Consider the following 57,671-nt stretch of genomic DNA (forward strand, 5'->3'; position numbering starts at 1 on the left):
ATGGCAGCGATGCGATCCGCCGACGCGCCGCTGCCATGGTCCATGTTCGCAAAAAGAGGAGATGCCAAATGGGCGCTACATCAATCGTTAATTTCACGCAGGCTGCACAGCAGGCACAGCAATGGGTTAAGGAGCTTGCCGATCAACTGAATTGGGATGAACGCCGAGCCTATCGTTTGTTGCGATGCGTTCTGCAGACGTTGCGCGACTGGCTTCCACAGGAAGAGATGGTTGATCTTTCGTCCCAGCTCCCCGTCCTTGTCCGCGGTGTCTATTTCGAGGGCTGGAAGCCGCTCGAAACGCCCGTGTGGGAGCGCAAGAAAGCTGATTTCATGGAGCGTGTGCAGGAAGCCTTTTCCGACGATCTCCTGAACGATCCAGACCGTGCGGTTGCGGCCGTTTTTCGGCTGCTGGACCGGCATATTTCGCATGGGGAGATCGTCCAAGTCCGGAACTCCATGAAAAAGTCTCTGCGCGAATTGTGGCCAGCAGATTGAAATCATGTTCCGGGACCGCAACGAAGCAGGGCGAAAACTGGCCGGTGAGCTTGCCAAGCTTAAGCTTGTCGATCCAGTTGTACTGGCGCTGCCGCGCGGAGGCGTTCCTGTTGCGGTCGAGATCGCCAATGCGCTGAAAGCGCCGCTCGACCTTATCATTGTCCGAAAGGTGGGCGCGCCGGGAAACCCCGAACTGGCGGTCGCTGCGATCGTCGACGGCAATCCACCCGATGTCGTCCTCAATCGAGAGATAGTGGAAGCTTACAACCTCGACGATTCCGAATTGCGGATGCTCGTCGATCGCGAACGCCCCGAGCTGGAGCGCCGCAGGATCACCTATCTCGGCGGGCGTGAGCCAGTACCAATGACAGACAAGATCGTGATCCTTGTCGATGACGGCGCGGCAACTGGAGCCACTATGAAGGTGGCCATCCGCGCGATCAAGCGGCGCTCGCCTCGTGAGATCATCGTTGCGCTTCCCGTGGCTCCGGCGGACACACTGGCGGAACTGGCAGGTGAGGCGCACACGGTTATCTGTCTCAGCAAACCGGCTCGCTTCTTCGCTCTAGGGTATCACTACCACGACTTTCCCCAAATATCGGAAGAGGAGGTCATCAGCCTTCTCAATAGTCACGCAACCGACAAGCCAGCGTCGGCGAACCAGCCCAAGCGACTTTCCTGACCGGAATGGCGGTCGCGGCTCTGAAATCACGTCTCGCTCAGCTAACGGAACGCGAGCGCCAAATCTTGGCGGCTGCGTGGCCGGCTTGCCAAACAGGACCATTGGCTACGATCTCGCAATCAGTCCTCGTACAGTCGAGATTTATTGCGCGAACATTATGTCCAAAAATGCAGGCTCGCAGCCTCCCCGAACTGGTGCGTATGACGATCTCGCTGGGTGTCGTAGGCTAAGTTGCAGCCACGTAAGCCGAATCGAATTCGTTAACATCGAACGTGAAGTTGGATCGGTCCCAAAGCAGCATCCGCCGATGGCGGAGGATATGATTTTGATCGGGTCCAAACGGAGCAAGGTCATAGGGGCCCCCGATATGATCGAACAACATATCATCCTTGTCGCTGTTCCCTGTGCAGGTTCAGGCATTCCATCCAATTTGCCCTCGCAAACGAACGATTCAGGACCTACGCCTACCGCTATAGCCTGTCAATGAATGTTCCATGAACCTCTTGGCCGCCAATGACGGCCAGGATTCAACCCATTTCCACTGGAGCTTTGACCGGGATCAAGGCCGATCGAGAAATGCTGGTGCAGATTCCTCCGGTAAGGCGGTCAATTGGAGTTCGCCCAGAACAGTGAGGTAAATGACAATGAACGACGGTACATTGAGACAAGACATTATCGATGAACTCGATTTCGAGCCCAGTATCGACGCCGCCGACATTGGCGTGGCAGTGGAGAATGGGGTCGTCACACTAACTGGGCATGTACCGACTTATGCCCAGAAGGTTACGATCGAGGATGTCGTGCGCCGGGTGAAGGGTGTGAAGGGCATAGCTGAGGAGATTGAAGTCCGGCCTCTCGGCGCCAATCACACGGCTGACGACGAGATCGCCAAACGTGCTATAAACACGATCAACTGGAACACGTCCGTGCCGGATAACGCAGTGCAGGTAAAGGTCCAGAAAGGATGGCTGACGCTCACCGGCATGGTCGAGTGGCAGTATCAGAAGACCGCCGCCTCCAACGCGGTGAGGGATCTTTCGGGCGTCGTCGGTGTCACAAACCGGATTGATATCAAGCAGCGCGCCTCTGCTTATGACGTGAAAAAGCGGATCGAGGATGCGCTGAGGCGCAACGCGGAAATCGAGGCGCAGTCGATCAGCGTCAATGTCCTGGATGGCGGCAAGGTCAGGCTGGAAGGCCGGGTGCACGCCTGGTCCGAGCGCAGCGCGGCAGAACGGGCGGCGTGGTCTGCAGCGGGCGTAAACACGGTCGAGGACCGCATCACTGTCGGTTGATGCGTGGGGTTCCCGCTCGTGCACGAAAACCTGTGAGGCGGCGGGTAAGCTCTCCGCCTCACGCTCTTTCAGGCATGTTTTGCGTGGAGGCTTCAATGAAAGCGATGGTGCTCAAGATGCCAGGAATGCCCCTGGTCATGGAGGAACGGCCCAACCAGGTGGCGGGGTTGGGGCAGATCATGCTGAAGATCGAAGCCTGTGCCGTCTGTCGCACGGACCTTCACGTTGTTGACGGCGAACTTGATCACCCCAAATTGCCGCTCGTGCCGGGACATGAGATCGTCGGCATCGTCGAGGCCGTCGGGCAGGGTGGCGATACTTCCAGGCTCGGTCGTCGCGTCGGCGTGCCTTGGCTTGGCCACACCTGCGGAGCCTGTCCCTATTGCCGGTCTGGCGCCGAGAACCTCTGCGATGCGCCGCTCTTTACCGGCTATACGCGCGATGGCGGCTTTGCGACTCATACGGTGGCCGATGTAAGCTTCGCCTTCGATCTCGACCCAGAAGCCGATCCAGTGGCCTTGGCGCCCCTACTGTGCGCGGGGCTGATCGGCTGGCGCTCGCTCAGGAAGGTGGGGGACTGCAAGCGCATCGGCCTTTACGGCTTCGGCGCGGCCGCGCACATCATCGCTCAGATTTGTGTTTGGCAAGGGCGTGAAGTCTATGCCTTTACCCGCCCAGGCGATATGAAAGCGCAACGATTTGCGTCGAGCCTTGGCGCGGTTTGGTCAGCAGGATCAGATGAAGTGCCGCCGGTTGAGCTCGATGCCGCTATCATCTTTGCGCCTGTTGGCGAGCTCGTGCCAGCCGCATTGCGCGTCGTTCGCAAGGGGGGGCGTGTCGTCTGCGGCGGTATCCACATGAGCGACATTCCGTCCATGCCCTATGCGATCCTGTGGGAGGAACGTGAACTCCTCTCGGTCGCCAACCTGACGCGCAGGGATGCGGAGGAGTTCTTTCCAATAGCCCACGCCGCTCGGGTTAGGACCCATACCATCATCTATCCGCTCGAGGGCGCCAACGATGCCCTAACCGATCTCCGCTTGGGCAGTCTGAGCGGAGCGGCTGTGCTCGTGCCCTGAGGCCGACGAGAGCTATCGATGCGCCTCCGTTCTCTTCCACAGCCCTTGCGTGAAAGGAATTCTACAATAGCCCGCTTCACACAGCATCGCGAAAGCCGTCTTGTTGAAAGAACCGGCTGATTGAATGCAGCGCTTCTGAGAGCAAATAACGGCATCCTCTCGACGGTTGGCTTCATAGTCGGCCTTGCGGCTTCGGTCGCTTCTGCCAGCTGCATTCTTGTCGCCGGCATTGCTGCCTTATCGCGGGTTCGGTGTCCATAGCTGCTGGGGAATATGTTTCAGTCAGTTCGTAGGTCGATCCGAAGAAGGCCGGCATTCCCTTCGTAACCACACGCGGCACCAGTGGCCCTTGAGCGGGTATTGGCGAATCTACCCTTACCCGCCTCCGGACAGGCGAATGCAACGCCTAAACGCATCACCAGTTTCAGAAAGGCTTTCAACGAAGCGGGTATGGTTCCGAGCCAAAGCGGAAAGACAAAGACGATCTGCTTGGCAATCCGTGATCGCCTGCGCGGCGTTCTCAAGATTAACCGGCATGGGCCACTCCCCCGACTCCTCCATCATATGCAGAACAGGAAACTCGAGCGTCGCAGTATCGATGATCTTGAGACTATGCCCGACCGAGCGTGCGTCCTGCACAGGCGGTTCGCGTTCGGGTTGGGATGACCGAGAAAGACGAGAATTCAGCTGGGCATCGGGTTTCTCTCCGGCGGACGGTCCTTTTCAATGGCCATTGCGAAAACCATGGACTTGATTGCAGTCAAAGTCATAGCGGGCGGCTCGTCAACTGCAGAAGCCGTGAAATCCAGGAGGAAGGTTGGAACATGGTCCAGGAGGATCAACAGGGTGACCAGCCTAGCGCGGTTCAACGTTGCCACTCGTCAGGTACGCTTTGTTGCTTGCCGGCGCTCTCGGACGAAGAACCAGTGTTTGGCTGCTTCCGATGCGGCCAGATAAGCAAGCGTGATGATGACCAACCCGCCGACGACAGTGACCGGCAGCGGTGCGAAGCCCAACCAGTCCGCGCCTGGCAAATAAGGGATGGCGACGGCAAAAAGGACGAGGACCAGCGTGAGCCATGAAAGCAGCGCGCTTGGGCGGCTTCGCCAGAAGGCTTTGCGGGTTCGCACGATTAGCACAATGGCGAGTTCTGTAATCAGGGATTCGACGAACCAGGCGGTCTGGAATATCTGCGCGGTCGCGTTTGCCACCAGGAGCAGAAAGGCGAAGGTCACGAAATCGAATGCCGAGCTGACAAGACCGAAGGTGACCATGAAGCGACGAACGTACCCGATATCCCAGTGGTGCGGCTTGCGGACCTGATCTGGATCGACATTATCGGTTGCGAGCGCCAGCGAAGGAACGTCGGACAGGAAGTTGTTGAGAAGAATTTGTGGGGCCAGCAGTGGCAGGAAGGGCAAGGTGATCGAGGCAATTGCCATGGAGACCATGTTACCGAAATTGGCGCTGGTGGTGATGGCGATATACTTCATCGTGTTGGCGAATGTTTTGCGTCCATCGTCCACCCCGCGCAGCAGCACGCCAAGGTCGCGTTTGAGCAGGATCATGTCGGCGGCCTCGCGCGCCACGTCTACGGCGCTGTCCACTGAAATGCCGATATCGGCTTCGTGCAGCGCCGGAGCATCGTTAATGCCGTCCCCAAGATAACCTACGACATGGCCGCGTTTGCGGAGCGCGCCGATGATGCGTTCCTTCTGGTTCGGGTCGATTTCGGCGAAAATGTCGGTGCGGGCGACGCGACCGAACAAGGCCTCCTTGGTCAATTTGCTCAGTTCCGTACCTGTCAGTATCTGCCGATGGGGCAGGCCGATGGATGCGGCCAGATGCGCGGCGGCATAGCGGTTGTCGCCGGTGACGACCTTCACCTTGATGCCGCGCGCCGCGAGTGCCTTTAGTGCTTCTGCCATGCCCGGTTTTGGCGGATCGAGGAAGAGTAGGAAGCCGGCGAAGGCCAAGCCGGTCTCGTCTTCACGAAGGTATGCGTCCTGTCGCGAAAAGCGGCGCATCGCGAGAGCGAGCACACGATAGCCCTGCATGCTCCATCCGCGCAACCTGTCGTTGATTTCCCTGACCTGCGCTTCGTCCAGCGGCAGGGTCGAGGTCGCATTGATGATCGACGTGCAGGCCCCGACGACGTTCTGGACGGCCCCCTTGCAGATCATTAGATCCTCTGCCTGGTTCGACTGGCGTATGACCACCGATAGCCTCTTGCGGACGAAGTCGTACGGTATCTCATCGACCTTGGAATATAGGCCAAGGTCGTCCCCTTCGCTTTTGCCGGCGGTTATCGCCTCGTCCAGCGGGTTCGCCAGTCCAGTCTGGAGCGAGGCATTGAGCAGCGCCCACAGACGCACCTGCGCGGAAGCCATCCCGTCGATCCCGACGCATGCGTCGAGATGAATGGCGCCCTCGGTCAGGGTGCCGGTCTTGTCAGTGCATAGAATATCCATGCTGCCGAGGTTCTCGATGGCGTCGAGGCGGCGCACGATAACGCCGCTCGCAGCCATGGCGCGCGCGCCGCGGGCAAGCGTCACGCTGATGATCGCCGGCAGTAGTTCCGGCGTTAGGCCAACCGCCAGCGCGAGGGAAAACAGCAGGGAGTCGACGGTCGACCTGTGCAGAAGCAGATTGACGAAAAAGACTAGGATCACGATCACCAGCATGATCTCTGTCATTAGGTAGCCGAAGCGACGGATCCCGCGTGCGAACTCGGTTTCTGGCACGCTGCGAGCGATTGTCGCGGCAATGGAGGCGAATTCCGTATGCTTGCCGGTATTTACCGCCACTATGGTGGCGGTGCCGCTGCGCACCGATGTGCCGCTGAAGACCGCATTGCTTCGCTGGCCGATCTGTGCATCCGGTGCAGAGACGCCGGGCGCCTTCACTACCGGAAACGTCTCGCCAGTCAGCGCGGACTCGCTGACGTTGAAGTCGCGTGCTTCCAGCAGGATACCGTCGGCCGGGATGAGGTTTCCTGCCGAAAGTCTGACGATGTCGCCCGGTATGATTTCCTCGACCGCAACCGACGCATCTTTCCCGTCGCGTACGACCAGCGCCTGGCGCGCGATACCCACCGTTAGTGCTTCCATGGCGCGAGACGCGCCATATTCCTGCGTGAAGGAAAGAACGCAGCTCGCGAGCACGATAACGGTGATGATTACAGCTTCGCTGCCTTCACCGACGAAGACCGAGACCACAGCGGCGAAGATAAGTATCAGGATGAGCGGGCTGCGGAACTGCCTTGCAAAACCGGTGACGGCCGATGCGCCGCCCTTGCGACCGATCGCGTTCGGACCGGTATCGTGCAGTCGAACCTTTGCCTCTTCGGAGGAAAGACCGGTATTCCGGGCCTGCAAATCCGAGAGAAGCCGCTCCGCCGGGATGGACCAATAGGCCGTCTTGGCTGCGGATTGCTGCAATGCTCGTCTTTCCTGCATGGGGCTCCCCAAGCGCCTGCATTGATACTCTCATTTTTGCGGATAGCGTGACGCAACCATCCAGAAGCGAAGATTGAATCCAACTTAACTCGGCATGAAGCGATCGAGCCTGGTTTCGTCAAGCAGCGAGCGCGTTATGCCGCCGATGGCCCATTCCCGGAAACGGCTGTGCCCATAAGCTCCCGAAACCACCAGATCGGCATCGCTTCCATCAATAAAATTGAAGAGTTCGATGTATTCGTCCGGACCTTCGATCAGTTTGGGCTTCGCTTCAATGCCGTGTAAAGCCAGAAAGGCGACCACGTCGGTTGGACCGTCGCGAACGCAATCGTCGGCTTCTGGGACAACAGTGACCACGATCACCTCCTTGGCGGTTACCAGCAGCGGGATAGAGTCAGCCACAGCGCGCCTGGCCTCACGTGTGTCTTTCCAGGCACGACGATCTTCTTCGCCTGCACATGTTCGGCCCTGTCGGCAACGACCAGCAAAGGGCGACCTGCACGCAACACGACATTGGCGGGATCGGCAACACGATAGGCATCTCCTGTCGAAGCTCCGTCGGATGCCGCCGTAACAATGAGATCGGCCGACCGCGATGCCTGGACGAGCGCATGGGTAGGGTTTTTCAGGCTCTCGCCATTCGGTTTTTATAGCGCCGGCGATCACCCGGTCATATTCCCTATGGACTTCCTTGAAGCGCTTTTCGATGTCGTTCCGCATCTGCTGCCATGTTTCCGCAGCGAGAGCTGCAGCCTCCGGTCCGACCATCGGCATCGGTGCGTCGGCGGAACAAATACCGATCAGCTTCGCTTCGTGGCATCGGGCAAGTCCTGTTGCCGCCTGCAGGATCGGTACAACGGGACCGTTGATGTCTATATTTACAAGAATGGGTTTGTAGCTCATTTGCGCGTCCTTCCTCAGGAATTCAGCTGTGCCGGAACAATACGAGATAAGGCAAGAATTGCCTTGACGTTGATCAATCCAATGCAGGCCATGTTGACTGTCCGCTGGCGGGAAGCATCTCGTCGGCCAAAATCAATGTGCCCCGGTTTCCGGCGACAATCTCCACCGCGTCCTCAAGCCTGCCGATTGCGGCGCGACGGTCAGAAGCATAGGTGAAATCCACCGCGGCTTCCACCTTGGGCTGCATCGATCCGGTCGCGAAGTCGTTTATCGAAAGATCGGACGCTTTCACATGGCCAAGCGCGCGTGCCTGTGGCGTGCCCCAGCCAACATAGACGGCGTCGACATCGGTCAACATGAGCAAAAATTCTGCCTTGAGCTGCCGTGCAAGGAGTGACGAGGCCAAATCCTTGTCGATGACCGCCTCAACGCCCGCGATGCTTCCATCGTTCAGTTCGATGACAGGAATGCCTCCACCGCCAGCGCAGATGACGATAACGCCTTGCTCGATCAGAAAAGCAAGCACCTGGGCCTCCAGGATCGCCAGCGGCTTTGGAGAGGCGACGACACGACGCCACTTGTCGTTGTCCTGCCCGATCTGCCAGCCGCGCTCAGCGGCGATCCTGCGGGCAGTCGCCTCATCATAGCTCGGGCCGATCGGCTTTGTTGGCTTGCCGAAAGCAGGATCGTCCGGATCGACTCTGACCTGCGTAAGCAGTGTGGCGAAGAGCTGCTCCTTCATGACATTGCCGAGTTCCTGCTGCAGGACGTAGCCGATCATGCCGGCGCTCTCGGCGTCAAGCACATCCAGCGGAAAGGACTGCTCTGATAAGGCTGCCGCCTGCAGCGCGAGCAGACCGACCTGCGGGCCGTTGCCGTGTGTGATCACCAACGAGTGCCCAGCGGCTACAAGCTCGGCGAGCACCGCAGCGGCACGCCTGATATTAGCGCGCTGGTTTTCGGCCGTCATCGGTTCGCCCCGCTTGAGCAGTGCGTTGCCGCCGAGCGCCACAACGATACGCATGTCAGCTGCCGATCGTGGCGACGAGGATCGCCTTGATCGAGTGCATGCGATTCTCAGCCTGATCAAAGACAATGGAGGCTTCGGATTCGAAGACAGCATCCTCGACCTCCATACAATTGATGCCGTATTGGCACTCAATGTCGGCTCCGACTTCTGTCTCTGTATCGTGGAAGGCAGGCAGGCAGTGCATGAACTTCGTATAAGGATTGCCGGTTGCTGCCATCAGTTCGCTCGTGATCCTGTAGGGTGTCAGCAACTCGATACGCTTGCGCCAGCCGCTTTCGTTCTCTCCCATGGAGAGCCATACGTCGGTGTAGATGAAATCTACGCCTTCAATGCAGCCCTTGATGTCCTCGTCCAGCCTGAAGCGGCCACCACTGCGTTCAGCTATTCCTTTCACATGGGCGCAGAAACGGTCTTCAGGCCACAATTCCCGGGGGGATGCGATACGTATGTCCATGCCGATCTTGGCGGCGCCAATGGCAAGCGACTGGGCGACGTTATCGCGTCCTTCGCCGACGAAGGCAACCTTCATGTCCGACAGATGTTTGTGGGTGAACTCGCGCATCGTCATGAAATCGGCGAGGACCTGCGTGGGATGCGCCTCGTCTGTCAGCCCGTTGTAGACCGGCACGCCGGCATAGGCTGCCAGCAATTCGATCTGGTGCTGGCTGAAGCCCCTGTACTCGATCGCATCGTACATGCGGCTGAGCACCCTTGCGGTGTCTTTCATTGATTCCTTATGGCCGATATGGCTGCCAAAAGGCCCGATATAGGTGACATTGGCTCCTTGGTCATATGCAGCGACCTCGAAGCCTGAACGGGTGCGGGTGGAATCTTTCTCGAAGATCAGCGCGATGTTCTTGCGTGATAGCCGCTGCACTTCCGTACCTGCCTGCTTCGCGGTCTTCAAATCCGCGGCAAGCCTGAGCAGATAGCGGATCTCCGCTCCGGAAAAATCGTCGAGCGTCAGCACGTTGCGGCCATGTAGGTTGAAGGGCATGTCAATTTTCTCCTTCCTCAGATTGGATCGCGTGCAATCGGACAGGTCATGCAATGACCGCCGCCACGGCCACGGCTGAGTTCGGCACCCTCGACAGTGACGACCTCGATTCCGGCGCGGCGCAGCAGTGTGTTGGTGTAGACGTTCCGGTCGTAGCCGATGACCACGCCAGGCTCGATGGCGATGACGTTGTTGCCGTCGTCCCATTGTTCGCGTTCGGACTCGTAGGAATCGCCGCCAGTCGCGACGATGCGCAGCGTCTTCAGTCCGAGAGCTTCCTTGACCACCTCGACGAAAGGTTTCGTCTCCTCGACGACGTCGACAGCGGCGGTGCCTTCGCCGGGTCTCAGCGAAAAAGTCCGCAGCCGCTCGACCACCGGGGGATACATCGTGACCAGATCGCGGTCACAGAAGGTAAAGATCGTATCGAGATGCATGAATGACCTGTCGCGCGGCATTAGCGCAGCGATCACCCGTGTCGCCTCGCCGGCGGCGAACAGGCTGCGGGCGAGCCCGCCGACAGCCTGCGGCGTGGTGCGCTCGCCCATACCGACCAGCACCAGGCCGCCACCCACCGGCATGACGTCTCCACCTTCCAAGCTAACGCCGGGGCCGGGATTGTCGGGGGACACAAAGGTCAGGCCGGCATCGCGAAAGCGCGGATGGAAGCGATAGACGGCTTCGACATTGGCCGCTTCCGGCTTGCGCACCGGCCAATACATGGCGTTGACCGACACCGAGCGATAGATCCAGCAGGAACTGTCGCGGGTGAAGAGCTGGTTGGGCAATGGTGGCAAAACGAAATCCTGCGGCAGTAGGGTCTTGCCCGTGAGCCCGCCCGGCTGGAACGGCAGTTCGGCGCGGGCGATGCCGCCCACAAGCAGCGAGGCAAGCTCGTCGGCAGGCATCTCGTCCAGCCATCCGCGCATTTCGTCGACCATGTCGTAGCCGACGACCGAATCGTCGACGCGGCGGTCAAGCAGCCAGTCGCGGGCTTCAGCGATCGCCATGGTCTCAGCCAGCAATTCGCCGAACAGATGCACTATGACCCCGCGCTCGCGAAGCGCGTCGACGAAGACATCGTGCTCCTGCCGCGCCCGTTTGACCCACAGCACATCATCGAACAGCAGCGCCTTGCAATTGTCGGGGGTGAGCCGACGCAGGCTGAGATCGGGCCGGTGAACGATCACCTCGCGCAGCCGACCGACTTCGGAATGAGCGCCAAGAGCAGTCATAGGATGTTCCTTTTTGAAAGAGCGGTTTGGCTCAGAGCGCACTGACCGCTCCCGTCCACATTTCATAAGCGGCGTAGAGACTGACCGCGACAAGAGCGGCGGCAAGGACGGCTTCGACCGGGTGGAAAATGCGCTGCCCATTTTCGCGACGGGCCCAGATGAAGAATATGATGCCTGGGGCGTAGAGGATTGCGCACATGAACAGGAATGAAAGGCCAGCGGCATAGACAAGCCAGAGGCCGTAGATCGTCGCCAACAGACCGAGGAGCATTGCGCCATTGCGGTTTTCTCCGACACCATAGCTTTCGCCGGTGAAAGCGAGCTTCGCGGCATAGGCGCCCGAGAAGATATATGGCACAAGGATAGCAACAGAGGCGATAGAGAAGAGTGCCTGATAAGTGCTCTGCGCGAACAGTGTGATGATCAGAAAGAGCTGGACCAGAATATTGGTGATGAGGAGCGACGTGGAGGGGACGCCGCGTTCGTTCTCGTGACCGAAAAATTTCGGCATGGTGCCGTCGTTGCCTGCCACATGTGGAACTTCGGCGGCGAGTAGCGTCCAGCTCAGGAATGCGCCGACTACCGAGACGACAAGCGCCAGGTTGATGACAATCGCCCCCCACGGACCGACGATGGCTTCCAGGACGCCCGCCATGGACGGGTTCTTGAGCGCGGCCAGTTCAGGCTGGCTGATGATTCCGAGAGACAATAGCGATACGAGCGCATAGAGTGCTAGACAAGCCGAAAAACCGAGCACGGTAGCTGTGGCGACGTCCTTGCGTCGTTCGGCCCGCGCTGAGAAGACGCTGGCGCCCTCGATGCCGATAAACACCCACAATGTCACCAGCATGGTGCTCTTCACCTGATTCATGATGGAGCCAAGGCTGGCATTGCCGAGTCCAGTGAAATCGGCGTTGAAGATGTCTACCTTGAAGGCCACGGCGACGATGCCGATGAAGAGCACGATGGGTGCGATCTTGGCCACGGTGACGGCCAGATTGATGATCGCCGCCTGCCGCACGCCGGCCATGACCAGGAAATGGATCACCCAAAGCAGGATGGATGCACCGACCACAGCCTGCCAGGTGTTGCCATCTCCGAAGGACGGGAAGAAATAGGACAGCGCGCTGAAGACGATCACAGCGTAGGAGACGTTACCGACCCAGGCGCTGATCCAGTAGCCCCAGGCGCTGTTGAAGCCAACGAAGGCACCGAAACCGGCCTTGGCATAGGCATAAGGTCCGGCGTCCAGTTCGGGTTTGCGGGTAGCGAGCGACTGATAGACGAAAACCAGCGCCAGCATGCCGACGGCAGTGATGCACCAACCGATGATGATGGCAAGCGGTCCGGCTCCGGTGGCCATGTTCTGCGGCAGGCTGAACACGCCCGAACCGACCATCGAGCCGATGACAAGGGCGGTCAACGCGCCCAGGCGCAGCTTGCCCTCTTTTGATGCTGGAAGAGAAGGTGCGGAAGCCGATGGAATATCTGTAGAGGCCATAGTGCATCTCCAAGAGTTTGGGGCCATTTGGTTGAAGAATGGGCCGGTTTCGCGCATTTGGCTTTGACGCGCGTCAAAACCTCCAAAAGGGGTCGAAAATCCCGTCAGGGCATCCCTGACTTGAAATGAATCACCTCGCCATCGACCGAGAAGGCGCCATAGCCCCGATGGTGTATAGTCTTTGGATCGACCTGCTTCGGGTCGATCCATGCCTCGACGACCTCCAGCACGAAGAGATTGTGTCTGTTCACCATCCTGGTATCGACGACCCGGCATTCGAAATTGGCGAAGCATTCGGCGATCAGCGGTGGCGAGACTTGCTCGGCCGGAAGCGGCGTCAATCCGAAGGTCGCGAACTTGTCGGTGTCGCGGCCCGAGCAGTTGCCGACCTTTACGGCTTTTTCGGCTAAGTCGACGCTCGGTATGGCGATCACGCATTCCTTCGTTGCGCGAAGCGCGATGAAGCTGAAATCGTTGCTGGACACGATGCAGGCGATGCGGGGTGGGGTGAACTCCATCATCATGTGCCACGACATGGTCATGACGTTCGACTGACCCTTGTGACTGGTCGTCAGCAGGATGACCGGGCCGGGTTCAATCAGCTGATAGACCTTGGAAAGCGGCAATTTCTTCATCGACGGAACCTTGATGACTGCGAACGGCGGAAGCGATCTTCCAATTGCGTAATTTTTTATCTGGCCCGCGGGCTGACGCATTGACCGCGGGCAAAGTTGCCAAACTTCCGTTGATGCAAGATAGCCGCAAATTCGAAGGCGGCATCTGCCGCGAACCAAGGAGAAATCGGATGAAAGCTCTCGTATAGGAAGGGCCGGGGACAGAAGTCGCTGGAAGAACTGCTCATACCGAAGATCGAAGCCGCGACCCATGCGATCGTGAAGGTGACCAGGATCACCATCTGCGGCATCGACCTACACATCCACAAAGGTGGTGTGCCGACCTGCACGTCAGACCGCATCCTCGGCCATGAAGTTGTTGGCATCTTGGAAGAGACAGGCGCCGACGTGATCAGCTGACACCAGCCTCTATCAGATACCCTACGGGGCGGATGAGGAAGCGTTGGTTATGCTGAGCGATATCCTGCCGACCGGCTTCGAATACGGTGTGCGGAATGGCAAGGTCCAGCCGGGTAGTACTATTGCCATCGTCGGTTCCGTGCCAATTGGGCTGGCGTCGCTGACAATGGCGCGGTTCTATCCGCCGGCCCAGATCATTATGGTCGACCTCGACGAAAACCGCCTCGAGTAGCCAAGCTATTCTATAGCAACCAACCACAGCTGGCCGTTTCGTCGAACGCCAAGCAGTAAGATTTCGGTGGGACCGGTTGCAGCTTGCAAAAGCATTGATGGTGAACTGACGTCGTGCCGGTTGACGCTCACTATTACGTCGCCTGTCTGGATACCTGCTCCGGCGGCTTTTGAACCCTCATCAACAGAGACGACAAGTGAACCTCCGTTCGGATCTGCGGAAAATGCAACTCCTGTCAGAAAGCCTTCTCCAATAACCCTATTCGTTGCTTCCGCAGGCTCGGTTGACAGTTTATCTTCGCTCAAAGTCACGCCGATGGACATTTGTTGCCTTCCGCGCAACAAAGTAATTTTCACAGTTTGTCCTGGTGGGGCGAACCCCACAATATTTCGAAAGCCGGTTGCTCCAGTGACGGTCATTCCATCAACGGCAATGATAACATCCCCTGATGCAAGCCCGGCGAGGTCTGCGGTTGATCCTTTGGCCACTTCACTTATGACGGCTCCGTTTCTGACTTGCACATCAAGCGCTTTAGCAAGAATTGATGAAAGATTCTGAACCGTAACTCCAAGACGCCCGCGTCGTACGACACCCTCGCTTATGAGCCTTTCCATAACCGTCCTGACTATAGAAACAGGAATTGCGAAGCCGACGCCAACATTTCCGCCAGCTGGCGCGATTATCGCGCTGTTGACACCGATCAGCGCACCATCCATATCGACCAAAGCGCCGCCGGAATTCCCCGGGTTCAACGATGCATCCGTTTGAATGAAATTTTCATATGGTCCCAGCCCAAGCTCGTCGCGCCCGAGCGCGCTGACAATGCCAAGCGTGACCGTAGGCCCCAGATCAAATGGATTGCCCACGGCGACAACGTAGTCACCAACCTCAAGTTTTGCAGAATCGCCGAAGGTTATCTCAACGAGGTTAGTGGATCTTACTTTTAGTACTGAAATATCGGTTTCCGGGTCGCTTCCGACAACCGTAGCACGCAGTTCCTCTCCTGTCGGGAGCACTACCATCAGATCTGCAGCGGCTGCGATAACGTGGTAGGTCGTTATGATATAGCCACGGTGGGCATCTACCACAATTCCAGATCCAGAAAGCTCGAATCCAGGATGCTCAGCCAATGGAGCGGTCTCTCCGGCTTCGGGTTCACGTGCATTCGGCGGTATCTGCGGCGACGCGACTTCATCTTCGCCTCTTGCTTTAACACGCAAGGTGACGACAGATGGGATGACCTTTTTTGCGATTGGCGCTATCGTTTCGCGAACTTCAGCCGGAGCATTTCCAATGAAGACCAGAAAGAATGACGCCAATAACAGGCACAGTTTGTTGCAACTCATCTTTAACTCCCGGACTAACATGCTCGCGGTTTCACGGGGGGCATGAAAATCACTCCCGCTTATGTAGCAAGTTAACTAAATGAACTGGGAGTGAGGCCCTGTGCGCTTTTAACGTGGCCATTATTGCAGAAGATTCTCGAGTGTGCGTTGATATGCGTCAACTCTCATTGTTGCAGGGGGTAGGCCTAAGCGGTGACCTGAGGTGTCAGTAAGCCCTCTTGGGTGGTTAAGGAAATGTCTGAAATGGACGAAGAAAGCATATGCTGAGGTCAGTGCGGACGGTAACTATGGAGCCATAAAGACGTTTCATGATTTTGGAAAATGCAAGGTGCTCAATATTATAAGTATAAGAAAATTTAGATCGCCTATAAGGCCGGATCTTGCATAGATAGTTGAGTTGTTCGCATAATTTTATATACGGATCTTATTGATAATATACGCATTATGGGAAAATTATTCTGTACGCAGCAATAGGTATATAAGGACTGCAATGACCAGATATACTAAGAACAGTATGGCAATCAGGTTCGGTTTCATTGCTTTCTCCAAAAGCAGCAACGTATCCAGTCATTAAGTTTGTATTAAAGTTAAGCTCATTGGGGGTAGTTCAAGCTTTTATTTTAAACGCTTCTCTCTGGCCGATAACGAACACGGTAGTGATCCTGAGATGATTAATGCCGTTCGTCTCGATTTCCAGTTTAAAGCGCTGGGGGGTCAGATTATCCATGGGCTACTGATGGTCGTCCCCCGCAGGGCCCTTGCGAATGTGATTCTTCGTTTTATGCAGCGTTCGGCGAGATCCGATTCATCTGTCGCACCAAGGATATGTTTGAAGACTCCCATTCCACATTTATTGACGTAGGGTTGTCCAATACCGCTTCATGGAAGATTTTGATTGGGCTGGATTAGCTGCATCAAGGCTTTTCAACCCGCGCGACCCTATAGGTGTGGTTCTTGCCAGGGGCGTTTATTGCAACATACTCTCCAATGGTAAAGGATTCCGCGCCCAGCCGAAAGCCAACTTCATCGTCCTGTTCACCTTCTTTAAAATCAATGTACCATTGATCGACAGGTCTGTACTTTAACAGGCCAACTTTTACTGTGCCATGTTGGTTGAAGTAGCGTACTCGGCAAAGCTCTTGATGCGACTTCCACTGTCTGAAGTCCAGGCGACCGTTACTATCGAGCGGAATAAGAAGATCGATACCTTCTCGTGAAGCGCCTTCTGGATGATTTTTCTCACGTGCGAGGAGTAATCTAACATGCCGAAAGCTTGATGTAATTTCGTTTAATGCTGCCATGAGTCTCTCCCTTCACTACCAAGTATATAGATGGAGGTGACCCACGCTTTGATATAGATCAAAATCCTCACAGTGAAGTCGCGCGGAGAGGCCTGTGAAGCAGGACTGTATGAGAGAAGAGCCATTTGATATCGTTTGGTAAGAGCTGGTTCGTTTTTTCAATGAACAGCAGTGGTGCGACTTTCCGGGAAGATTGGCGGGCTTCACTCTTCCTCTTCAGTCAATCTGTTGGTTGTGCTCCCCACTAAAGCAGGTCCGGCAGATGGTTTGAGGTGAGTATATAGATTTTGCTGCGTTAATTGGTTGAATATTGCGGTTGCAATGCGTCTTTGGCCTATGGGAGAATGCGGTTTAGTAGCACTCAGATTATTGTATATTCTAATTACCTGAAGAGCTAATTCAGTAGGCCGGTCGGCACTCATGCTCTCCGGAACAACGTGCGTTGCATCGCGGATAAGCTTCCGTAATAAGATTATTTCTTCTCTCGTGTAGTAATTCCCATTTAGGTTGTTATCAAGCGTCATATCAATCCTCATCTCGTAAAATTAATATCGTTCATTCTATTGTTAATCAAGAGTGGCGAAAACAGTTGTTATTTAGAATTATTCAATTTTAGTTTTTCATAATTACATTCCACCGATTTGTGTATGCTTTTCCAGAACGTATCCTGTCCAACCTTTATTCTTGTAGCTTGGGACTATTCCATTTCGCATTGACCCACATCAAAATTCGCGAATGTTTTCATGATGCTAACCCTGAGCCGCAATACCACTGTCACCTTTTCGAACCTTGATGCATTATCAGTTGTGAAAAGGGTTGGCACATCCGCTCACACGCGAAAAAATAACCTGAGGAGATTGAAGAGTAGTGCGTCGCAATTCAGACTTCTGTTGCTTCCCGACCCGTCAAATGGTCAACAAATATCCTGAAAAAAATATGATCGGAGCAATGGGCGATTGGACGGGCCTCGGGCTTGAGCGCTCCGGGTTCCCACCAGTCAAAGTGTTTACTCAGTATTTGCCAGGCATGTTGCTGCTCGGCCTCATGTTCCTCGTCATTTGCAATTTCCTGGTAGCGCCCTTCAACAATTACGCTTCTCCACTCTCTGCCTTGTGTCCACTGTTCGATGACCACAGAGATATGAGGATTGGCACGCATAAGATCAATTTTCCTCCCGGGCAGCGAGAAAGCGTACAAATGATTGCCGGAATATGCGAAATAGATCGGAACAACATAAGGCTTTTCTCCTGCCATACACGCCAAGTGTGCAAGCCGACCAGTACTCAAAAGGTGACAGCACTCTCCGTAGGTTAAAGTGCGAATATGCATTGAAGGCTCCATTGCCGATTGTTCATCAACGGGCGACAATGATTAGTCTGGGTCCTTTCAAGCGGTATCGCATTGCCGTAGGTCAAATTCGCGCTAGGAAGATCTCGGTTCTTCAGAATTGACCTGTGTCAAAGAATATCTTCTTCAAATGATGTTTTTAGTGGTGAGCCGAGCAAGTTGTGGATTTCCTCCTGCGAACTCACTTTTGGTTCTGGGACAAGTTTCCTCGTTGGGCCAGCCACTTGTTGGCTACATCAACTGTTTGGCACTGAACACGGTAACAACTTAGCTAAAAGCCAAAAATGGAGAGAAGAAATGGCTGACGATACGAAGCGCCTGCCTGTCACGAAGCCTTCAGTCCCTGCGACATCGGAAGCATGGTCGCCATTGGAAAGAATGCGGGATGAAATTGATCGGTTGTTTGATAGTTTCTCACTTTTTGACCTGCGATTCCCGCAGCGCCGGCCTGGACTATCGTCTACTTACAAAGCAGCCTCGACGTGGGAATTAGCCCCGGCCATGAATGTTGTCGAGAAAGCAGACAGTTACGAAATAACTGCTGAACTTCCAGGGCTTTCTGAGAATGACATCGAAGTGAAGCTATCCAATCATAGTCTCGTTATAAAGGGTGAAAAAAGCGAGGAGGAGAAAGATCAGGGAGCAGACTATTATTTGTCTGAACGGCGATTTGGCTCATTCCGGCGCAATTTCCAGTTACCTGAAGATATCGACGCCCCCAAAGTCGAGGCTACCTTTTCCAAAGGCATTCTGACCGTCAAACTGCCAAAGACAGCTAAGGCAAAAACAGCAGAGAAGATGATCGCGATCAAGGCTGCATAGCTAACTCAGATCGGCGCCGCAGGCGGTTGCCGAGCATTTCCTGTCGCTTCGGAGGAGGCAGAAATGGCTGGTACCTCAATTTCCACGTTCACACATTCGGCGCAGCAGGCTCAGGAGTGGGTGAATGAACTAGCCTTGGACTTGTCCTGGAGTCATCCGCGTGCCTACCGGTTGCTACGCTGTGTTCTACACCAAATTCGTGATTGGCTACCACAGGAAGAAATGGCTGATCTGTCTGCACAGTTGCCTACGCTTATACGAGGTATTTATTTCGAGGACTGGGATCCGCTAGTGACCCCCGTCTGGGAGCGGACGAAAGAGACATTTCTCAGGCGTGTCGAGGAGACTTTTACCGACGAGGAGATGCAGGATAGCGAAACAGCTGTCGCCGCAGTTTTCAAACTATTGGATCGCCATATATCCCACGGCGAGATTGTTCAAGTGCGAGGTTCAATGAAGAAATCGCTACGGGAACTCTGGCCCTCGGATTGATCGATGTTGTTCCAGGGGGGAAAGCTCAACAGAGAATTCGAAAACGCTAACCTGCCTTTCACATCCTCCTCCGGAAATCGTCGCTTGTTTGCTTGCCAATTGATTGTTGGGCTAGGTATCGACCGCAAAGAGAAAGCTTTCCATATAACAGTTGTGCTCCGCGTCGCGAATGATTTGAAGAAGTGCTGATTTAAGACGTAAGCATCCGGCAAAAAAGGCGCAAGAATACTTAAACGGAGTCCATGTTAGTAAATCTGTTCTTAGCAGTTTTGCTTCGGCCAGTATGCCTGCAGCTTTAACTCAGCAAATTAATCAGCGTTTTCTTCACACTTGAAGCGCAAATATCCAGATTAACGGGATTACTATACCATGAAAAAGAAACACTGGGTACTTATCGCGGATGGAGCAAGAGCTCTTATTCTTAGATTGGATGCAAGAAAGAACGATGAGCAGCGAAACGTTCGTGTTTTTGACATCACTCACAAGCGACTTCAAGAGATAATGTCAGATAAACCCGGTCGCAGCTTCGCATCGCAGGGCACACGGCGTTCCGCATTGGAGTATTCATCGGATCCCGAAAGACAACAGGAGGAACATTTTGCCGAAATTTTGATAAAGGAACTGGAACGGAGGTTTTCTGAGCACGAATTCGTAAGGCTGACTGTAATTGCAGAACCTCGCATGTTAGGTTCACTACGTCAGAGGATGACGCCGGATCTGAAGCAAGCGGTAGTAGCGGAGATTGCAAAGGATCTGACAAAGACACCATCCGACGATCTCGAAGCAGTTCTGGAGGAATTGAACATACGATGAATAACACATCAATGAATAATGAAATTTGCATATCAACGAAATATTGTTGTCATTTTTGTCTAGTTCCAAATTTTTACTATAATTGAAAATTTATGATAAATATTGACAATATAGAGTCCAATAAGTGCGTTTAATTTTTGGAGCCGTTTTTACACGATTTTCCGCTTGAATTAGTTTCAGGGCGGTTGGGGTGAGCCGATATATTACCCAATCCCAATCCTGATCGCTTTCGTTCAGCTTTAATCAATTAATGAAATAGGAACTATTTTGCTTCCGAATATTGCCAGCCAACTGATCGTTTTCTGCCTGTTGCTACTATGGAACTGGTCACATAAATGCGGGTTATGAGCGCGACACAGGTATCAAAGGCCAAAGGGAAACATCTCATCTTCACCCCCAACTGAGGTTGTCGAAAGGGGTGTGATTGCATGTGTTTCATCGAACCAGACAAAAGCATCGTACTGATTTGCCAATGAAGCATGACTGTAATGGCTCCAGCGTTCCGTTTCTGGCCGATATATCACGCCAATATAGCGCTCAAGTCGGGGTTTGGACAACGCTTGACGAACCTCATCGTGTCGTCCGGCTCTAAGGTCGAGTAGAAAGCGTTCAGATCCCACGTCGTGCAACAACGATTCATAGCTGTCTGAGAGGGAAGGGAGAATCTGTTTGCGCTCCATTGGTGCATCCCAGTCTGACGCTGCTGCTACTGTGCCGGTATGTGTGCCAAAACCGATAAGCACGGCACCTTTTCCGTAGGCCTGCCTGCATAACTGCCCAAGGTTCAGCTCGCTTCTTTCCTTACCCATAGCAGTGAACCGGGCATCACCAATATGAGAATTATGCGCCCAGACAACAGCCTTTGAAGTCGGTCCGGACTGCGCCATGATGTTTTGCAGTGTATTGAACATATGTTGGTCCCGGAGGTTCCAGGATTCATGTGCGCCGTAATACATGGCGCGATAGTATCGTTCAGCACTGGCAACCAGACGGGCATTCTGTTTCGCTTCGAAGAAATCAGAGCCATCCATTTTGCAATATTCAAGCTCCTTTTCAAGAAGATCAACCAGTATCCGGATTACAGGCTTCTCGCACAATGCATATCCCTGGGAAAGAGATGCTCGACCATACGCCGATGGCTCCCGCGACCACGAGGAGATGCATGCGTAACGGTTTCGAGCCCGGATAGCGGCGTCTTTGTCCACACGATCGAGGTAGGATACTACCTCGCCAATCGAGGCCGTCATATTGTAAAGATCCAGTCCGAAGAAGCCGACCTGCTCTGAAACAGGCTTGCCGGCGTTATTGTTACGCAGAAAGCTCACGAAAGCCTCAAAGTCCTTGTTACGCCACATCCATGTGGGAAACCTGGTGAAGGGAGCCCAAGTGGAAGAACGAGCGGGCCTATTCTGCACGCTTCGGTTTATTGCTGCCGCATCGGGCCAGTCGGCCTCAACCGCGACGATAGTAAAATTGTGCTTCTCGATCAGGCGACGTGTAATTGCGGCGCGGGACTGATAAAACTCACTTGTTCCGTGTGATGCTTCACCAAGTAATACCAGGCGGGCATCAGCAAATTTGTCAAAAGCGCAGGCAAACTCCTCGTCGTCCACGGAGGGCAGGCGCTCGACTGCAGCTCTTATTTTGGAGATTGTAGAAACCGTGTGGCTCAATTGTAAGCGTGGCGCATCTGACGACGAGGTCGTCAGATAATGCTGAAACCACTCAGCAGCCATCCCGATAGCCTTTTCGAGTGCACCCGGTTCCTCAAATAGATGGGTTGCTCCCGGTACAATTCTGATTTCTTTGTCACATCTGATTGAAGACAGTGCATCATTATTCAGTTTGAGTACCTGTTCATCTTTGGAACCTACTATCAGGAGCGTTGGTGATGCGACTGTCGCAAGAGCCGAACCAGCCAAATCCGGGCGGCCTCCACGAGACACGATAGCTCTCACTCGCTCTGGAATTTTTGACGCTGCCAGTAACGCAGCCGCGGCCCCGGTACTCGCGCCGAAGAAGCCCATGGGCAGATCAGCAATATCTGGCTCCCCGATAATCCATACTGAAGCATCAAGCAGACGCCCGGCAAGCAAGGAGATATCAAAGACATTATGTCGATCAGCGGCCTCGTCGGTCGTGAGCAAATCCAGAAGAAGAGTTGCGAACCCTTCACGATTAAGTCGCCTGGCTACTGAAATGTTACGTGGGCTCAGTCGGCTCGATCCGCTACCGTGTGCGAACACGACAATGCCTTTGGGATTTGCAGGTACGTAAAGGTCACCAAGCAGGTTACAGGGCGGAATTGCCACGCGACGCGCAACTGTTCCGATCTGGCTTTCGTCGGCGAGCTTCCAGCCTTGGCGCAAGTACCCGGTGGTTTCTTCATCTGTAAGCTGATGAAAATCTTCATAGAATTCACCTACCGCCGAAAATTTGGCGACGGTATGCAAGCAGATGACTGAATCGGCAAACTGCCTCATCTCGGCAAGTGCTTCTTCCGGGCCAACAGGAATAGCAAGAATTACCCTGGATGCTCCCTGACTTCTCATGGCAATAATTGCAGCTTTGGCCGTGGCACCAGTGGCCAGACCATCATCAACAATTATGGCAGTGTGCCCGGCAGGGCGAATCTGGGTGCGGCCGTCAAGATAAAGAGAGCGCCTTCTCTGAATCTCTGAAAGTTCATGCCGCTTTACGCGCTCGATATACGCATCGGTTGCCCCCGTCACTAGCTGAACTTTTTCATTAATCACCACCTCGTCCGGATCGCCTTCCACAACGGCACCAAGTGCAACTTCCGGTGCACCTGGCGCGCCAATTTTGCGAACGAGAATGAGATCAAGAGGTGCTCTCAAGGCGAGAGCGATTTCCAGCGCTACCGGAACACCTCCTCGCGGTAATGCGTAAACAATGGGTTCTTTGGGTTTGGCTTCGAGCAGTCTGGCAGCCAGCCGTCGACCAGCATCGGTTCTATCGCTAAACTGAAAATTGTTCATCATAAGGTAATCCTGCATCAATATCTGCAGGTGCGCGTTGACGAGGATCAAATTTCATCGACGAGTTCGTGACCGCTCCTTTACAAGCGAAATCGGCTGTCCCTCACCAGGTGCCATGAAGATCTGTCGCCGAAAATCAGCTCAAGGTTGTTTCTCAACAGGCAATGAAATGGCGAAAAGACGCTACTGGTTCTCAGTAAGGAAAGATTGCGGCACATTAAAACGCTTGGCGTTGATCGCTCCAGCGAAGTCATATCGATGCTTTTCCGGGCAGCTATTTGAGTGTATTGTATTCTAGGGGCGTTTTCGGGTTGCGGACTTTCTTATAACGGGGTCGGTGATCCTTTTGGTATGAAAACACCAATGGGGACTTTGATGCCGGAAACCGTTTCACCGGGATTGCATGGCCGCTTTCCGCAAGCAATTGTTTCTCGCCAGTTTGAAGGCATGGCTGGGTATATTCTGGCTTTCTTTGTTGTCGGGGTGTCGCTGATTGTCCGCCTCATGTTGGCAGGCGCGTTGGGAAACACTGTTCCGTTCATACTATTTGTTCCTTCTATTCTGGTGTCAGCAATTCTGGGAGGTAGCGGCCCAGGAGTTTTGGCGCTGGGGTTCTCTCTTGTGGCTTGCTTGATATGGTTGCAACCAGATGGCGCAGTTTGGTTGCAACTTACAACATTCGTTGTCGTTGGAACCATAATTGTCTGGATGGGCGAGATGTTACATCGTGCCAGGCGCATTTTAGATCGATCGAAAGATCAGCTAAGCGAACGCGAAGCTCATCTCCGCTCCATACTGGATACGGTCCCTGACGCCACTATCGTAATTGATGAGCAGGCACGTATTACCTCGTTCAGCTCGGCGGCGGTTCGACAGTTCGGCTATACCGAGGAAGAAGTGCTGGGTCGAAATGTCAAAATGCTGATGCCAGAACCTTATCAACATGAGCACGACGACTATGTGAAGCGATATCTTACGACCGGAGAAAAGAGAATTATCGGTATCGATCGGGTGGTTGTCGGATTACGCAATGATGGTTCAACTTTCCCGATGAAACTTGCCGTCGGAGAGTTTGTTTCTCCGGTCGGGCGACATTTTACAGGGTTCATTCGCGATCTGACAGAACGCGAACAAACGGAGGCCCGTTTGAACGAAGTTCAGAATCAGCTCGCGCGACTGGCAAGACTAAATGAGCTGGGGGAAATGGCGGCTGTCTTGGCACATGAACTCAATCAACCGCTCGCAGCAATATCAAATTATGCGCATGGCGCAGTGCAATATCTCAATAGCGTGGATAAAGAAACATCTGATTACCTCAGGGATGCTCTTGAGGAAACAGCACGGCAGGCTTTGCGTGCCGGCGAAATTATTCAGCGCTTGCGTGCATTTGTAACCAGAGGTGATACGGAAAGATCAGCTGTTAACGTCCAGAAACTGGTTGAAGAGGCGAGTGCACTGGCCTTGGTGGGATCGCGGGAGCTTGGGGTACATACAACGTTTGAGCTCAAGACAAATGCAACTGAGGTTTTGGCCGACAAGATTCAGATCCAGCAAGTGCTCATAAATCTGATCCGGAATGCGGTCGAATCCATGCGGGAGGTGCGTCGACGTGAGCTTCTAATCCGCACTTGTCTGTCGGATGAAAAACATATCATGATCGAGGTGATGGATACGGGAACAGGAATACCGGACCATATCGCATCTCGTCTATTTCAACCTTTTGTTACCAGTAAACCCAATGGAATGGGGATTGGACTCTCGATTTCAAAGCGTATTTTGGATGCGCACGGTGGCTCGATTGAAATGGAGAAAAATGGAGAATTCGGAACCGTATTCCGGTTCGTTCTCCCGATCTTAAGACAGGATAGCACCCATGCTGTTAAATGATCTTAGCGTGCATATTGTCGACGACGAAGAACCTGTCCGAAAGTCGTTGGCTTTCATGCTAACCGCTATGGGATTCATGGTGCGCATCTATCCTTCCGCGGCCGAGTTCTTGGCGCGGGTTCCTTCCGATAATAATGCATGTTTGATCACAGATGTTAGGATGCCGGGGATGAGCGGCGTTGAATTGATGCAACAACTTGCGCGTATGGACGTCAGGATGCCGACTATTGTCATCACTGGGCATGGAGACATCCCGATGGCCGTAACCGCGATGAAGGCCGGGGCAGTCGATTTTCTGGAAAAGCCCTTTTCGGAGGAAAATTTGGTCGAGGCCCTTCGTAGAGCATCCGAGACCTTAAGCAACCATGATGCGGATAGCAATGAAGCGTTGGTGCGGAGTCGGTTTACGCAGCTATCCGATCGGGAACGCGAAGTTCTTCTTTTGGTTGTCGCGGGGCTTCCGAATAAATCCATAGGTCATAATCTTGCAATCAGTCCTCGTACAGTCGAAGTACATCGAGCAAATATCATGAACAAGATGCATGCTCGCAACCTGCCCGATCTGGTGCGGATGGCGATTTCGGCTGGATTGTCATCCATTGGTCGAGAAAATTGACAATGCTGATAGATTTTGATCTGTGACAAAGCAATAATGCAAATTTAGCACGACCATTATCTTGATCCGATTCCTCTCCAGACGAGATCACGAGGAGGCGCCAATATGGCAGGGCCTTTGGTCGTCATATCTGCGGCAGATCCTGTTTTGCGGGATTCGATACTATTCTTGCTTGCAAGCGAAAAAATTACCGGAATAGCGTTTCCGGATTTGGAAACAGCGTTTGCATCAAATCACGCCAAGGCAGCAATATGCGCTATCATAGATGACAGCGTTATCGAAGGTGATGTTGCCACATTCACCCCTCAACTTGTTCATTTTGGCAAACCGATGGTGTTTCTAACAAGTGATATTGCCCGCATGCCGCCATTGCCACTCGTCGTGCCGCTGACCAAGCCATTTTTGGGGCGACCACTCGTCGCCATGATACGGGCAATAATAGTGTCAGACTCATTGCGTTCCAATACGTAGTCTTACTTACGGACAAAACCGAATTTCGCTTCATCCTTTGCTCTGCAATTATTCATTCGGAACAAAGAGGGATGAACAATGAGTATCACTCAATTCGCATCTTTATCTCCCGGTTCGACCGGGGTCACAGGGAACCATGCATTCCAGATGAACGGTGTCCCAGCCGGTTCCTCCACGCAAAAATACTTGCCCGCAGGATTCGAGATATATGCGCAAGGTGAGAAATGCGATGCCCTATATAAGGTGGCATTCGGTGGAGTACGCATTTTCAGATTGCTGGCAGACGGTCGTCGACAAATCTCTGCGTTCTGCCTTTCAGGTGAGATATTTGGTTTTGAATCGGGCGAAACACATCATTTCTTCGCAGAGACCCTTTGTCATTCAGCTGTTTCCTGCTGGCCGATAAACACGTCTTCCGGAACCATGGACGCTGAGTTGTTACCCATGGCTATTCAAGGCCTTGTGCGAGCTCAGGAACATCTCCTCGTGCTTGGGCGTCAGGACGCCACGCAACGCATCGCAGCATTTTTTCTGGAGATGGCGGAGCGGCAGGGTGATTTGGAAATCGTAGAGCTTCCGATGTCACGAAACGACATAGCCGATTACCTCGGCTTGTCACTCGAAACGGTGTCACGCACCTTCTCCAGGCTCAAATGTAACGGCGATAATCGTTTGTTTAGTCTGCGATGTGTGAAACTCGTCAATCGTAAGCATCTAGAAAAACTTGCGTCATGATTTAACAATGACAGAGATCAGATTCCGATAAATGGCTGAAAGGAGGTGACTAAGTGCACCTCCAATGAGCCCTTTGCACAGGGGTTCCGAGCCATGATACACAATTTCTATAGGCCACGACCAGAACGCTGCTTCGTCTGCCATGTGTCGTGACGTTTGTGAAGACGAATGCATTAGCGTCCTCCGTGGTGACATTCGATGCTCACCATGGTCACGAATATTACTTAACTGGAAATAAGCAGGTTAAGTTCTTGTTGCTTTAGAAGGGAGCGTGTGACCCCCCCGAACGCCCACTCACGCAAACGGCTATGTCCGTAAGCTCCCGCTACAACTAGATCCGCCCGACTTTCATCGATGAATCGTAACAAAGAAGCCACTTCGTCGTCGGTTTTGATGAACTCGGTTCTGGCGACAACACCATGGCCTACCAGAAAATCTTTGATATCATTAGTGCTCTCATGCAATTCTTGTTGGATATCTGAAGTTGCGGCTACGACAATAACTTCATTTGCTTCGCGTAAGAGGGGAACAGCATCTGCTACCGCTCGACGCGCTTCCCTTGTATCTTTCCACGCGATCAGGATCTTCTTGAAATGTATTTCTTCGAGCGTTCTGCCCAGAATAAGTAGGGGACGACCAGATCTCAATACGACGCCGGCCGAATCTGCATGACGGTAATTGTCAACAGGGAACGCGGTATCTGATGCCGCCATGATAACAAGATCGGCTACCCGAGCAGCATCGACAATAGCCGATGTGGCCGCCACCAGTCCTTGTCTCCACTCGGTTCTGAGAAAACCGGCACTCAATCGATCGAACTCTTTTCGCACCTGAACGAACCTTCGCATGGATAAGTTGTCGCGTGTTTCTTGCCAGACTTCTATGGCAAGCGATGGATCTTCCGTCCCGACCAAAGGAAGTGCAACATCTGCGGCGCAAAGACCGATCAGTTTGGCTTCATGGCAGCCTGCAATGTGGATTGCAGTTCTAATGACATTGTATATTGGTGCGTCGACATCCAGAGATACCAGAATGGACTTGTAGCTCATCGGTTAATTCCTTCGATTGAAGCTTCAGGCGGTCAGTATAGCGCGCTGGAAAACGGCTACATTGACGTGGGTCAATTGAATATTGGCTTATCGAAAAGGAGTTACGACCCGGCGCTTTTTGCGGGATGGACTAATGTTCCGGCACGCCCGCTGATGATGTCCGAAGCATCTTCAAGCCTCCCGATTGCAGCGTTTTTGCCGACGTTTTGACAAAAACTACTTCGGTTGCAATTTTCGATAGACAATGACAAGAGCTAGCATTCCAACAGCAGTAATCCCCCACCCGGCGATAATGGCGAGCGGACCTTCGCCGGCGGCCATATTTCGCGGAAGGTTGAATACGCCCGGTCCCACTATGGACCCGATTACAAGGGCAGATAGAGCCCCTAGACGCAATTTGCCTTTGGCGGGCGCCTCAGCCATATCTGCCGACCTTGCGGATAAATTTGTCACGGTCATGATCAAACTCCGGGCTGTGTTTCGCAGCAGAGTGATCCCCAATGCGCTGAGTTGGTACGCCAGTGCGAGGATTGGCGTTCTCTGCGTTCAATTCAGACGTGCAATCGTGAAAACCGTCAGGAGGCCGGAGTTGATCTGCGTCAAGGACAGTTTGGTTAAAACGGGTAAACTCTTGACATCTGACAGCTGAGAGAAATTACGATGAAAGCTCTTGTTTTCGAAGGTCCTGGTAAAAAATCGCTGCAAAATAAAGCCATCCCGGTTATTAAGGATTCAACCGATGCCTTAGTGAAGATCACTCGCACGACCATCTGTGGCACCGACCTCCATATCCTTAAAGGAGATGTGCCGAGTTGTACGCCGGGCCGAATACTCGGTCACGAGGGAGTCGGGATTATTGAGGAGGTGGGCGTTGGTGTCACCCAATTCAAAAAAGGTGACCATGTACTTATTTCATGTATTTCTTCATGCGGGAAATGTGAATATTGTCGAAGGGGTATGTATTCGCACTGTACGACCGGTGGTTGGATACTTGGCAATACGATTGATGGAACTCAAGCCGAGTTTGTGCGAATACCTCACGCGGATACGAGTCTTTACCCGATACCAGAAGGCGCTGACGAAGAAGCTCTGGTGATGCTCAGTGATATTCTTCCAACCGGGTTCGAATGCGGCGTTCTTAATGGAAATGTGGCACCGGGAAGTACGATTGCAATAGTTGGGGCTGGTCCCATCGGCCTAGCGGCGTTGCTCACAGCCCAGTTTTATTCCCCTGCCAGGATCATTGTGATTGATCTTGATCAGTCGCGTCTCGATGTGGCTTTGAGATTCGGTGCTACCGATACCATCAATGCGACCGGGAAAGCAGCAATTCAAGAGGTATTTGAGATCGCTGGTTCAACGGGCGTTGACACCGCAATTGAGGCTGTAGGAGTTCCTGCAACTTTCGAATTGTGTGAGGAAATCATCGCACCTGGCGGGAGGATTGCCAACATCGGTGTTCACGGGACCGCGGTCGACTTACATCTGGAAAAACTGTGGTCGCACAACATATCGATTACAACACGTCTGGTTGATACGTTTACTACTCCGATGCTCATGCGTACCGTGCAGTCGGGTAAAATTGACCCCAAAAAACTAATTACGCATCGGTTCAAGCTCGATGATGTCATTGATGCGTATGATACATTTCAACAAGCCGCGAAAACCAGGGCAATTAAAGTAATCATTGAGACCAGCGCTGCGGCCATACCCAAGTCTATTTCTGACAATGCACTTGAACCGGGTAACACTGCAAAGGATAGCTGGGATTGTATGCTGGGAACGAGAAGCGGCCTTATCTTTCATGTACGGAGGGTAAACGTGACGGATGAGCAGGCTCTCAAGCAATTCTTCTCCAAGGTCTCAGCGGAGGACCTGAGCTTTCGCTTCCTGAGCGGTGCGAAAGAAATCAGCCATCAACGAATGTTGTCAATGATAGACATAGACCACAAGCAGAAAGAAAATTTTCTGGCAGTTCTCCCCGACAATAACAACGTCATTGCAACAGCCATGCTGGCATGCGATCCCCGGTTTGAGCGCGGCGAGGTGGCAATCTCTGTTCGAGCTGATTTTAAAGGCAAAGGAGTTGCCTGGGAGCTTCTAAGACATATTGCACGTTATGCTGAAGCCCAGGGTGTGAAGTTACTGGAAGCAATCGAAAGCCGAGAAAACCATGAAGCGATCGAACTGGAGCGGGAGCAGGGGTTTTCGGTTGAACCATATCCTGATGACGCCACTTTATTGCTCGTCAGCAAGAGGCTTCAAAAGAGTTGAATGCAATTAATCCATCACCCCCTTAACCTGTTGAAGTGGTTACGGGGGTGATGCGCTGTCACGACAAGATGAAGTATATGAAAATTCCAACGAACAGCGCAGTTAAGCTGAAAAGTGAGAAATACTGGCTGAACCTTCTTGATCCCAGTACAACGCTGAAACCACATTTGGCAACCGTATTTGTTAGTACTGCAACGCCAACAACCAGTGCGGCCAGATCAGGTTCCAGTTGTCTGGGTAGCGCTGCTAAGCTCACAATAACAGCGTCTGTGTCAGCTAATCCTGATAGTGCGGCAACACTTATAAGACCGGTGTGACCGAGCCATACAGATGCAACGCGGGCTGCGAGGGTGACGGCGGTTATAAGCAGCGCCAATCTGAATATTTCATTTAGTTGAAAGGGACTGCGCGCAGTCGGAAATTTGGGTTCATTGTGGGTACTTCTTGCAATGAAAAGGGATCCAGTAGCCAGAATCAATGCCGCGGTGACTAGAACCGGCGCCAGCCGTATAGCTGACGGAAACGAAAGAAATCCGGTCATTATCAAGGTTTTCAGTAATGATATGCTATTGGCCGCAAGTGCTCCGGCCACAAGATCATGGCAGGACGACAACTGTTTGCTGCGGCGGGAATTTGTCAGCGTGACGGCGGTCGATGAAATCACCCCACCCAAGCCGCCGGCCAATATTTGCCCCAGCTTCTCACCAAATATTCTGAGTGCCAAGTATCCTGTAAAAGATATTCCGGTTAACAACACCACCAATGTCCAGATATCGGAAAGAGATAATCCGCCGAAATACTTCAGTCTTTGGCCGGGAATGATCGGCAAGATCACAAATATCATGGCAAGAAAGATAATTCCCGATCGTAACTCTTCCCATGTTAAAGTCCGCATGAACGTATGTAGAGCATGTCGGCTTGCAAGCAGTGCGACCAAAGTGACGCCGCCGGCGACAGCGAACGGCTGGCTACCAATCACAGCCAATACACCAAGTGCAAATGTCGTCATACCGACGACTGTAGATGTCACACTATAACGACGAAGGGATATGGCCTCTCTCATCTCAAAAAGCGCGAGTACTGCTGAAAAAATGCCAAAAAAGCCCGCGATGACCAGTCCGGTATGTCTTCCAGGACTATTTAGATATAACTCAATTGCACCGGATAGTCCGCCGAGCATGCCACATAGGGTAAATGTCCTTAGGCCAGCCGTTCTTTGCCCTGGCTTTTCGTCGCGGTCGCGCCAATGGCGTTCCACGCCGACGATTGCACCAATCGCTATAGCAAGACCGAGACGTTCGAAGAGGACAATTGTATCCATTCCAGGGCGCCGGAGCACAAGTTGAAGTTGTTACGTTTATAGCATGAACTTTTGGTCCTGACGCGGAACAAGGCTTGTCCAGCCGAGTTGTCGTTCGATCCCGACCCGCAAGGCGTCAGATGCTTCAGGTTCCCCATGTACGATAAATATTCCTTTTGGCGCTCTTTTAAAACCAGATAGCCACCGTATCAACTCAGTTGCATCCGCGTGCGCCGATAGCATTTCCAAAGAAACAACCTCAGCATTGATCGGGATCCAGGAGCCGTAAATCTTCAATTCTCTGCTGCCGTCTCTTAGTGACCGTCCCCGCGTTCCCGCTGCCTGGAAGCCTGCGAGTAAAATCGTATTTCTGGGGTCGGGCCCGAAAGATTTCAAATGATGAAGAACTCGTCCTCCCGTAGCCATTCCAGATGCGGAGATAACAATTTTTGGAAGAGAACTGGCTGTAATAGCTTTCGAACTGTCGACATCGTTGGTATAGCGTGCGATGCTAAAAGCTCTGCGGCAAGCCTGCGGGGACAACCGATGATCGGAAATATGGGCGCTCATCAACTCTGTCGCATCGATGGCCATGGGGCTGTCAAGATAGATCGGTATACCGGCAAGTCGTCCGCTTTCTTTCAATTTCCATAGATGGTAGAGTATTTCTTGGGCCCGCCCTACAGCAAAAGCTGGTATAATTAATGTACCCCCACGTTTCAATGTTCGTTCTGCTACATCCCCCAGCGCATCAGTAGCATCAGTTTCGGGATGACGACGATCACCGTAAGTGGATTCGATAATTACGTAATCAGCATCCGGAGGAGTCTCCGGGTCTCGCATTATTGGATCATTATATCGACCGATATCTCCCGAAAAAACTATCTTCTTGCCGCCCCAGTCAATCTGCACGTTTGCTGCGCCGAGGATATGGCCCGCATAGCGAAAATGAACTCGCGCACCGTGGTTAAGCAGAGCAGTTTGATTAAACTCAACCCTGGAAAAGTGTTGTAATGCCCTGACCGCGTCTTGCACGGTATAAAGGGGAAGAGCGGGCTTGTGTTTTGAAAGTGAATGTCGATTAAGAAGCTCGGCATCTTTTTCCTGGAGATGAGCGCTATCTTTTAATATTAACTCTGCAACGTCCCGGGTAGCAGGTGTCGAATAGATTTTGCCTCGAAATCCGTCATGAACGAGCTTGGGCAGATACCCACTATGATCCAGATGCGCATGCGTAAGAACCACCGCATCTATCGCGTCTGCGGGAAGGGGAAGGCTGGCCCAGTTAAGCTCGCGAAGATTTTTCACCCCTTGGAAGAGCCCGCAGTCAACAAGGAGGTTGTTGTGGTCGAATGTGAGCAGGAATTTTGAACCGGTAACTGTCCCCACTCCACCCAAAAACTTCAAAGTTACCAACGATAAGCTCCCTCAATGAAGGGTTAATCGGATCCACTCTGGAAGGTGACCTGCTGTATCATTATGAGGAAGATACAGGCCTTCCAATTTTCTCTGTCATGAAGAGAGCGTTAACTTAGAATTAACTCCATTCCGGTTTGTGATCGCCTTTCCAAGTCATCTGCATCGTATTGAACCGCATGAAAACATACCACCAGTCCGACAGAGCACACTTCCAACAGAGCTTTTCTTTTTCCATGCCAAATTCTTGAAAGAGTCGAATACTCCGGTTGTCGCAGAACTAAGCTTGGAGAAATGTATTCCGGTACCTTACTTCGTTTTGGCATGAGTAACCTTGGTTTATCATCTCCATCAACGAATATATTTCGCTAACTCATAACTTATTATTATCAAAGGTGGTCGAGGTGTTACACCACGGTGCCGACGCCTCGACCTGTCCCGTCCGATGGCGCCATTCGGTTTCGTACTACGGAACGAGGAAATGTTAGCAGAGTCCGCGTGAATGGCTTTGATGTGGATCAAAATTTTACCGTGATTTTTTTGCGCAGTTTTCGGTGATTGAAAGCAAGGCTGCTTCAATGCGGTCGAGGCTCCGCACTGGAAAGCAGACGCCTCGACCTACCCCGCCATAGGTACTCGGTGACTTTGCGAGGCAATGATGAACTTAACAAAACTGAGAAAAATGACTTTGACGTAGATCAAGACCGAATCGCTTGACCCGCCGCCATGTATTAGTTCAAGAGCGAAGACGTGGAAGACTTGTCCTCACTGTCGTCGAGCGCCGCTTTGGGCGCAATAATGTGCTGGAAAAGCCTATTTAGCGGCCTACCTATCTGGTTCAAGCTTCATCTTGAATGACGCCGTATTCCTCCTCGAAGTTACTGCAGTGGAACAGTGTTCCGTGCACCAGTGTGCAGCCGACAGCTCCACGCGAGATCCTGAACCAGATGCTCTAACCTGAGAGCGTCCGCTTTCTAAAAAGGGCAGATCCAGCCGCGGTATGGAGCAAACTCAAAACTTCATAAAATTTCGGGCAAGGTCAGAGCCACAGTCCATGCTATACATCAAATCATAGGCTCGTCTACTTCGCGAAATCAAATTCCGGGTTATCATTTATCTCTGTATGTCTTTTGTCCTTAGTGCCTCATCGCTGGCGGAAGTGTGGGGTCAGCTATAAGCCAAGGAATCCGGACCTGATCCGTTTCATGCATGCACTCTCGCGCGCAATGGTATCGCGCCGGTCAGCCCCAACCGTAATGTACGGTATACTATAATCAATTTCATCTGTTAGGGATTGACTGGGATCAAGTCTGATTCAAGACTTTTGTGCAAAGATGAAATGCGAGGTTTTTTCGGTCGTGGAGCGACCATGGCGCCTGGGTGATCCGAGCAATTGACAAAAGTCGAGGTTCTAATGATGTACACGCGTAATGCCTATATGCCTATAGCCACCTATCCCGAGGTAGTTGCGGACGGGGCGGTGCTGGCGGCTACGAGTTACGCAGCTGTGCTTGGAGGCACACTCCACGTCACGACGTTCGCGGTCGATATTCCTTATATGTCCTCGGGGTTGGGCGACTTTTTTGTCGACGTCCCGGGTCTGGCCCGTGCGGTCGAGCAGAAGAGCAAAGCCGAATGCCATCGTCTGCATGCCCTGGTTCAAGAGCATGCGGGAGAGAGGCTTGATGTTTACTGTACGACTAGAACAGCTGTGCTCGGCGGTGTGCTGGACGCAGCTGCCGGACAAGCACGATATTTCGACGTTGCGTTGCTTCCTTGGTCAGGGGAAACAATGGTTGCTCAAGATATGGCCCAGGCTGTCGTGTTCGGTTCAGGTCGACCGACCATCCTGGTTCCGCCGTCCGCCCGCGCTGCTGCCCTTAAACATATCGCGATAGCCTGGGACGGAGGACGGGTCGCTGCACGTGCGCTCGGCGATGCTCTGGCACTGCTAGCTGATGGCGGCCGCGTCTCAGTACTGACGGTTCAGGACGAAAAGCCACTGAATGGGTCAAATCTCGCTGGAACTCTGGCTTCCTCGCTGGAAAATAGGGGGATCCGCGCCAAGCCTATCACAATTACACTGGGCGAAAGATCCATTGACGAGGCATTGCAGGACGCTGCCTTGACCGAAGGGGCACAGATTCTGGCGATGGGAGGCTTCGGTCATTCCCGTATACGCGACTTCATTCTTGGTGGCGCGACGAGGGGGATATTCACTCAGGTCAGACTTCCAGTTCTGCTTTCTCATTGAACACTGATTGCGAGCCTGAGGTGGTTACTCATGGATAAAAGCAATCTAAGTGGGAGACGCAGTTCGGATTTACCTCTTCAACGAAACGCGCGGTATAGGTGATGCGGACTGCAAAAGCGAAACTCGCGAAAAGCAATCTGCGTCTCGATTGATCACGGCCGGAAACATTGCTGTGCGGTATGCCGCAGGCTGATATCCGTGGAACATCTGGCCGTCGGCGCGGGCCTAACTATTCTTTCATTGATCTGCGAGAGCTTGTGTCGCTATGCTTCAATAACTTGTGATCCGTCCAAATGCGCTCACTGGTCAGCCAGATCTGTCCCGCGAGCAGCGGCAGCATACTGCATCCGATCGCTAACGCCCATCCTTTGGAACCAATGGGCACAATTTGCAGAGCAGCAGCGAAGACAGGCAACACAACGGCCCCGAGTATGAGGCTGAGACAAAGCAGGAGCGCAAACCAGACGAGGCGGTTTCGTACCACTGCATTCCGCCATGGACCACTGTGGCTGTGGTGCATGTTAAAGACGTGCCAGAGCTGGGCAAACGCGATAGTGAGGAAGGAGATCGTCGTCGCCTCCTGCGCCTCAAAACTGAAGCCCTTGGTCGCGACGATCAGCGCGATTAATGTGCTTACCGCAATCGCCAGACCATAGCCAACGACCCTACGCCACTGTGCGGCCGAAAGCATCGGCTCTTTCGGTGGACGTGGCGGACGGGCCAGGACGTCCCCTTCTCCTTTACCTGTGGCGAGCGCGAAGGCCGGGAAGACATCGGTCAGCAGATTGAGGAATAATATCTGTAGCGGCGTCATTGGCAACGGCAGGCCGGCAAATATGGCAAGCACGATCACCAGCACCTCAGCGAGATTGCAGGAGAGCAGGTAGATCGAGAAGCGACGAATGTTGTCGAAAATGATCCGCCCCTCGCGAACCGCGTGGACAATGGTGCTGAAAGCATCATCGAGCAGCACCATGTCGGCCGCTTCGCGCGCCACGTCGGTACCTCTGCGGCCCATGGCGACGCCGATATTGGCTTTGGCTAGCGCTGGCGCATCGTTAACACCATCGCCGATCATGGCGACCACCCGGCCTTGGCGCTGAAACCGGTCGATCAGATTGAGTTTCTGCTCTGGAGTCACGCGCGCAAAGACGTTGCAGTTGACTTTTTTATCACCTCCGACTTCCGATGTTTCCTCAAGCTGAGGCAGTTCTGTCCCGATTGTCACAACTGCATCGGGTCCTGAAATGCCGACAGCACGGGCGATGCTGAGCGCTGTGCCGGGATGATCGCCGGTCGCCATCACGACGCGGATACCGGCACTGCGCAAGGCAGCCACAGCTTCCGAGATATCGTGCCGTGGAGGATCGCGAAAGGCCACAAGACCGAGAAAGGAGAGACCCCGGGCAGCTGGTTTGTTCAGCTCTGCAACCGGATCAATGGCGACCGCGAGCACACGCAGGCCATCGGCCGCCAGACGCTCGGCATGAGCGAACCATACTGCCCGTGTAGTGTCATCCAGTGCCTCCACCTCGATACCGATCCGATCAGCTGACGCCAGCACTTCTTCCGGCGCACCTTTGACGGCTGCCAAGTGGCCATCGTCGTGGCGGTGTATAGTCGCCATTCTCTTTGTCGCCGTGTCGAAGGGTTCTTCAGCGACTTCCGGATAGTCGTCGAGCTGCTCGCTGCGATGGAGGCCTGCAAAACCCCCGGCACGCAGGAGTGCCACTTCCATCGGGTCTCCTGTGCCAGAAGCGCCATGGCGCTCATATTCTGCGTTCGAGCAGAGCACCCCAATCAGTAGTGCGCGCAGCAACCCCTGATCGTTGGCGGGATCGATCGGTTTCTCGTCTTTCAGAAAAATGGCGCGCGAGTGATCAATCGTGAACTCGCCCGAAGGGGTTATGACTCTCTCAACCTCCATCCGGTTCTCGGTCAGAGTACCCGTCTTATCGGTAAGAATGAGCGTCGTGGAACCAAGCGTCTCCACTGCCGCCAGGTTCTCTACGATTGCGTTGTTTGCAGCCATTCGCAGCATGCCACGCGCAAGTGTCAGTGTGGCAACGATAGGCAGACCTTCTGGGATCGCCGCTACGGCGAGCGCTATCGCCGTTTCCACCATCACAAAGATGGGCTTCCCGGAATAGACACCGGCCGCAGCCACTGCGGTGGCAAGCACGAGTGTGAGCAAGATCAGATGACGGGAGAGGAGCGCCAGTTGTCCCTCCAGTGGGGATTCGCCACTCTCGGCCCCCTCGATAAGATCGGCGATACGTCCGATTTCGGTGGCCTGTCCTGTACCGGTAACAATGGCCACTCCGCTACCGCGCACGACATGCGTGCCTCTGAACAGCACGGCGCTCCGATCGGCGAGCACAGCCAATTCGGGATTGACATCGACACCTTTGTCTACCGGGAGGGATTCACCGGTGAGTGCAGACTCGTCAACGCTTAATGCTGAACTGCTTGCGCATCGCATATCGGCCGGTACGACATCGCCGGCTTCGAGAATCACTACGTCACCGGGTACAAGCACGTCGGCGGGAACCTGACGGGATTGGCCATCCCTTCGCACGCGCGCGTTGCGTGTCACGAGTTGCCTCAGCGCTTCCATTGAACGCAAGGCCTGTCGCTCCATACAATAGCCTATGGCCGCATTAACCACGAGTACGGCGGCAATTGCCGCGGCCTGTTTCCATTCCGCATATACGAGCGAGAGCACCATCGCGGTCACGAGCAAGACCACAACGGAACTGGCAAACTGCCGCAATATCAGAGCCAAGTCGGTGACGGGCTTGCGCGCAGCAACTTTGTTCGACCCAAAAAGGTCAAGCCGCCGGTCTGCCTCCTCCTGAGTCAGGCCAACTGTCACGTCCACATCAAAATGGTCGGCAACAGCCGCTACCGGGAGGGCGTGCGAGCGGAACGGCAGGGTGCCCGCCTTGACGGATACGGGTTCCATAAACAGCTCCACTTTTTGAGCATGGACGCTCGCGACATACTGAAATCCATGAGCCAGACTAACCTGCCTTGAAAGCGGGTTACCTTGACCTGGGTCAAGTGCCTCCGGGTACGTACAAACCAGAGCTGAGTCGATGCCGGTCTGTTGAGGCACAGCACTGTAATCGGCGTGACACGGCAGCAATGCTGGCCTTCCCAGCTCTAATGCCACAGTTCACAGACCCGGTGAATGAATTTGATCGATCTTAATCCATTCTGTCGGTAAGCCTATTCTTGTCGGAGAGCGGTCGGCCTGTATTGGCGTTCAGAGTTGCACTGGGCTATCTGTTCTTTCCTGCATTTGGGCCAAATCAAGGCCCGATAGCCTTACATATGGAAAAATGCGGAACTGGGCCGTCTCGCGCAAGGAGGAAATGCCCTTGTCCCTACATCGTTGTGCTCGGTGCCGGCCTTGGTGGCGTCATGGCCTATGAAATTAAGGAGAAGATGTCGTCGTCCGACAAACTGACGGTCGTCAATCTTGGTTCGGTTTATTCTTTTGTCCCGTCCAACCCACGGGTGGCTGTGGGTTGGCTTAACCCAGAGGTAGGGCGAAATATAGTTTCAATATCAGTCACTTCTACGTGGACAATCGAGCTTCAAATGCTGCCTCACGCTTGAGCGAAAGATATATTTCTGCTGATGTCGGGAAGCACGGCCTAGGAGTTCATTTGGAAAATATGAATTTTGCTTCAAAGCCGTCTTCCTTGCCAAATGCAGGGGAGAATAGCTCTAACCGACCGCCTGCTCCACCTGCAATTGTTTTGGCAATGGCAAGACCAAGCCCCGCACCCCGCACCAGAGCCTGGCCGCGCTCGAACGGCTCGCTCAACCGAGCCAGTGTTTCGGGAGGCACGGTGGGGCCGGCATTGATAACACGTAAAACACCTTCGGCGGTTAGAAATACGCTGATCGGCATATTCTGTGCGCCGTGTTTGAGTGCGTTTTCGATCAGGTTTCGCGCCAGTATGGCAAAGGCATCCGCATCTATGCTCTTAAGCACCGGGTAATCAGGGAGAGCCAACTCAATGCGACCGACAGCATCGGTAGATCCGTTGAACTCGCCTACAACCAATCGAAGGATTGCAGCAACATTTACTGGCTTTTCGGCAAGGAGCCGTCCGCCCTCGGCTCTTGCCAACTGCATCAGCTTTTCTGTCAAGCGGGAGAGGCGGCGCAGCGCTGTTTCCATGTCCTGCGCACGTTCGCGCGTGGTGGCATCGGGCGCTTCGATGATCAGTCTTTGCGACTGAGCGAGCGCCGCTGCCAGTGGGGTACGCAACTCGTGGGCCGACTTGGCCGCAAGACTGCGTTCGGCTTCCAGAGTCAGTTTCAAACGCTCCAACAGCCGATTTACTGCTTTGGCGACAGTGTCAATTTCGGAGGGAAGGCCATAGACGGCGACCGGATCAAGATCTCCGCTGCCACGTGCCTCGATCTGATCGCGAAAACTGCGCACCGGAGCCATGGAAAGACGTACGATGAGCCAGACACCGATCAAGCCAAGGAGGACGGCTAGGGCGAGAGGTACGGCAAGCGTGTATAATATGTGCTTCGCCGTTTCGCGTCGGTGGGAGAGGGGTTCAGCGACAGTAATTGTGAGGCTACCCTGCATTGCGGCGTCGGAGTAGAGCCTGTGAGTTGGCGTGCTGCTGAAACCCATTATTGAATAGGGCGGAAAAATGGTCACATCCGCATTATGTGAACGCATCTGTACGGTTCCGGCTGCGTCACGGACCACATAAGTGAAATATTCGTCGTGCTGGCGCAGGGTGGCAACCCGCTGTTCGGTGTCGTCGGCATCGCGTCCCAATATCTCAAGCGCTGCGACTGGCAGAATGCGCTGCGCCGTTTCTTCCAGGGCGCTGTCAAAGGCCATATTCAGTTCGTGGCGCAGAAGCTGTGCTGTCACAATGGTGGTAATGACCCACAGCAGGGTCGCACCGAGTCCGAGCCAGAGCGAAAGCCTCCATTGCAGGCTCTTTGGTTGTATCATTTCGCGTTTCCAAGCCGATAGCCGATGCCGCGAACCGTGTCGATGATCCCGTGCCCAAGCTTTTTACGGAGGCGGCTGACATGGACCTCAATCGTATTGCTCTCAACTTCCGACCCGAAGGCATAGAGCCGGTCTTCGAGTTGCGACTTGGTCAATGCAATGCCGGGTCGCTGCAAGAAGGTTTCCAGCAGCGCCCATTCGCGGCTGGTCAGTTCAATGGTGCGTCCCCCTTGCCTCACTGTCTTGGCGGCCAGATCGATCTGGAGGTCGCGCATTTCGACCAAAGGGTTGGGATTGCCGCTATAGCGTCGTGCAACAGCGTTCAGTCGCGACGAAAGCTCTGCCAGATCGAACGGTTTGATCAGGTAATCGTCGGCCCCGGCGTCAAGACCTTCGATCCGGTCGGAAATCTGATCCAGCGCCGTGAGAATAATGACTGGCGTGACGCTACCTTTGGCGCGAAGATTGCGCAAAAAATTGATACCCAGCCCGTCGGGAAGCATCAGGTCCAACAGGATTAGGTCGTAGACTGCCGAGCCGACATGCTCGGTTGCGTCGTCGAGGCGGGTCACCCAATCCACAGAATGGTTGACAGCGATATGGTCGCGAACGGCCTTGCCAAGGATTATATCGTCTTCGATCAACAGGACGCGCATCCAATAGCACCTTTTATTCGATAGAAAACCGGAACCCGTGTCGTCTGGTCAGATGCGAACTTATTCTAACTGAAGCCGTAAGCTGTCATTCCTCTGACGTCATATCCTTGCCAGCTTCAGCTGTTCGTCAGAAATGGCTGGCATTGTTCTCTTCAAAGCGCATTGATCAGGAACAATGATATGATGGTAAATTACCTTGCGGCAATCTCCTTTTTAATGATCGCAGCAGGAAGCGGCGTGGCGCGAGCCGATGATGACTGCCATGTATCGATGGACAAGTGGCAATCCAGGGACGCGGTTCACGCCATGGCTACTTCTCGCGGCTGGACCGTGGCGCGGATCAAAATCGATGACGGCTGTTATGAGGTCCGTGGCTCCGACAAAACCGGAATTGCTTTCAGGGCTAAAGTTGATCCGGCTACGCTTGCTATAGTCAAAATGAAACACAAGGATCGCGAATACGATCACGACGATGACCGCCACCGCAAATCAAGACATGACGAAGAACAGCGGTCAGGCGCTGTGCCGGACACGCCCTCCAGCCCCTTGCTCGAGAAAAACTCACTGCCAAATGTCGTCGTGAAATAAGCCATCGCGCTTACCATTGAGAGCGCCTTCATCCAAGGAAAGACTTGTTATGCCTCGCAGTCCTGATCGTTATTCAAAAAGCATGGTTGTGATTCACTGGCTCACCGCCGCGTTGATCCTCGGAGCATGGTTCACGTCGGTGGGTGGACGCAGTCTGGCGGAGAATCCGCCTTTCTTGCATTTTTCTCTAGGGCTTGCCGTACTCGTGCTTGTGTTACCTCGTCTCTTTTTGCGGCTTTCCGGTGCAGCGCCGTCAGAATCTCCGGCGCAAGGCACACTTGCCCTTGCGGCAAAGGCGGGCCATGCAATCCTCTATTTGCTACTGATCGCCTTGCCGCTCAGCGGCTGGTATGCCGCCTCGCGGATGGGAGTAACGATATCCTTCTTCGGTCTTTCCGTGCCGGCCATTACGGCCCCAATGCAAGGCTCCCCCGGATTGATCGCCGAATTTCATGAGAATGCCGGCACCATTATTCTTTATCTGGCCGGCCTTCATGCGCTGATAGCGATATGGCACCAGTTCATTCTTCGCGACGGTACACTTAAGCGTATGTCGCTGCACCGATAGCTGGCGGATTTACTGTAAATGCTTGACGCGGCGGACCTGCTGGCAGGTCCGCCGTTTTCGTTTATCGCGGTTTGGAGCGGTTCATTTCTTACAAAGCGCTGAAGGAGAAACCGCATCGGTGTCAGGTGGTGTTCAGCTCTTCTTGCGAGAGTAGCGGGCATAAGCGCGGATCGATCGAGGTCCGTGTGCCGTTTCTTTGAAAGAGGCAGACTGGCATGAAAGCACTTCTTGCAGCATTGGCAATGACCACGGCGCTTACGCTTCCGGATATCGCAATGGCCCGGCCCGTAACACTGACAACGACGCTGAACAGTTATGGCGGTGACGGCGCGTATCTTGCTTATTACATCATGGATGCTGAGGGTAAATATGCCGGTAGCCTTTGGATGGCTGGCGGCAAATCCAAATATTACGAACACCTGTCCGGATGGTATCGTGCAACGGGTGGTAATACGAGCGAGATCAACGGTATCACCGGCGCGAGTGTCGGTGCGGGTCGTACGCTTGAAATCACAGTTGATTTGGCCGACGCGTTTTTTGATGCTGGCTACACATTGCACGTCGACGCTGCTGTGGAAGACATGCGCGACAGTCCCAATGAGGTGGTTATACCACTCACATCCGGCGGTGCGAAAGCTCCAGTCAAAGGACGGCGTTACATCGCAACAGCCGATTATTCTCTATAATCGGTGACCGCCATGTTCCGAGTTATCCATCGTTGGGCGGGACTTCTTCCCGCGTTGCTCCTGATTGTGCTCAGTATCAGCGGTGCAGCCCTGTCGATCTTTCCCGCTGTCGAAAGTGTCTCGTCTCCACAGGGGGAGTTGACGCTTTCGACCGCCGATCTGGCGGCGCGTGTTCAAGCGGTCTATCCGCAAGTAGAGCAAATCCGGCGGACGCCGTCCGGCCGGATGACGGCCTATTGGTTTGATAACGGTGCGCCCCGGGCGACGGTCATTGACCCCTCTACTGGTCAGGGTGTCGCGTCCGCCGATCCCAATCCGGTTGAACGTTGGCTGACAAGTCTGCATCGTTCGCTCTTTCTCGATGATAGCGGCCGCATTGTCATGGCTGCTGGTGCTGCCGCCATGCTGGTGCTGAACCTGACCGGGGTGGCGCTTGTCGTACGACGGGTCGGAGGCTGGCAGCGCTGGTTTTCGCGCCTGCGTGGTCCGCTTTCCGGGCGTCTGCATGTTGAAATCGCTCGGCTGGCCGTAGCGGGACTTTTCCTTTCGTCTGCAACGGCCCTGTGGATGACGGCTTCCACCTTCGATCTCTTGCCGGACGGCGCGGTGTCGCCGGTCATGCAGACCGAGGCAAGCGGCCGGACCGGAGCGCTACCGGCTACGATGGAACCGTTGCGGCAGATTCAGGTTGCGCAATTGCGCAGCCTGTCATTCGCCGATCCGTCTGACCCCACGGACATTCTCACCCTCAAGACCGACCGGGGAACCGGTTATATCGATCAAGGCACGGGCGCGCTTCTCGGCTGGAGCGATCTGACTGGGTGGCGACGCCTGTCGGAAACAATCTATATGCTGCATACAGGACGGGGGGCTTCCGTTTTGGGGCTGCTCCTTGGCCTGATGGCTCTTGGCGTTCCGGTCATGGCGGGTACGGGCGTTTTTCTCTGGTCCGACGGGAGTCGCGGAAGGCCGCGCATTCACGAAAACTGTGCAGCAGGACGAGCGGAGACAATCATTCTCGTCGGCAGTGAAGGCGGTAGCACATGGGGTTTTGCAGCAACATTGCATGCGGCGCTGTCCAATTCTGGCCAGACGGTTCACGCTGCGCCGATGTCGGCCTTTGATCCAGGTCGTTATCGGCAGGTCCGGCGCATTATCATTTTGGCCGCTACCTATGGCGAAGGCGATGCGCCCGCTTCGGCCAAGGGGTTCGTTGAAAGGCTCTCGCTTCAGGCAGCGGATTCGGCAATTCCGCTGGTTGTGCTCGGGTTCGGCGACAGTAGCTTTCCTGCCTACTGCGGTTTCGCGCGGGCGGTGACGGAGACGGCGCATGCCGCCGGATGGAGAATGCTCATACCCTTTGACACAGTGGACCGTCAGTCGCCGCAGGCTTTTGCCCGATGGGGGCGGAAACTCGGTGCTGCGGTGGGCATAGACCTGGAACTCACGCACCAGGCCGTTCAACCCGCCGCCGTCCCGCTTACGCTTGTGTCGCGCCGTGATTATGGTGCCGAAGTGCAAGCGCCCGCAGCAATCCTGCGCTTTGCCTTGCCGAGGCTTTCCTTCTGGCAGCAATTGCGTGGCTGCGGACTGGGGCGCTTTGTGGCCGGCGATCTCCTCGCCATCGTTCCTTCGGGATCAACCGTTCCCCGGTTTTACTCACTGGCTTCTGGACGCAACGATGGCTTTGTCGAGATCGTCGTGAGAAAACATCCGGGAGGGCTATGCTCTTCCCAGCTCTTGGAACTGGAGCCTGGAGACACGATCAGCGCTTTCCTGCGTCGCAATCCAGATTTCCATGCGGAGGATAGAACACATACGCCCCTGATATTGATCGGTGCCGGAACCGGAATCGGGCCTTTGGCGGGCTTCATCCGCGCCAATACGCGGCATCGCCCGATCCATCTGTTCTTTGGAATGCGCCGGATGAATAGCGATTTTTTCTATGGCGACGAACTCCGCGAATGGAAGCAGAAGGGGCAAGTTGCGCAGATTAGCTCTTGTTGTTCACGCGGGAAAATGCCGCGCTATGTGCAGCATGCTCTTCGGGAGGAAGCCGATGAAGTCACTCGGCTGATTCAGGAGGGGGCGCGGATCATGGTGTGTGGCGGACGCGATATGGCCAACGGAGTCTCGTCGGTTCTTGTCGACATTCTGGGTTCCACAGGGCAGACATTGGCCAATCTCAAGGCGGAGGGACGTTATGTCGAAGACGTCTACTGAGATGCAACGTTACGCTTTGAGCGGGCCTACCATGGGTACACGTTGGTCGGCATTGTTCTCTCAAACAGCGGGGTTCGATCCCCAACCCGTTCGGGTCGCACTTCAGGCGGCAGTGGACGCAGTGGACGGTGCAATGTCCACGTGGAAGCCCGATAGCAGACTGATGCAGTTGAACGCCGCGCCGGTGGGACGCTGGATAAAGGTGCCGCAGCAACTGCTGGACGTTTTGCGCCTTGCGCTCGACATTGGCCGTGCATCAGGCGGCGCGTTTGATATTGGTATGGGCGACGCCGTGAGCGCTTGGGGTTTCGGGCCTTCGGAGGCTCACCGGGAGCAGATACGGGCAGCGCTTGAGCGCAAGCGCCGACCCGCTCATGAAATCCTGGAACTGGATATCGAGGCAGGAATGGTGCGAAAGACAGCTCCCGTTTCGCTCGATCTCAATGGAATTGCCAAGGGATATGGCGTGGATCGTCTGGCGGATGGGTTGCTGACTTTCGGGATTTCGTCCGGCCTCGTCGGAATCGATGGGGAGGTGCGGACGCTCGGGTTGCGTCCAGATGGCAGTCCTTGGTCGATTGCAGTAGAGGCTCCTGACTATGATCGTCGGGCAGCTCATTCGGTTCTCGCCCTTCAGGATGCGGCGGTCGCCACCTCGGGCGATTATCGGCATTGGATTAATGTCAACGATTACCGCCTGTCGCACACCATGGACCCAAGTCGCGGTGCTCCCTTGATGGGGCCTCCGGCGTCAGTCACCGTCGTGACAGGTACCTGTGCCGAAGCGGATGCATGGGCAACAGCGCTAATGGTGCTTGGTCCGAAGACCGGCGCGGTACTGGCAAGGCGGTTACGCTTCAATGCTCTGTTCTTATTGCGTGCTGGAGGAACAGCAATTCGGTGTGAAGCTGTAGGTGACTTATTCACCAGTTCACATTCTGATTTACCATGACGTCCATTTGCCGATGTTGGGTGAGATTCTCAACGCCCGAAGCGCATTGAGGATGACAGCGACGTCAATTATCTCCTGGAGCAATGCACCCTGAACAGGTTTTAGATAACCGAACGCTGCTACGATCATGGCGATTACAGAAAGACCAATCCCAACCACAACACTTTCGACAGCAATACGCCTTGATCGCTTGGCAATTTCTATCCCGGCGCGAAGTCTGTCTATTCTATCTACGAGAAGAACGACATCGGCCGCTTCTGCCGAGGCCGCCGCTCCCCTCGCACCCATGGCAACGCCGACATCAGCCGCTGCAAGTGCGGGCGCGTCGTTGACCCCGTCTCCGACCATCATCACGGGGCCGTTCTTACGCTCGCTGAGCACGGTCAGTACCTTTTGATCGGGTGAAAGCTCGGAGTAGATGGCATCAAGCCCCAAGCCCTTGGTAATGCGTTTGGCCACTGCAGCACGATCACCTGTCGCCAGCACTAATCGCTTTACGCCGTCCTTGCGTAAGCCGCGTAACGTATCGACCACTTCGCCGCGCAAGGGATCGGCCATAATGATATAACCCGCGATGCTGCCATCTATCGCGACTGCAATCAGTGCCGCTCCAGCTTCTGTATGGGGGATTTCACTCAGTTTCGCATTGACCTGTCTCTCAACGAAGCTGTTTCCGCCGACAACGACGCTTTTGCTATCAACCCTGCCAGCCACGCCATCTCCTGCCAGTTCGCTGACGTCGGTCGGCAATACAAGATTTATACCGCGCCGCTGAGCGGCCAGTACAAGAGCCTGCGCCATCGGATGTTTGGATACCTGGTCTAGGGAGGCGGCGAAACGCAGTAGATCATTTTCGCTCAATCCTGGCTGCGCGTTGATTGAAGTAATTTGTGGGCGGCCGTCTGTCAGTGTTCCAGTCTTGTCCAGCACCAACGTGTTGATACGAGTCATGTTCTCCAATGGACGAGCACCCTTCACCAGTACGCCGAAATGAGCGGCGCGCGATAGTCCGGCAACAAGAGCGACAGGTACCGCCAGGATGAGAGGACATGGCGTCGCCACGACGAGAACGGCGACCGACCTTATCGGGTCTCCCGTGAAAAACCATGCGCAGAAGGCGATTAAGACAGTCACTATCAGAAAGCCGATAGACCATTGGTCTGCCAGCCTCGACATTGGGGCTTTCGAATGCTGGGCCTCTTCTACGAGGCGAACGATGCCAGCGTAGGTGCTATCTTTTGCTTCGTGTCTGGCAACAATATCGAAGGCATCGCCAGCATTCACTGATCCGCTCAACACATCGGCTCCGGATGTAAGCGAAATCGGAAGTGACTCTCCCGTCAAAGCAGACGTGTTTACGAAAGCTTTTACTGAAGTTACACTTCCGTCAACGGGGATGACGTCTCCCTGACGGATCAAAAGGCGGTCACCCGGGCGAATAGTATCAACGGCAATCTCGTCGAGATGGTCATCGATATAACGCATTGTCGTTCGGGGTACACGAGACAGCAAAGCGTGCATCTCACGGCGTGCCCGTCCTTCGGCAAAGCTTTCAAGAAAGGCCCCGCCGGTATACATAAGGGCGACAATCGAAGCTGCCAGCATTTCCCCAAATGCCAGAGCGGCCGACATCGACATCGCCGCGACGATGTCCAGCCCGAACTCCTTTCGCAATAGACTTCGGAGAATTTCGACGAGCAAAGCCGCCAGCACAGGCAGAGTGGCTATAGTCCAACTTAGCCGTGCCCCGTATGAGTAACCGGAGAAATGCAAGCCAAGCCCGATCACAAGTCCGCACAAGGCAAAAATCAAAAGGATTGTCTTTGATCGATCTTCACCCAAGTACCGCATCTTTGTGGTCTTCCAAGCTACGGAATGAGCGTATTATAATGCGCATTGTCCGGCGTCTTGCCAACGATGATCATTCTTCTTGGTAAAACTCGATCCAAAAAGTTTGACAGCGATCATCAGACCGCTGTGCCGACCAGAGCCCCAATACCAGCCGTGATTGCCATGGCCAATGCGCCCCAAAAGGTGACGCGAACGGTTGCCTTAAGCATATTAGCTCCTCCCGCCTTGGCGCCGATAGCGCCTAGAAACGCCAGAAACAACAAGGAAGAGATAGCAACCGCGTAAAGCAAGATGGATGGAGGCGCGATGACCGCCATCAGTAAGGGTAGGGCGGCCCCGATCGAGAACGTGGCCGCTGAGGTCAGCGCGGCTTGCACAGGCCGTGCTTCCATGTGTTCGACAATTCCCAGCTCGTCACGGGCATGCGCTTCCAGAGCATTGCGTGAGGTCAGCTGTACTGCCACCAGCCGCGCCAGTTCCGGGGTTAGGCCGCGATCAATATAGGCTTGCATCAATTCATCGAGCTCTGCTTCGGGCTGAGTTTCGAGTTCCTTGCGTTCTCTGGCAAGATCTGCCAACTCCGTATCGGATTGAGAACTGACAGAAACATACTCACCCGCCGCCATGGACATCGCGCCTGCGACAAGGCCCGCGATGCCAGCGACCACTATCTGCGTCGTTCCCGTCGAAGCAGATGCGACGCCCATAATGAGGCTGGCCGTTGAGACAATACCATCATTGGCGCCGAGTACCGCTGCGCGAAGCCATCCGATCCGGGATACGAGATGGCTTTCTGTATGCAATCGGCTCATTGAGGTACCTCCGGACATTGGATGCATATCATCTTACCTCTATCGAGACCCTTTGCTAGTGGCCTGAAAATTTGAAGTTATAGAATTCTTCTCCGGCGATTGGGCTTTTGCCTTTTTCGTTAGAGTTTCTGCGCAGGTTTTGAGAATCTTCCTTTTCGAGGGAGGCTTGAAAAGCTTAATATTATACATTATAGTATATTATATAATATTAACGTCGGAGGTAGAGATGCCCGTCACCAAAATAACTGAGAAGCTGTCGGTGTCTTCGCAGCCAAACGCGCAAGAACTCAGTGTACTCGATCGAAGCGGCTTCAAAACGCTGATCAACAACCGTCCCGATAATGAAAGCGCAGACCAGCCCGGAAGCCAAGCGGAATGCGATGCAGCCCACCAATGCGATCTCTCTTATGCATATATTCCAGCCACAATGAATACGATCACTGAAGCCGATGTGCGTGCGTTTCAGGCGGCGGTCAGAAAATCTGACGGCCCCGTGCTGGCGCATTGCAAAACAGGTACGCGTTCGCTCAACCTTCATCTTATCGGAGAGGTGTTGGATGGACGCATGTCTGTTGAAGACGTCGTACCATTCGGACATCAGCTCGGCTTTGATACCAGTGTCGCAGCATCGTGGCTCCTACACTTTGCTGACCATCGACCGCAGGTAAAAGGCTTTTTCGACAAGAGAACCTCCAGCGTTCAGTACGTGGTGTCCGATCCGGCAACTGGTATGTGCGCAATAGTGGACCCCGTTCTCGATTTTGATGAAAAGTCGGGGTCAACGGCGACGATCAATGTCGATGCAATTCTCGATTACGTTCGCGATAACAGCCTGACTGTCGAATGGATTCTAGACACCCATCCACATGCCGATCATTTTTCTGCAGCCCAGTATCTGAAGGAGAGAACCGGCGCGAAAACAGCGATAGGTGAGCATGTAACCGACGTCCAGAAGCTGTGGAAGGGAATATATAACTGGCCCGAGCTTGCCACCGATGGCTCACAATGGGATCGGCTGTTTGCCGATGGCGAGACGTTCAGGATCGGTTCCATTGATGCCAGGGTTCTGTTCTCGCCGGGGCATACGCTCGCCTCCATCACTTACGTGGTGGGCGATGCCGCCTTTGTGCATGACACAATCTTCATGCCTGACAGCGGTACGGCACGTGCGGATTTTCCCGGCGGCGATGCGAGAGCACTTTGGAAGTCGATCCAGAACATCCTAGCACTTCCAGATGAGACACGGATATTCACCGGACATGATTACCAGCCGGGGGGGCGTGCGCCGCGTTGGGAAAGCACTGTGGCGGATCAAAAGAAGTACAATTCGCACCTGGCGGGCGCATCGGAAGAGGCCTTCGTTGCCTTACGGACCAAGCGCGACAAAACGCTGCCAATGCCAAAGCTCATCTTGCATGCGCTACAGGTAAACATACGCGGCGGACGACTGCCTGAGCCAGAAGCCAACGGCAAGCGCTACCTGAAGTTTCCACTGGATGCATTGGAAGGAGTTGTATGGGAATGACCAAAGACATAACGGTAATGATGAAGGCCGGACTATCTTCGGCAGAACTGTCCTTGCGGGCGGGCGAAGTGGCTGACTTGCTAAAGACATTGTCCCATCCAGCCCGTCTGATGATTGTCTGCAGCCTGGTGGAAGGCGAATATTCCGTTGGCGAGCTGGAGGAAAAAGTCGATGTTCATCAACCGCATCTATCGCAGCATTTAACAGTGCTACGCAGTTCCTCAATCGTTGAGACGCGTCGGGAAGGAAAGCAGATATTTTATCGGCTCACCGAAGACAAGGCGGCGCACCTGGTCGCCTCCCTTTACGACATCTTCTGCGTGGAGAAGGCAAAATGAGCACATACCTGTCTTCGCTTACTGGAGGAATGTTGATCGGCACTTCCGCCGCGATGCTTCTGATCCTCAATGGCAGGATTGCGGGAATAAGCGGAATTGTCGGACGCCTCGTACAGGGAAGTACACTGTCGACCAACCTCGCCTTTGTTCTGGGGCTCGTATTAGGGCCAATCATATATCTGATGGTGTTCGGTAATTGGCCAGCTGTTCAAACTACTGCCGGGTGGCCGCTGATCATCGTAGCCGGGCTTCTTGTCGGCTTTGGTTCGCGCATGGGATCTGGCTGCACCAGCGGTCATGGTGTCTTGGGGTTGGCTCGTCTGTCACCGCGATCCATGGTAGCGGTTACGACCTTTCTGACAACCGGGGTGATTGCTGTTACAGTGCTGAGAGGTCTGGGTCTATGAACCGCAAGATTTATCAATTCTGCGGGGCTCTTGCCTCAGGTGTTGTTTTCGGCTTCGGACTGTCGTTGTCCGGAATGCTCAACCCCGTCCGCGTCAAGGGCTTTCTCGACATTTTCGGCGCATGGGACCCAAGTCTTGCCTTTGTTCTCGGTGGAGCCGTCATCGTTGCCTTCGTTGGCGTTCAGATAACGAAACGAATGCGGCATCCTGCGTTCGACGACAGTTTTCATGTGCCAACGAACCGGCGTATCGACGCGCCTCTTATCATAGGCTCGGCGCTGTTCGGTCTGGGATGGGGCATTGGCGGCTTTTGTCCTGGTCCCGCTATTGCGTCGCTTGCGGTTGGGCTGCCACAAACCGTTCTGTTCGTCATCGCCATGCTGGTGGGGATGATCGTGCATGATAGAACTGGGAGCAGACGGAGTTGAGTAGCTCTTTCTTTACGGCAGTTGGCTCCGGAGGTGTTGTGGGCTTCATGCTGGGATTGCTCGGTGGCGGCGGCTCAATCCTGGCAACACCGCTACTCTTGTATGTTGTCGGTGTGAGCCAGCCCCATGTCGCCATCGGTACGGGTGCACTTGCTGTTTCGGTCAACGCGTTCGCGAATTTTACGAGCCATGCCCTGAAGGGGAACGTCTGGTGGCGCTGTGGCGCTGTCTTCTCTGCACTAGGCGTTATCGGGGCACTTATCGGTTCCAGTCTTGGAAAAGCTTTAGACGGTGATCGTCTCATCTTTCTGTTCGGCATCCTCATGATCGTCGTTGGACTGTTCATGTTGAAGCCCAAAAAGAGATTGGACGTCGAGCGCCGCCCGGTCGACCTAAGAATGTGTCTCGTTACAGCAGCTATAGCTCTTGCCTCTGGCGCGGCATCCGGATTCTTCGGTATCGGCGGGGGCTTCCTGATTGTGCCCGGTTTGATGTTGGCAACAGGTATGCCGATGATCAACGCAATCGGCACGTCCCTTCTCTCGGTGGGCGCTTTTGGACTGGCCACGGCTTTGAACTATGCCAGTTCCGGTCTAATCGACTGGTGGCTTGCAGCTGAGTTTATCGGAGGTGGCATTATAGGAGGGGTATTCGGAATGATGCTCGCCACGCGATTGAGTGCATACAAGAACGTCTTAAACCGAATATTCGCCACGATAATCTTCATTGTTGCGGCATATATCCTGTATCGCAACGGAGTCAGTTTCGGCTAACCGTATGGCAATTCTTGAAGGTCGGCGAAAAAAACAAGGGCTCTTATGCGGCCAACGCCATCACTTTTGAATGAAAATGAACCAATAATCCCAATTGCGGAGACGCCGTGCTGGTCGTTGAAAGCCTTTTCGCTACTACCTAACAACGAGCACTGATGTTCTCGCTTGCACAATGATTTCATTGGTTTGGCTGCCCAGAACAAGGCGTTGAACTCCCGAATAACCGTGAGTTGCAACCACAATTAGGTCACAGTGGAGCGAGTCAGCTGCCGTGCTTATTGCATCCGATGGAATGGGATTTATAAGATGCACAACATCGGTTTCAACCCGTAGATCGTTTGCTAAGTCCTTGGCGTGACCCAGAACCTTGGAGGCAAATTTTTCCCAGCTTTGATTATATCTAACGACAATATCCTCATCATCAAGCATACCTCCAAATATGCCCGAATTGCTATATGGTGCTGTTACAGTTACAATAGTTACTTTACATCGCAGGAATTGGGCCAATGAGAGACCTTGGACAACACATCGTTCTGCAAGTTCGGAGCCATCCGTCGCAATAAGAATATGTTTGAACATTCTAGTCTCCTTTAAGAGCGTATGCTTGGCCAACATTCGTTCAGTGAAGAACTGCTTAGAACCACTATAATAGATGCAACCAACGCTTTTCAACTCTATCAACCTGATAGGCTTTATTTTTGCCGCGTACGTTTATTCCAACATACTCGCGGATGCAGAAGCAGCTTCAGAACAGTTTGTCTCCGTTCTTAAGGAGCCAGAGGATTTAATCGTTCTTTACTGCTTCCGTGGGCCGTTTTGAGGATGATTGGTTCATCTGGTGTAAGGCCATTTCCAATCTCTGATTTCCGGCATGTCCTCGCCATGCTCGCAAACGTATTTCTTATGCAATGTCAGTTTTTCCTCGAAGTTGGCAATCAGAGGTAGCGCTACCTCGTTATTTAATGGCAGACGTCTTATCGCCTCAATCGCCAGATGAAAGCGGTCCAGTTTGTCGAGAACTGCCATATCGAAAGGCGTTGTCGTTGCCCCCTTTTCGATGAAGCTTTGCACGTGGACGTTAGGGTGGTTGGCAGGCTTACAGTGAAAATGAGTGAGTCGAGACCGCCAAGAGTGGAAGCAAGACGGGCAATTTCACCAGCTATACGCAGAGTGAATACTTCAAGAGCCTCACAGGCCTGTGGTGTGTTGCATTCAAGGAGATCGCGCGTATCACCGCTTATTCCCGAAAGTTCGAAAAGGCCCGAGCGATGATAGAGCAAATCTGATAGCGCGTCTGGAAGCATGTTCTCTTGTTGCAGAAAATAAAGAAGCAAGCCCGGATCGAGTGCCCCGCAGCGGGTTGCCATCGGAATACCGTCCAGTGTTGGGAAGCTCATGCTTGTATCGATGCTTTTGCCGGCCTTGATGGCGCAAAGATTGGTTCCGCTGCCTAAATGTGCGACTACGATCCTTCCAACAGCAAGCTGTGGCTGTTTCTGGGAAAACTGCAGATTATCGACTTATAGGAGAGGCCATGAAAGCCATATCGCTTTAAATCACGCTCGTGGAATTCACGCGGAAGCGCGAAACGGCGAATGACTTCCGGGGTAGTTTGATCAAACGCGGTATCAAAGGATACGGTTTGCTTGACGTGCGGAAAGAGCTTTTGGATGCCTCTGATTAAAGCGACGCTTTTCGCTTGGTGCAACGGAGCAAAACTTGACAGTCTTTCAATTGCGTTGATGCGCTTATCATCGACCAAGATTGGCTGGATGAATTGGTCACCGCAGCATAAGCCTGAAGGACCAGTTTTGTAGAACGTATATCAAGAGGACTACCGGGACTCGGTCTAGGGTTCAGATGATAAGCCGCAGAACAATATGAGGCCCGGCGATTATTGGTCGCCGTTTCCCTCCCAAAAAATGTTCAACCTCTGCAAGTTTCATTTCGACTTGGCGATTCTTGAAAGCTTGTCAGAAAACGCTTGTCTGTTTCAGGGCTCGGCGGATATTGACTGCTTTGCGCGTAATTCCGGTCATTCGAGGAATTTTTGCCACTCCCTGAAAGCGGACGCTGAAAATCGATATCCTCAGGCAACCCGAGCGTATCACATAGTGCCTTCACCGACAGCGCGTTCCGGCTAGTTGAGCATGCGCGGCTCGGCGCAGGTGGTCATGTTGAAGCGCATTTGGATTACTCCTTGCCATATCATTCGCTACGAGCGTTAATCTCGAGCTCCATTGCTTGTTCGACCCTGTCGAGGGCCTGCTCCCAAGTCTCTCCTGCAGATGCGGGCGCAAGGTGAGGCTTCAACGCAGCAAAGTTTTGATGGATTTCACGCCGCGAAAGCCGCGCCCGTCGCAAATGTACGTTAAGCGCGGCTTTCTCATGAAAATTGAACCCATTTTTCACGCATCGACCAAGCTGGCTCATGGCAGCCGGAAGGGGGGTGGGGCTTTCTTCACCAGCGTGGGAACGCTCGTGTAACAGCGCCGGCAATCCAAACAGGAATGAGAGTTCCGGAACCACTCTGAGGGCAAAGCGTCTTGCCCCAAGACAGGTTTTCAAGTTTTTTGGTTTCGTGCCAAGCGCGAGCTCTAATTCCGTTAGCGGCGCGCCTCTCATCCACAGCCAGACGAGCTTACTTAAAATCGGCAGCGCCATGGCCGCCTTCTTTTCTGCGGTGTCGAGGGCTTCATATTTCTTCTTCCCGAACAGATCAGACATAGTCTCAGGGCGGAAGACAAGCTCAATCAGCTCCGGATTATCCGACAGCCACCGGAAAAACCATCTTCGCCACATGGGAATGGTTGCATCAGCTTCGGGGCCATCCTTTTCCAAAGCTGCAGAGAGCTGTTTGACGAGTTCCAAAGACAGCCCAAGGCTGGCTGCCACTTGGTTCTCGATCAATTCCTGTTCGGTTTCTTGGCCTTGGTCGCCATAAAAGTTCTTGGCCGCCTCGATGCGCTCAGCGAGCCAAGCAGCGTTGTCGTTCTTGCGAGCAAGATAACCCCCGAAACTCGACGAAATTGCGCCACTAAGGCTTTCAAGTTGGGCCTCTTGATTGTTTCCCTTGGCAAGACGAGCGATGGCATATTTTTCAATGTCGCCCGTGCTGCCCAGACCGGCGTGGACGCGGTCGAGGATTGCTGTAAGCGGGTCATCGATGGTCAAACACTGGTCTGACTGACCAAATATCTTCTGAAGAGCAGTCCAATGGTTGCCAATCTTGGAGTCTGTGACGTCAAATCCAATCACCTTGCCAGGAACGACCAGCACGATCCCACTTGCACTCTCACCGGCGCGCCCCGCTCGTCCCGCGGCGTTGAGAAGTTCTTGCGCCTGTAGAATCTCCCGTTTGTCGCTGGCCTCGTCGAACCGACTATCTTCTCCGATTATAACAAGCTCGCTAGGGAGATTCATGCCCTGTGCCAAGGTTGAAGTCGCAGCGAGGACTTTGATCCCGTTACGCCTCTTATAGATCGATTCGCACAAGAAACGTTCTTCCGGAAGAAGAAGCCCATGATGAACAGCGGCAGCGTCCACTGCGCGACCGTTCTTCAATCGCATATAGAGATGATCGGGGCCCCCAAGTTCCAAAGTTGCCATTTGCGCCCATCGCGCTTCGGTTTCGAGCAGCTTGATTGAGACATTTCCCAATAGCTCGGACATCTGCTTAGCAGCGCTCGCGGCATTCTTTATCGTCTGAAAAAATACCAGCGTTTTGATGCCGCTTTCTACGGCAGCGGCTGCGACTGCGGAGGACACGGCAACGGCGTTAGGGGTCAGCTTCCAATACTGATTACCAGATAACTGTACTGTATCGTCAAGGAGCTGCACCAAGGTGTAATCATTGCGTTTTGTCGTCGCCCACGTTTGCTTCAGACTGAATAAAGCCAGTGGTACGGCGTTCAACTGGCGCTTGTCGTTTACGCCCGGAGCCTTGGTTTCTCCCTTGCGCCGAGCTACACGAAGGACTTTCTCCAATTCTTCGACCGTCTCTTGCTTATAGACGACTGAGCCGCGAAGTTGGCGGGTCGGCTTCCAGGCGAGAGAAAGCGACAGGCACGGTCTATTTGTGAGCTCGCTTATCCATTCAGCGATGTCATCGGTATTTTTCATCATTGCAGATAGAAGAAGAAAGTCTAAGCCGCCCGCGATTTGGGGCAGAATAAGTATGCAAAGCATGGCGTCGATCGCGCGACGGTCATTCGGCCTGTCGCTAGGATGAAGCAGATGACATTCATCGAAGACCATCAGCCCAACGTCTGCAAACACAGAAGGCTCGATGCTCATTTGCGCGAGGCAGGCCTCGGGCGTCATGACAAAAACTTCTGCTAGCTCTCCATCTTTAGAAGCAAAGCCGAATTCATCTTGACGCTCACCTTGGACTGAGGCGGTTGGAAATGCTGACCGAAGCGCCGATGCGGTTTGTTCCACCAGAGCATGGGTGGGGCAAAGGAAAATCACGCTCTTTCCGAGCAGCAGCGTGGCGTTGATCTTCAACTCTGCAAGGGTCGATTTTCCCGCGCCGGTAGGAAAGCCCACGGCAGCGGACGTACCCGGAGAAAGATAACCTTGCGCAATCGCATCACGATGGTTTCGCCAGAGATAGGGTCTGTTGCGGGCAACGCGCCGCATACTCTGCTGCCAGGAATCCTGATCGACATCGTCGGGCGGAGGTATATCGGTAACTGCGCTTCCAATGAGGTCTTTTGAGACTGCGATCAGCAAAGACGCAAGATGGCAAGGTCCGGCAAACGCGCTACCAAAAACGGGCTCGTAATCGTCGATGTAATCCGCATTTTCGCCAACGCTTAAGTTCCGTACCTTCAGAAAGACGTCTATCGGATCAGCAACCCCTTCGAGCGGATCGCCAAGGAGCCTGTGAGCCAAAGCTCGAACCCCCCGTAGGATTTCAAGATAAAGGGCATGGGTGGCACTCTCTCCGAGATCGGTCGAATAGATGTTCTCCGAGTCGGGAACAGGACGTTCAATCAAGCTTACGAGCTTTCCCATGGCGAGATCACACAAGCTTGCAATCAACGAAGCCTCAACTGGCTTCTGCTCTTCCAGTCTGATTGCGCGCGCAACCTCAGCGGCATCTGCGCTGGCTTCCGCGACAAGGAAGAGCAGCATTGCTGCGACATCGCTAGTTATCGCACTTGCCGTCAGTGACGCATACTCAGTCTCTTCATACAGGAGCTGGTCTGCATTGAAGGAAAGCTGGTGCGCAGTAGCGGCGACGAACGCTGCGGCGCTTCTATCCTCTCTTTCGGGCACAACCGACACTAGCGCTTCATTCGTGAACGCAAGACGCCTAATGGTCTCAACAAGCTCCTGTAGGTTTTCGGGGATTTCATCGGCAGATTGCCGAAACCGGACTCGGGCCGCCGCGATCTGAGCGAACGCCTCCGTCAAAATGTCCGGTAAGTTTTCGCGATCGAGACCATCAAGAGCAGGTGTTGACCGGATCAGGGCAGAGGTCGATTGATCATACATTTTCGGCCTCCATCTCGTGGACGGCATTGATTGCTCTTTCGGCCAGATTGTTCATCCATTTGCGGAGGTTAGCCTGGTAAAGCGTCTCGGCGCGCCTGCAAACTACGTCACGAGCGGGAACCACTTTCTTGTAGCCTCTGAAGAGGGCTTTGCGACCGTCGTCGGAGTGCTCATCGTCGCCAACCGTTATGGCAACGCAATAGGATCGGGAGTTTTGCCAAATGATTGTGCTAACAGCCTGATCAACATCGACGTGACCATTCCGCTCTAGAATGGTAGCTACCTCTGCAACGAGTTC

At 53.9% G+C, this 57,671-nt stretch carries 50 protein-coding genes and 4 pseudogenes (1 of these 54 running past the window's edge); 27 read left to right on the top strand and 27 right to left on the bottom strand.

Annotated features, from left to right (window positions below):
- Window positions 1-68 precede the first annotated feature (68 nt).
- From AC1RHM_RS08065 to AC1RHM_RS08085, 5 genes and pseudogenes are all read left to right on the top strand, one after another.
- On the top strand, window positions 69-497 hold the full coding sequence (locus AC1RHM_RS08065) for a DUF2267 domain-containing protein (RefSeq protein ID WP_094515239.1): 429 nt from the start codon (window positions 69-71) through the stop codon (window positions 495-497).
- A gap of 4 nt (window positions 498-501) precedes the next feature.
- The gene (locus AC1RHM_RS08070; protein ID WP_094515240.1) at window positions 502-1,179 is read left to right on the top strand and encodes a phosphoribosyltransferase; all 678 of its coding nucleotides are present in this window, start codon (window positions 502-504) and stop codon (window positions 1,177-1,179) included.
- Window positions 1,180-1,199: 20 nt separating this feature from the next.
- A pseudogene (locus AC1RHM_RS08075) lies at window positions 1,200-1,409 on the top strand (LuxR C-terminal-related transcriptional regulator); the annotation flags it as partial.
- A gap of 414 nt (window positions 1,410-1,823) precedes the next feature.
- Window positions 1,824-2,474, top strand: coding sequence for a BON domain-containing protein (locus AC1RHM_RS08080; RefSeq protein ID WP_151576627.1), 651 nt, complete (start codon window positions 1,824-1,826; stop codon window positions 2,472-2,474).
- A gap of 95 nt (window positions 2,475-2,569) precedes the next feature.
- Window positions 2,570-3,553, top strand: coding sequence for a zinc-dependent alcohol dehydrogenase family protein (locus AC1RHM_RS08085; RefSeq protein WP_151895754.1), 984 nt, complete (start codon window positions 2,570-2,572; stop codon window positions 3,551-3,553).
- Between the two features lie 278 nt (window positions 3,554-3,831).
- On the opposite strand, the gene AC1RHM_RS08090 is transcribed toward AC1RHM_RS08085, so the two are convergent.
- The 9 genes from AC1RHM_RS08090 to AC1RHM_RS08130 all read right to left on the bottom strand — a co-directional run bounded on the left by AC1RHM_RS08090 (window position 3,832) and on the right by AC1RHM_RS08130 (window position 13,602).
- A complete protein-coding gene (locus tag AC1RHM_RS08090; RefSeq protein WP_255411959.1) occupies window positions 3,832-4,077 on the bottom strand; it encodes an NAD(P)H-dependent oxidoreductase in 246 nt (81 codons plus the stop codon).
- Between the two features lie 357 nt (window positions 4,078-4,434).
- A complete protein-coding gene (mgtA, locus tag AC1RHM_RS08095) occupies window positions 4,435-7,011 on the bottom strand; it encodes a magnesium-translocating P-type ATPase (protein WP_151895755.1) in 2,577 nt (858 codons plus the stop codon).
- Between the two features lie 84 nt (window positions 7,012-7,095).
- Window positions 7,096-7,914: a universal stress protein gene (locus AC1RHM_RS08100; RefSeq protein ID WP_246683444.1), complete on the bottom strand. Its 819-nt coding sequence runs from the start codon at window positions 7,912-7,914 to the stop codon at window positions 7,096-7,098.
- Window positions 7,915-7,987: 73 nt separating this feature from the next.
- The gene (arcC, locus tag AC1RHM_RS08105) at window positions 7,988-8,938 is read right to left on the bottom strand and encodes a carbamate kinase (RefSeq protein ID WP_094515246.1); all 951 of its coding nucleotides are present in this window, start codon (window positions 8,936-8,938) and stop codon (window positions 7,988-7,990) included.
- 1 nt (window position 8,939) lies between these two features.
- Complete coding sequence (argF, locus tag AC1RHM_RS08110; protein ID WP_151895756.1) at window positions 8,940-9,941, bottom strand: ornithine carbamoyltransferase; 1,002 nt, start codon at window positions 9,939-9,941, stop codon at window positions 8,940-8,942.
- 17 nt (window positions 9,942-9,958) lie between these two features.
- Complete coding sequence (locus tag AC1RHM_RS08115; protein ID WP_151895757.1) at window positions 9,959-11,176, bottom strand: arginine deiminase; 1,218 nt, start codon at window positions 11,174-11,176, stop codon at window positions 9,959-9,961.
- A gap of 31 nt (window positions 11,177-11,207) precedes the next feature.
- Window positions 11,208-12,677, bottom strand: a complete 1,470-nt coding sequence (gene arcD, locus AC1RHM_RS08120; RefSeq protein WP_151895758.1) for an arginine-ornithine antiporter — start codon at window positions 12,675-12,677, stop codon at window positions 11,208-11,210.
- Window positions 12,678-12,781: 104 nt separating this feature from the next.
- Window positions 12,782-13,312 (bottom strand): flavin reductase family protein, encoded by a 531-nt coding sequence (locus AC1RHM_RS08125; RefSeq protein ID WP_151895759.1) that lies wholly within the window; start codon window positions 13,310-13,312, stop codon window positions 12,782-12,784.
- Window positions 13,313-13,368: 56 nt separating this feature from the next.
- Window positions 13,369-13,602: a hypothetical protein gene (locus AC1RHM_RS08130; RefSeq protein ID WP_166942596.1), complete on the bottom strand. Its 234-nt coding sequence runs from the start codon at window positions 13,600-13,602 to the stop codon at window positions 13,369-13,371.
- On the opposite strand from AC1RHM_RS08130, the gene AC1RHM_RS08135 reads away from it, so the two are divergent.
- Window positions 13,577-13,711 (top strand): alcohol dehydrogenase catalytic domain-containing protein, encoded by a 135-nt coding sequence (locus AC1RHM_RS08135; RefSeq protein ID WP_235822943.1) that lies wholly within the window; start codon window positions 13,577-13,579, stop codon window positions 13,709-13,711. The genes AC1RHM_RS08130 and AC1RHM_RS08135 overlap by 26 nt on opposite strands.
- 43 nt (window positions 13,712-13,754) lie before the next feature.
- Complete coding sequence (locus AC1RHM_RS08140; protein ID WP_235907490.1) at window positions 13,755-13,943, top strand: hypothetical protein; 189 nt, start codon at window positions 13,755-13,757, stop codon at window positions 13,941-13,943.
- 5 nt (window positions 13,944-13,948) lie between these two features.
- Here AC1RHM_RS08140 and AC1RHM_RS08145 read toward each other — a convergent pair whose 3' ends face one another.
- From AC1RHM_RS08145 to AC1RHM_RS08160, 4 genes are all read right to left on the bottom strand, one after another.
- Window positions 13,949-15,289, bottom strand: coding sequence for a trypsin-like peptidase domain-containing protein (locus AC1RHM_RS08145; protein ID WP_166942599.1), 1,341 nt, complete (start codon window positions 15,287-15,289; stop codon window positions 13,949-13,951).
- Window positions 15,290-16,203: 914 nt separating this feature from the next.
- Window positions 16,204-16,590, bottom strand: coding sequence for a hypothetical protein (locus AC1RHM_RS08150; RefSeq protein WP_151895760.1), 387 nt, complete (start codon window positions 16,588-16,590; stop codon window positions 16,204-16,206).
- 203 nt (window positions 16,591-16,793) lie between these two features.
- Window positions 16,794-17,114, bottom strand: a complete 321-nt coding sequence (locus tag AC1RHM_RS08155; protein WP_151895761.1) for a hypothetical protein — start codon at window positions 17,112-17,114, stop codon at window positions 16,794-16,796.
- Between the two features lie 355 nt (window positions 17,115-17,469).
- Window positions 17,470-17,919, bottom strand: a complete 450-nt coding sequence (locus AC1RHM_RS08160) for a pyridoxamine 5'-phosphate oxidase family protein (protein WP_151612563.1) — start codon at window positions 17,917-17,919, stop codon at window positions 17,470-17,472.
- A gap of 315 nt (window positions 17,920-18,234) precedes the next feature.
- On the opposite strand from AC1RHM_RS08160, the gene AC1RHM_RS08165 reads away from it, so the two are divergent.
- The 3 genes from AC1RHM_RS08165 (at window position 18,235) to AC1RHM_RS08175 (ending at window position 20,064) form a co-directional block, all read left to right on the top strand.
- A complete protein-coding gene (locus AC1RHM_RS08165) occupies window positions 18,235-18,759 on the top strand; it encodes an Hsp20/alpha crystallin family protein (protein WP_151612565.1) in 525 nt (174 codons plus the stop codon).
- Window positions 18,760-18,822: 63 nt separating this feature from the next.
- On the top strand, window positions 18,823-19,251 hold the full coding sequence (locus AC1RHM_RS08170) for a DUF2267 domain-containing protein (protein WP_151612567.1): 429 nt from the start codon (window positions 18,823-18,825) through the stop codon (window positions 19,249-19,251).
- Between the two features lie 369 nt (window positions 19,252-19,620).
- Window positions 19,621-20,064, top strand: coding sequence for a host attachment protein (locus AC1RHM_RS08175; protein WP_151895762.1), 444 nt, complete (start codon window positions 19,621-19,623; stop codon window positions 20,062-20,064).
- Window positions 20,065-20,426: 362 nt separating this feature from the next.
- Here the strand turns inward: AC1RHM_RS08175 and AC1RHM_RS08180 are convergent, their stop codons facing one another.
- Window positions 20,427-23,066 (bottom strand): erythromycin esterase family protein, encoded by a 2,640-nt coding sequence (locus AC1RHM_RS08180; protein WP_246683445.1) that lies wholly within the window; start codon window positions 23,064-23,066, stop codon window positions 20,427-20,429.
- 372 nt (window positions 23,067-23,438) lie between these two features.
- Here AC1RHM_RS08180 and AC1RHM_RS08185 point away from each other — a divergent pair, with 372 nt between their 5' ends.
- From AC1RHM_RS08185 to AC1RHM_RS08200, 4 genes are all read left to right on the top strand, one after another.
- The gene (locus AC1RHM_RS08185; RefSeq protein ID WP_151895873.1) at window positions 23,439-24,950 is read left to right on the top strand and encodes a two-component system sensor histidine kinase NtrB; all 1,512 of its coding nucleotides are present in this window, start codon (window positions 23,439-23,441) and stop codon (window positions 24,948-24,950) included.
- Window positions 24,937-25,566 (top strand): response regulator FixJ, encoded by a 630-nt coding sequence (gene fixJ / locus AC1RHM_RS08190; RefSeq protein ID WP_151895763.1) that lies wholly within the window; start codon window positions 24,937-24,939, stop codon window positions 25,564-25,566. Before AC1RHM_RS08185 ends, fixJ begins: the two co-directional genes overlap by 14 nt.
- A gap of 105 nt (window positions 25,567-25,671) precedes the next feature.
- On the top strand, window positions 25,672-26,037 hold the full coding sequence (locus AC1RHM_RS08195) for a hypothetical protein (RefSeq protein ID WP_151612573.1): 366 nt from the start codon (window positions 25,672-25,674) through the stop codon (window positions 26,035-26,037).
- A gap of 78 nt (window positions 26,038-26,115) precedes the next feature.
- The gene (locus tag AC1RHM_RS08200; RefSeq protein ID WP_492332506.1) at window positions 26,116-26,772 is read left to right on the top strand and encodes a helix-turn-helix domain-containing protein; all 657 of its coding nucleotides are present in this window, start codon (window positions 26,116-26,118) and stop codon (window positions 26,770-26,772) included.
- 224 nt (window positions 26,773-26,996) lie between these two features.
- Here the strand turns inward: AC1RHM_RS08200 and AC1RHM_RS08205 are convergent, their stop codons facing one another.
- Window positions 26,997-27,821 carry a universal stress protein gene (locus AC1RHM_RS08205; protein ID WP_151612577.1) on the bottom strand — a complete coding sequence of 275 codons (825 nt, stop codon included), beginning with the start codon at window positions 27,819-27,821 and terminating at the stop codon, window positions 26,997-26,999.
- Window positions 27,822-28,481: 660 nt separating this feature from the next.
- Between AC1RHM_RS08205 and AC1RHM_RS08210 the strand changes: the two are divergent.
- Window positions 28,482-29,513: pseudogene (locus tag AC1RHM_RS08210) on the top strand (zinc-dependent alcohol dehydrogenase family protein); the annotation flags it as partial.
- Window positions 29,514-29,753: 240 nt separating this feature from the next.
- Window positions 29,754-30,095 carry a GNAT family N-acetyltransferase gene (locus AC1RHM_RS08215; protein ID WP_235822948.1) on the top strand — a complete coding sequence of 114 codons (342 nt, stop codon included), beginning with the start codon at window positions 29,754-29,756 and terminating at the stop codon, window positions 30,093-30,095.
- 58 nt (window positions 30,096-30,153) lie between these two features.
- Here AC1RHM_RS08215 and AC1RHM_RS08220 read toward each other — a convergent pair whose 3' ends face one another.
- Together AC1RHM_RS08220 and AC1RHM_RS08225 are read right to left on the bottom strand one after the other, a co-directional pair.
- Entirely contained in the window at window positions 30,154-31,416 is a 1,263-nt protein-coding gene (locus AC1RHM_RS08220; protein WP_151895764.1) for an MgtC/SapB family protein, read from the bottom strand.
- 36 nt (window positions 31,417-31,452) lie between these two features.
- The gene (locus AC1RHM_RS08225) at window positions 31,453-32,811 is read right to left on the bottom strand and encodes an MBL fold metallo-hydrolase RNA specificity domain-containing protein (protein WP_151895765.1); all 1,359 of its coding nucleotides are present in this window, start codon (window positions 32,809-32,811) and stop codon (window positions 31,453-31,455) included.
- A gap of 1,417 nt (window positions 32,812-34,228) precedes the next feature.
- Here AC1RHM_RS08225 and AC1RHM_RS08230 point away from each other — a divergent pair.
- Entirely contained in the window at window positions 34,229-35,065 is an 837-nt protein-coding gene (locus tag AC1RHM_RS08230) for a universal stress protein (protein ID WP_246683446.1), read from the top strand.
- Between the two features lie 229 nt (window positions 35,066-35,294).
- Here the strand turns inward: AC1RHM_RS08230 and AC1RHM_RS08235 are convergent, their stop codons facing one another.
- The 3 genes from AC1RHM_RS08235 to AC1RHM_RS08245 all read right to left on the bottom strand — a co-directional run bounded on the left by AC1RHM_RS08235 (window position 35,295) and on the right by AC1RHM_RS08245 (window position 40,720).
- Window positions 35,295-38,030: a cation-translocating P-type ATPase gene (locus AC1RHM_RS08235; protein ID WP_492332507.1), complete on the bottom strand. Its 2,736-nt coding sequence runs from the start codon at window positions 38,028-38,030 to the stop codon at window positions 35,295-35,297.
- A gap of 705 nt (window positions 38,031-38,735) precedes the next feature.
- Entirely contained in the window at window positions 38,736-40,064 is a 1,329-nt protein-coding gene (locus tag AC1RHM_RS08240) for a sensor histidine kinase (protein WP_151895766.1), read from the bottom strand.
- Window positions 40,061-40,720 carry a response regulator transcription factor gene (locus tag AC1RHM_RS08245; protein WP_036586921.1) on the bottom strand — a complete coding sequence of 220 codons (660 nt, stop codon included), beginning with the start codon at window positions 40,718-40,720 and terminating at the stop codon, window positions 40,061-40,063. The genes AC1RHM_RS08240 and AC1RHM_RS08245 overlap by 4 nt, the downstream gene beginning before the upstream one ends.
- Before the next feature lie 180 nt (window positions 40,721-40,900).
- On the opposite strand from AC1RHM_RS08245, the gene AC1RHM_RS08250 reads away from it, so the two are divergent.
- From AC1RHM_RS08250 to AC1RHM_RS08270, 5 genes are all read left to right on the top strand, one after another.
- Window positions 40,901-41,308: a PepSY domain-containing protein gene (locus AC1RHM_RS08250; RefSeq protein WP_241084532.1), complete on the top strand. Its 408-nt coding sequence runs from the start codon at window positions 40,901-40,903 to the stop codon at window positions 41,306-41,308.
- A 49-nt stretch (window positions 41,309-41,357) separates the two neighbouring features.
- On the top strand, window positions 41,358-41,876 hold the full coding sequence (locus tag AC1RHM_RS08255; RefSeq protein WP_151895767.1) for a cytochrome b: 519 nt from the start codon (window positions 41,358-41,360) through the stop codon (window positions 41,874-41,876).
- Window positions 41,877-42,091: 215 nt separating this feature from the next.
- Complete coding sequence (locus AC1RHM_RS08260) at window positions 42,092-42,562, top strand: DUF2271 domain-containing protein (RefSeq protein ID WP_151576649.1); 471 nt, start codon at window positions 42,092-42,094, stop codon at window positions 42,560-42,562.
- Between the two features lie 12 nt (window positions 42,563-42,574).
- Complete coding sequence (locus tag AC1RHM_RS08265; RefSeq protein WP_151895768.1) at window positions 42,575-44,785, top strand: PepSY domain-containing protein; 2,211 nt, start codon at window positions 42,575-42,577, stop codon at window positions 44,783-44,785.
- Window positions 44,766-45,737: an FAD:protein FMN transferase gene (locus tag AC1RHM_RS08270; protein WP_063620596.1), complete on the top strand. Its 972-nt coding sequence runs from the start codon at window positions 44,766-44,768 to the stop codon at window positions 45,735-45,737. Before AC1RHM_RS08265 ends, AC1RHM_RS08270 begins: the two co-directional genes overlap by 20 nt.
- Here the strand turns inward: AC1RHM_RS08270 and AC1RHM_RS08275 are convergent.
- Together AC1RHM_RS08275 and AC1RHM_RS08280 are read right to left on the bottom strand one after the other, a co-directional pair.
- Window positions 45,729-47,588, bottom strand: a complete 1,860-nt coding sequence (locus AC1RHM_RS08275; protein WP_063620595.1) for a heavy metal translocating P-type ATPase — start codon at window positions 47,586-47,588, stop codon at window positions 45,729-45,731. The two genes, AC1RHM_RS08270 and AC1RHM_RS08275, sit on opposite strands and share 9 nt — an antisense overlap.
- Window positions 47,589-47,704: 116 nt before the next feature.
- On the bottom strand, window positions 47,705-48,400 hold the full coding sequence (locus tag AC1RHM_RS08280) for a VIT1/CCC1 transporter family protein (RefSeq protein WP_063620594.1): 696 nt from the start codon (window positions 48,398-48,400) through the stop codon (window positions 47,705-47,707).
- A gap of 226 nt (window positions 48,401-48,626) precedes the next feature.
- Between AC1RHM_RS08280 and blh the strand changes: the two genes are divergently transcribed.
- From blh to AC1RHM_RS08305, 5 genes are read left to right on the top strand one after another with little or no spacing between them, the layout of a single operon-like run.
- Complete coding sequence (blh, locus tag AC1RHM_RS08285; RefSeq protein ID WP_151895769.1) at window positions 48,627-49,925, top strand: bifunctional sulfur transferase/dioxygenase Blh; 1,299 nt, start codon at window positions 48,627-48,629, stop codon at window positions 49,923-49,925.
- Entirely contained in the window at window positions 49,916-50,263 is a 348-nt protein-coding gene (gene bigR / locus AC1RHM_RS08290; RefSeq protein ID WP_094514968.1) for a sulfite-sensing transcriptional repressor BigR, read from the top strand. Before blh ends, bigR begins: the two co-directional genes overlap by 10 nt.
- Window positions 50,260-50,670 carry a YeeE/YedE family protein gene (locus AC1RHM_RS08295; RefSeq protein ID WP_063620592.1) on the top strand — a complete coding sequence of 137 codons (411 nt, stop codon included), beginning with the start codon at window positions 50,260-50,262 and terminating at the stop codon, window positions 50,668-50,670. The genes bigR and AC1RHM_RS08295 overlap by 4 nt, the downstream gene beginning before the upstream one ends.
- Complete coding sequence (locus AC1RHM_RS08300; protein WP_063620591.1) at window positions 50,667-51,098, top strand: YeeE/YedE family protein; 432 nt, start codon at window positions 50,667-50,669, stop codon at window positions 51,096-51,098. Before AC1RHM_RS08295 ends, AC1RHM_RS08300 begins: the two co-directional genes overlap by 4 nt.
- Window positions 51,095-51,871 carry a sulfite exporter TauE/SafE family protein gene (locus tag AC1RHM_RS08305; protein WP_094514969.1) on the top strand — a complete coding sequence of 259 codons (777 nt, stop codon included), beginning with the start codon at window positions 51,095-51,097 and terminating at the stop codon, window positions 51,869-51,871. The genes AC1RHM_RS08300 and AC1RHM_RS08305 overlap by 4 nt, the downstream gene beginning before the upstream one ends.
- Before the next feature lie 135 nt (window positions 51,872-52,006).
- On the opposite strand, the gene AC1RHM_RS08310 is transcribed toward AC1RHM_RS08305, so the two are convergent.
- The 5 genes and pseudogenes from AC1RHM_RS08310 to AC1RHM_RS08330 all read right to left on the bottom strand — a co-directional run.
- Window positions 52,007-52,450, bottom strand: coding sequence for a universal stress protein (locus AC1RHM_RS08310; protein ID WP_166942647.1), 444 nt, complete (start codon window positions 52,448-52,450; stop codon window positions 52,007-52,009).
- 252 nt (window positions 52,451-52,702) lie between these two features.
- Window positions 52,703-52,969: pseudogene (locus AC1RHM_RS08315) on the bottom strand (phosphoketolase family protein); the annotation flags it as partial.
- Window positions 52,918-53,657, bottom strand: a pseudogene (locus AC1RHM_RS08320) (acetate/propionate family kinase); the annotation flags it as partial. The pseudogenes AC1RHM_RS08320 and AC1RHM_RS08315, both read right to left, overlap by 52 nt.
- 422 nt (window positions 53,658-54,079) lie before the next feature.
- On the bottom strand, window positions 54,080-57,373 hold the full coding sequence (locus AC1RHM_RS08325) for a DEAD/DEAH box helicase (RefSeq protein ID WP_036589620.1): 3,294 nt from the start codon (window positions 57,371-57,373) through the stop codon (window positions 54,080-54,082).
- Window positions 57,366-57,671 carry the end of a hypothetical protein gene (locus AC1RHM_RS08330; protein WP_036589618.1) on the bottom strand. 486 nt of this gene lie beyond the right edge of the window, so only the last 306 of its 792 coding nucleotides appear in the window; its start codon lies off the right edge, out of view; its stop codon occupies window positions 57,366-57,368. Before AC1RHM_RS08330 ends, AC1RHM_RS08325 begins: the two co-directional genes overlap by 8 nt.

The sequence above is a fragment of the Brucella sp. GW823-FHT04E01 genome (assembly GCF_058796175.1).

Coding starts and splice junctions, on each gene's coding strand:
- AC1RHM_RS08065 (WP_094515239.1), top strand. CDS start 69: ATGGGCGCTACATCAATCGTTAATTTCACGCAGGCTGCACAGCAGGCA.
- AC1RHM_RS08070 (WP_094515240.1), top strand. CDS start 502: ATGTTCCGGGACCGCAACGAAGCAGGGCGAAAACTGGCCGGTGAGCTT.
- AC1RHM_RS08080 (WP_151576627.1), top strand. CDS start 1,824: ATGAACGACGGTACATTGAGACAAGACATTATCGATGAACTCGATTTC.
- AC1RHM_RS08085 (WP_151895754.1), top strand. CDS start 2,570: ATGAAAGCGATGGTGCTCAAGATGCCAGGAATGCCCCTGGTCATGGAG.
- mgtA (WP_151895755.1), bottom strand. CDS start 7,011: ATGCAGGAAAGACGAGCATTGCAGCAATCCGCAGCCAAGACGGCCTAT.
- AC1RHM_RS08100 (WP_246683444.1), bottom strand. CDS start 7,914: ATGAGCTACAAACCCATTCTTGTAAATATAGACATCAACGGTCCCGTT.
- arcC (WP_094515246.1), bottom strand. CDS start 8,938: ATGCGTATCGTTGTGGCGCTCGGCGGCAACGCACTGCTCAAGCGGGGC.
- argF (WP_151895756.1), bottom strand. CDS start 9,941: ATGCCCTTCAACCTACATGGCCGCAACGTGCTGACGCTCGACGATTTT.
- AC1RHM_RS08115 (WP_151895757.1), bottom strand. CDS start 11,176: ATGACTGCTCTTGGCGCTCATTCCGAAGTCGGTCGGCTGCGCGAGGTG.
- arcD (WP_151895758.1), bottom strand. CDS start 12,677: ATGGCCTCTACAGATATTCCATCGGCTTCCGCACCTTCTCTTCCAGCA.
- AC1RHM_RS08125 (WP_151895759.1), bottom strand. CDS start 13,312: ATGAAGAAATTGCCGCTTTCCAAGGTCTATCAGCTGATTGAACCCGGC.
- AC1RHM_RS08130 (WP_166942596.1), bottom strand. CDS start 13,602: ATGCCGCAGATGGTGATCCTGGTCACCTTCACGATCGCATGGGTCGCG.
- AC1RHM_RS08145 (WP_166942599.1), bottom strand. CDS start 15,289: ATGAGTTGCAACAAACTGTGCCTGTTATTGGCGTCATTCTTTCTGGTC.
- AC1RHM_RS08150 (WP_151895760.1), bottom strand. CDS start 16,590: ATGGCAGCATTAAACGAAATTACATCAAGCTTTCGGCATGTTAGATTA.
- AC1RHM_RS08155 (WP_151895761.1), bottom strand. CDS start 17,114: ATGACGCTTGATAACAACCTAAATGGGAATTACTACACGAGAGAAGAA.
- AC1RHM_RS08160 (WP_151612563.1), bottom strand. CDS start 17,919: ATGCATATTCGCACTTTAACCTACGGAGAGTGCTGTCACCTTTTGAGT.
- AC1RHM_RS08165 (WP_151612565.1), top strand. CDS start 18,235: ATGGCTGACGATACGAAGCGCCTGCCTGTCACGAAGCCTTCAGTCCCT.
- AC1RHM_RS08170 (WP_151612567.1), top strand. CDS start 18,823: ATGGCTGGTACCTCAATTTCCACGTTCACACATTCGGCGCAGCAGGCT.
- AC1RHM_RS08175 (WP_151895762.1), top strand. CDS start 19,621: ATGAAAAAGAAACACTGGGTACTTATCGCGGATGGAGCAAGAGCTCTT.
- AC1RHM_RS08180 (WP_246683445.1), bottom strand. CDS start 23,066: ATGATGAACAATTTTCAGTTTAGCGATAGAACCGATGCTGGTCGACGG.
- AC1RHM_RS08185 (WP_151895873.1), top strand. CDS start 23,439: ATGCCGGAAACCGTTTCACCGGGATTGCATGGCCGCTTTCCGCAAGCA.
- fixJ (WP_151895763.1), top strand. CDS start 24,937: ATGCTGTTAAATGATCTTAGCGTGCATATTGTCGACGACGAAGAACCT.
- AC1RHM_RS08195 (WP_151612573.1), top strand. CDS start 25,672: ATGGCAGGGCCTTTGGTCGTCATATCTGCGGCAGATCCTGTTTTGCGG.
- AC1RHM_RS08200 (WP_492332506.1), top strand. CDS start 26,116: ATGAGTATCACTCAATTCGCATCTTTATCTCCCGGTTCGACCGGGGTC.
- AC1RHM_RS08205 (WP_151612577.1), bottom strand. CDS start 27,821: ATGAGCTACAAGTCCATTCTGGTATCTCTGGATGTCGACGCACCAATA.
- AC1RHM_RS08215 (WP_235822948.1), top strand. CDS start 29,754: ATGATAGACATAGACCACAAGCAGAAAGAAAATTTTCTGGCAGTTCTC.
- AC1RHM_RS08220 (WP_151895764.1), bottom strand. CDS start 31,416: ATGGATACAATTGTCCTCTTCGAACGTCTCGGTCTTGCTATAGCGATT.
- AC1RHM_RS08230 (WP_246683446.1), top strand. CDS start 34,229: ATGTACACGCGTAATGCCTATATGCCTATAGCCACCTATCCCGAGGTA.
- AC1RHM_RS08235 (WP_492332507.1), bottom strand. CDS start 38,030: ATGGAACCCGTATCCGTCAAGGCGGGCACCCTGCCGTTCCGCTCGCAC.
- AC1RHM_RS08240 (WP_151895766.1), bottom strand. CDS start 40,064: ATGATACAACCAAAGAGCCTGCAATGGAGGCTTTCGCTCTGGCTCGGA.
- AC1RHM_RS08245 (WP_036586921.1), bottom strand. CDS start 40,720: ATGCGCGTCCTGTTGATCGAAGACGATATAATCCTTGGCAAGGCCGTT.
- AC1RHM_RS08250 (WP_241084532.1), top strand. CDS start 40,901: ATGATGGTAAATTACCTTGCGGCAATCTCCTTTTTAATGATCGCAGCA.
- AC1RHM_RS08255 (WP_151895767.1), top strand. CDS start 41,358: ATGCCTCGCAGTCCTGATCGTTATTCAAAAAGCATGGTTGTGATTCAC.
- AC1RHM_RS08260 (WP_151576649.1), top strand. CDS start 42,092: ATGAAAGCACTTCTTGCAGCATTGGCAATGACCACGGCGCTTACGCTT.
- AC1RHM_RS08265 (WP_151895768.1), top strand. CDS start 42,575: ATGTTCCGAGTTATCCATCGTTGGGCGGGACTTCTTCCCGCGTTGCTC.
- AC1RHM_RS08270 (WP_063620596.1), top strand. CDS start 44,766: ATGTCGAAGACGTCTACTGAGATGCAACGTTACGCTTTGAGCGGGCCT.
- AC1RHM_RS08275 (WP_063620595.1), bottom strand. CDS start 47,588: ATGCGGTACTTGGGTGAAGATCGATCAAAGACAATCCTTTTGATTTTT.
- AC1RHM_RS08280 (WP_063620594.1), bottom strand. CDS start 48,400: ATGAGCCGATTGCATACAGAAAGCCATCTCGTATCCCGGATCGGATGG.
- blh (WP_151895769.1), top strand. CDS start 48,627: ATGCCCGTCACCAAAATAACTGAGAAGCTGTCGGTGTCTTCGCAGCCA.
- bigR (WP_094514968.1), top strand. CDS start 49,916: ATGGGAATGACCAAAGACATAACGGTAATGATGAAGGCCGGACTATCT.
- AC1RHM_RS08295 (WP_063620592.1), top strand. CDS start 50,260: ATGAGCACATACCTGTCTTCGCTTACTGGAGGAATGTTGATCGGCACT.
- AC1RHM_RS08300 (WP_063620591.1), top strand. CDS start 50,667: ATGAACCGCAAGATTTATCAATTCTGCGGGGCTCTTGCCTCAGGTGTT.
- AC1RHM_RS08310 (WP_166942647.1), bottom strand. CDS start 52,450: ATGTTCAAACATATTCTTATTGCGACGGATGGCTCCGAACTTGCAGAA.
- AC1RHM_RS08325 (WP_036589620.1), bottom strand. CDS start 57,373: ATGTATGATCAATCGACCTCTGCCCTGATCCGGTCAACACCTGCTCTT.